Source organism: uncultured Aquimarina sp. (assembly GCF_947495315.1).
Lineage (GTDB): Bacteria > Bacteroidota > Bacteroidia > Flavobacteriales > Flavobacteriaceae > Aquimarina.
Genome location: NZ_CANLYD010000024.1, coordinates 1 through 57671 on the forward strand (window position 1 = coordinate 1; position 57671 = coordinate 57671).

At 34.3% G+C, this 57671-nt stretch carries 35 protein-coding genes (1 of these 35 running past the window's edge); 19 read left to right on the forward strand and 16 right to left on the reverse strand.

The genetic code is table 11. From position 1 onward, the window contains the following. From Q0910_RS27070 to Q0910_RS27085, 4 genes are all read right to left on the reverse strand, one after another. Positions 1-497, reverse strand: a 497-nt coding sequence (locus tag Q0910_RS27070; RefSeq protein ID WP_299223572.1) for a carboxypeptidase-like regulatory domain-containing protein, incomplete at its 3' end; no start/stop codon positions are given. Positions 498-732: 235 nt separating this feature from the next. Beyond that, complete coding sequence (locus tag Q0910_RS27075) at positions 733-4836, reverse strand: two-component regulator propeller domain-containing protein (RefSeq protein ID WP_299223574.1); 4104 nt, start codon at positions 4834-4836, stop codon at positions 733-735. A gap of 104 nt (positions 4837-4940) precedes the next feature. Continuing rightward, complete coding sequence (locus Q0910_RS27080; protein ID WP_299223576.1) at positions 4941-6608, reverse strand: hypothetical protein; 1668 nt, start codon at positions 6606-6608, stop codon at positions 4941-4943. A 6-nt stretch (positions 6609-6614) separates the two neighbouring features. Next, on the reverse strand, positions 6615-6899 hold the full coding sequence (locus tag Q0910_RS27085) for a T9SS type A sorting domain-containing protein (RefSeq protein ID WP_299223578.1): 285 nt from the start codon (positions 6897-6899) through the stop codon (positions 6615-6617). A gap of 320 nt (positions 6900-7219) precedes the next feature. Here Q0910_RS27085 and Q0910_RS27090 point away from each other — a divergent pair, with 320 nt between their 5' ends. From Q0910_RS27090 to Q0910_RS27135, 10 genes are read left to right on the forward strand one after another with little or no spacing between them, the layout of a single operon-like run. After that, positions 7220-8050 (forward strand): SDR family oxidoreductase, encoded by an 831-nt coding sequence (locus Q0910_RS27090; RefSeq protein WP_299223580.1) that lies wholly within the window; start codon positions 7220-7222, stop codon positions 8048-8050. Between the two features lie 11 nt (positions 8051-8061). Then, on the forward strand, positions 8062-9246 hold the full coding sequence (gene uxuA / locus Q0910_RS27095; protein WP_299223582.1) for a mannonate dehydratase: 1185 nt from the start codon (positions 8062-8064) through the stop codon (positions 9244-9246). Positions 9247-9266: 20 nt separating this feature from the next. Continuing rightward, on the forward strand, positions 9267-10106 hold the full coding sequence (gene kduI / locus Q0910_RS27100) for a 5-dehydro-4-deoxy-D-glucuronate isomerase (RefSeq protein WP_299223584.1): 840 nt from the start codon (positions 9267-9269) through the stop codon (positions 10104-10106). An 8-nt stretch (positions 10107-10114) separates the two neighbouring features. After that, a complete protein-coding gene (locus Q0910_RS27105) occupies positions 10115-10909 on the forward strand; it encodes a gluconate 5-dehydrogenase (protein WP_299223586.1) in 795 nt (264 codons plus the stop codon). Beyond that, positions 10909-12153 carry a DUF4861 domain-containing protein gene (locus Q0910_RS27110; protein ID WP_299223588.1) on the forward strand — a complete coding sequence of 415 codons (1245 nt, stop codon included), beginning with the start codon at positions 10909-10911 and terminating at the stop codon, positions 12151-12153. Before Q0910_RS27105 ends, Q0910_RS27110 begins: the two co-directional genes overlap by 1 nt. 1 nt (position 12154) lies before the next feature. Next, complete coding sequence (locus tag Q0910_RS27115) at positions 12155-12277, forward strand: hypothetical protein (protein WP_299223590.1); 123 nt, start codon at positions 12155-12157, stop codon at positions 12275-12277. Positions 12278-12302: 25 nt separating this feature from the next. After that, a complete protein-coding gene (locus Q0910_RS27120; protein WP_299223592.1) occupies positions 12303-12968 on the forward strand; it encodes a bifunctional 4-hydroxy-2-oxoglutarate aldolase/2-dehydro-3-deoxy-phosphogluconate aldolase in 666 nt (221 codons plus the stop codon). A 7-nt stretch (positions 12969-12975) separates the two neighbouring features. After that, on the forward strand, positions 12976-13953 hold the full coding sequence (locus Q0910_RS27125) for a TRAP transporter substrate-binding protein (protein ID WP_299223594.1): 978 nt from the start codon (positions 12976-12978) through the stop codon (positions 13951-13953). Next, positions 13950-14411, forward strand: coding sequence for a TRAP transporter small permease (locus Q0910_RS27130; protein ID WP_299223596.1), 462 nt, complete (start codon positions 13950-13952; stop codon positions 14409-14411). The genes Q0910_RS27125 and Q0910_RS27130 overlap by 4 nt, the downstream gene beginning before the upstream one ends. A 10-nt stretch (positions 14412-14421) precedes the next feature. Next, a complete protein-coding gene (locus Q0910_RS27135) occupies positions 14422-15717 on the forward strand; it encodes a TRAP transporter large permease (protein WP_299223598.1) in 1296 nt (431 codons plus the stop codon). 195 nt (positions 15718-15912) lie between these two features. Here Q0910_RS27135 and Q0910_RS27140 read toward each other — a convergent pair whose 3' ends face one another. From Q0910_RS27140 to Q0910_RS27185, 10 genes are all read right to left on the reverse strand, one after another. Then, on the reverse strand, positions 15913-18609 hold the full coding sequence (locus Q0910_RS27140; RefSeq protein WP_299223600.1) for a T9SS type A sorting domain-containing protein: 2697 nt from the start codon (positions 18607-18609) through the stop codon (positions 15913-15915). A gap of 114 nt (positions 18610-18723) precedes the next feature. Continuing rightward, positions 18724-23601, reverse strand: a complete 4878-nt coding sequence (locus Q0910_RS27145; protein WP_299223602.1) for a carbohydrate-binding protein — start codon at positions 23599-23601, stop codon at positions 18724-18726. Between the two features lie 628 nt (positions 23602-24229). Further along, positions 24230-28303 carry an Ig-like domain-containing protein gene (locus Q0910_RS27150; RefSeq protein WP_299223604.1) on the reverse strand — a complete coding sequence of 1358 codons (4074 nt, stop codon included), beginning with the start codon at positions 28301-28303 and terminating at the stop codon, positions 24230-24232. A gap of 30 nt (positions 28304-28333) precedes the next feature. Continuing rightward, on the reverse strand, positions 28334-30487 hold the full coding sequence (locus Q0910_RS27155; protein ID WP_299223606.1) for an Ig-like domain-containing protein: 2154 nt from the start codon (positions 30485-30487) through the stop codon (positions 28334-28336). 88 nt (positions 30488-30575) lie between these two features. Then, positions 30576-32783 carry a polysaccharide lyase gene (locus Q0910_RS27160; RefSeq protein WP_299223608.1) on the reverse strand — a complete coding sequence of 736 codons (2208 nt, stop codon included), beginning with the start codon at positions 32781-32783 and terminating at the stop codon, positions 30576-30578. 45 nt (positions 32784-32828) lie between these two features. Further along, entirely contained in the window at positions 32829-34655 is a 1827-nt protein-coding gene (locus Q0910_RS27165) for a polysaccharide lyase (protein WP_299223610.1), read from the reverse strand. A gap of 78 nt (positions 34656-34733) precedes the next feature. Beyond that, positions 34734-38033: a cellulase family glycosylhydrolase gene (locus Q0910_RS27170; RefSeq protein WP_299223612.1), complete on the reverse strand. Its 3300-nt coding sequence runs from the start codon at positions 38031-38033 to the stop codon at positions 34734-34736. A 1004-nt stretch (positions 38034-39037) separates the two neighbouring features. Then, positions 39038-39952, reverse strand: coding sequence for a PorP/SprF family type IX secretion system membrane protein (locus Q0910_RS27175; RefSeq protein WP_299223614.1), 915 nt, complete (start codon positions 39950-39952; stop codon positions 39038-39040). Positions 39953-39956: 4 nt separating this feature from the next. Then, positions 39957-46835, reverse strand: coding sequence for a BspA family leucine-rich repeat surface protein (locus Q0910_RS27180; protein ID WP_299223616.1), 6879 nt, complete (start codon positions 46833-46835; stop codon positions 39957-39959). A gap of 214 nt (positions 46836-47049) precedes the next feature. Continuing rightward, the gene (locus Q0910_RS27185; RefSeq protein WP_299223618.1) at positions 47050-48675 is read right to left on the reverse strand and encodes an AraC family transcriptional regulator; all 1626 of its coding nucleotides are present in this window, start codon (positions 48673-48675) and stop codon (positions 47050-47052) included. A 372-nt stretch (positions 48676-49047) separates the two neighbouring features. Here Q0910_RS27185 and Q0910_RS27190 point away from each other — a divergent pair, with 372 nt between their 5' ends. Together Q0910_RS27190 and Q0910_RS27195 are read left to right on the forward strand one after the other, a co-directional pair. Further along, on the forward strand, positions 49048-50562 hold the full coding sequence (locus Q0910_RS27190) for an NADP-dependent isocitrate dehydrogenase (RefSeq protein WP_299223620.1): 1515 nt from the start codon (positions 49048-49050) through the stop codon (positions 50560-50562). 224 nt (positions 50563-50786) lie between these two features. Beyond that, the gene (locus Q0910_RS27195; RefSeq protein WP_299223622.1) at positions 50787-51074 is read left to right on the forward strand and encodes a hypothetical protein; all 288 of its coding nucleotides are present in this window, start codon (positions 50787-50789) and stop codon (positions 51072-51074) included. Between the two features lie 133 nt (positions 51075-51207). On the opposite strand, the gene Q0910_RS27200 is transcribed toward Q0910_RS27195, so the two are convergent. Next, positions 51208-51531: a hypothetical protein gene (locus Q0910_RS27200; RefSeq protein WP_299223624.1), complete on the reverse strand. Its 324-nt coding sequence runs from the start codon at positions 51529-51531 to the stop codon at positions 51208-51210. A gap of 153 nt (positions 51532-51684) precedes the next feature. Beyond that, positions 51685-52521 carry an RsiV family protein gene (locus Q0910_RS27205; protein ID WP_299223626.1) on the reverse strand — a complete coding sequence of 279 codons (837 nt, stop codon included), beginning with the start codon at positions 52519-52521 and terminating at the stop codon, positions 51685-51687. 242 nt (positions 52522-52763) lie between these two features. Between Q0910_RS27205 and Q0910_RS27210 the strand changes: the two genes are divergently transcribed. From Q0910_RS27210 to Q0910_RS27240, 7 genes are all read left to right on the forward strand, one after another. After that, positions 52764-53207, forward strand: a complete 444-nt coding sequence (locus Q0910_RS27210; RefSeq protein WP_299223628.1) for a hypothetical protein — start codon at positions 52764-52766, stop codon at positions 53205-53207. Between the two features lie 38 nt (positions 53208-53245). Beyond that, complete coding sequence (locus tag Q0910_RS27215) at positions 53246-54025, forward strand: prohibitin family protein (RefSeq protein ID WP_299223630.1); 780 nt, start codon at positions 53246-53248, stop codon at positions 54023-54025. A gap of 195 nt (positions 54026-54220) precedes the next feature. After that, positions 54221-54781 carry a TetR/AcrR family transcriptional regulator gene (locus Q0910_RS27220; RefSeq protein WP_299223632.1) on the forward strand — a complete coding sequence of 187 codons (561 nt, stop codon included), beginning with the start codon at positions 54221-54223 and terminating at the stop codon, positions 54779-54781. Positions 54782-54835: 54 nt separating this feature from the next. Beyond that, positions 54836-55246, forward strand: coding sequence for a nuclear transport factor 2 family protein (locus Q0910_RS27225; RefSeq protein WP_299223634.1), 411 nt, complete (start codon positions 54836-54838; stop codon positions 55244-55246). Between the two features lie 18 nt (positions 55247-55264). Next, on the forward strand, positions 55265-56239 hold the full coding sequence (locus Q0910_RS27230; RefSeq protein ID WP_299223636.1) for an alpha/beta hydrolase: 975 nt from the start codon (positions 55265-55267) through the stop codon (positions 56237-56239). Positions 56240-56407: 168 nt separating this feature from the next. After that, positions 56408-56818: an Rrf2 family transcriptional regulator gene (locus Q0910_RS27235; protein WP_299223639.1), complete on the forward strand. Its 411-nt coding sequence runs from the start codon at positions 56408-56410 to the stop codon at positions 56816-56818. A 50-nt stretch (positions 56819-56868) separates the two neighbouring features. After that, positions 56869-57671 carry the 5' portion of an alpha/beta hydrolase gene (locus tag Q0910_RS27240; protein WP_299223641.1) on the forward strand. It continues 43 nt past the right edge of the window, so only the first 803 of its 846 coding nucleotides appear in the window; the start codon lies at positions 56869-56871; its stop codon lies off the right edge, out of view.

Sequence of the window (57671 nt, forward strand, 5' to 3'; positions counted from 1 at the left end):
CCAGGTTCTCCACCATTATTAGATTGAACTACAACACCTGCTGCACGTCCCTGAAGGGCTTGCGCTGCATTTAACACTGGAAAAGCATTTAACTCTTCGGAGTTTACTGAAGAGACCGAACCTGTTACATCACTTTTCCGTCGAGATCCATATCCCACTACAACAATTTGCTCTAAAGATTCTACAGAAGCAGTTAAAGTAACATTAATATTTTTCTCACCTCCTACCTTTATTTCTTGATCAGTAAACCCCACATATGAAAATATCAAAATTGAATTTTCATCAGGCACACTTATCGTATATAGGCCATCAAAATCAGTTGTGGCTCCATTAGTTGTATTTTTCACCATAACATTGGCTCCAGGAATAGGCACTCCATTCTCCGAGGTAACGGTTCCGCTAATATCAATTTGCGCTGATAAACCTGACCCTATCATTATTAATAGAATTGGAATACACTTTCTTAGTAATTTTAAGTACGTATACTTTTCATTCATGAGTATTGATTTATGTTAGTGAGTATTTTCTAATAGAGGTATATAATCAGAAGACAAAAAAACACAATACACAGCGAAAAAAGAAGCTGTAAAAAAATATATCTGTTTTGTTTCCAATTCATACTCAAACCTAGTTAAAACACTATATCTAAAAGTTCAAAAAAGGGTATACTTATGTACTAAAGGTTGATTATTAGCGGATAAAAAGAGATATTCTTATAAAAACCGACTTTTTTTAAGAATAGAACTTTGATGCGTATTCTGAAGGTGTTTGATTAAAATGTTTTTTGAAGCATTTTGTAAAATATTTTGGGTTTCGAAAACCAACTTTGTAGCAAACTTCTGAAATATTTATCTGACCTAATTCTAATAATTGAGATGCTCTTTTCATTCTTATAGAATGAATAAATTCATTAGGTGTTAAATTTGTCCATCCTTTAATCTTCGAAAATAACATTGTCCTACTTACTCCAAGCTCTGAGCTGAAGTATGGAATATCAAAAGATGTGTTGCTTATATTATCTTCCACGATTTTTACTGCTTTTTTTAACAGCTCTTCATCAATAGAAGTTACCGTTATATCTGATAATTTAAAATCATTAGACGAGAACTTTTCCTTTTGTTTTTGAATAGAAGAAAGTAAGTTTTTTATCGTCAATAAAAATTCTTTTACGTTAAATGGTTTATTGATATAGGCATCTGCTCCTGACTCCAAACCATCAAACTTATATATTAATGAAGTTCTAGAAGTCAACAAAATAAAAGGAATATGACTCGTTCTGATATCATTCTTAATTTTAGCACATAATTCGGTACCTTCCATTTTTGGCATAATCACATCACTTATAATTAGATCTGGTATCTTCTGCAATGCTTTTTTGAAAGCAGCTTGCCCATTCTCTGCTTTAATAACCTGATAATAATCCTTAAGCATATCACCTATAAAATTCCTTAACTCATCATTATCTTCAGCAATTAGAATCAATGGCTTTTGATCCTCCTTGTCCACCATTTCTACATCCAGATCTTTACTTCTTCTAACCGAGGAGATTTGATTCTTATACTGACTGATATCATCACTTATTTTAAAATCTTTTATGATATCGGATTCATTAAGATGTTCCTTTCCTGTTTTCAGTTTTACTCTAAAAATAGTTCCTTTATCTACGTTAGTCTCAACAACTTCAATAACACCTTTATGCAGATCGACGGCTTTCTTTGCTATAGACAACCCAATACCACTTGCTTGATTAAATTGTTTCTGATAATCTTTATCTCCGGCTACTTCATAAAAACGATCAAACACTTTATCTACGAACTCTTTGTCGATACCTTTGCCATTATCCTGTATCTCTACTATGGCGTCTTTTCCTTTCTGAAAAATTCTAATATTAATTTCTCCTCCTTCTGATGTATATTTAAATGCATTAGAAATTAGGTTATAGAATACTCTTTCTAATTTATATCTATCAAAATATACTTCAATAATTTCTGAAGATGCTTCGAATGTATACGTGTAAGATCCCGCTTTTGCAAATTCGTTGAACGACAGATAAATCTCCTTTAAATATTTAACCAAGTTACCTTCTGCAACTTCTAGCTTGGAATGCTTATTTTCAAACTTTCTAAAATCCAGTAACTGATTTATCAATTTTAGTAATTGATCGGCATTACGTTCTATAACCAATAAACGTTTATACATTTTATTACTCCCTTGATAATTTTCTATCAGTTGTTGTAAAGGTGCTATGATCAAAGCGAGTGGTGTTCTGAATTCGTGAGAAATATTAGTAAAAAACTCTAGCTTAGAACGGTTCATTTCTTCTTTCCTAATATTTTCTAGATGTTCTAAATCTAATTTATGCTTCAGTTTCGTTTTTGCCTTATTAATTTGGTTTAATCCAAACAACGCTAAAACTATCATTAATACATATCCAGCAAAGGCAATTGGGCTTTTCCAAGGAGCTGGTTTCAATAATATTTTTAATTGCGTTGCTTCGTCATTCCAAATATTATCATTATTAGCTCCTTTTACTTCAAAAGTATAATTCCCTGGCTTTTGTATTGCATAATTTACTTCTGTATTTTTTGTATACTGCCATTGGTCATCCAACCCAACTAATCGATATGCATATTGATTGTTTGATGGATTAATAAAATTAGGCATAGCAAAACTAATCCCAAAAGAAGCCTGATCATGTAACAATGTTAATTTATCCGTATATGAAATACTCTTTTTTAATACTTTCTCATCTCCATATGTATCAATTCTCTTCCCCTGAACATTAAAATCCGTTAAAACTACTCCCGGTACGAAAGTGTTCTTTTTTATCTGATTAGGATTCAAAAAAGAGACGCCGGATGGACCACCAAAATAGAGATCTCCATTCTTCGCTTTTAAGCACGAATTATTATTAAATTCATTACTGATCAGCCCATCTGTTTGATTATAAAGAATTGAAGTTTTTTTATCAGGATTATATGCCACAATACCTTTGTTGGAACTAATCCATATAACATCATCATCATATTCTATAATACTAAAAACTGTACTAATTTTTGTTCCTACTACATTAAGTTTTAATCTATTAAATTTATTACCATCAAACTTATAGATTCCATTTGCTTTGGTTCCAACATAGAGCACTCCTTTTCTATCTTCATATATGCTTAAAATATCATCTCCCGATAATTGTTCTTCATTAAAAAAGAAACGCTTTACTGTAATTATTTGTTCATTATTTAATCTATCTTTTTCTATATAATTAAGGCCATTTTGAGTGCCAATCCATAAATTAGAGCCTTTATCGACATGCAAAACTCTAATTCTATCATTAGAAAGTGATTTTTTATTTATGTCATTATGATCTATAAATCTGAAGTCTTTATTTGTTAAATCATATTGAATAAGACCTTTTCCAAAAGTCCCCAAATACATAAAATGGTCAGATTTTTTAATCGTATATACTCCGATATCTTTAAGAAGTACTCGTAAATCTTTACTTAACAAATTAGTTATAAACTTCTTAGCGTTTATATCGTATAAAGCTACACCAGCATTATACGTTCCAATCCAAAGTTTTTGGTCATCAAGAAATAATGATTTTATACTAAGACTAGGGAGTTTATCAATGGAAACTTTTTGAATATCAACAGATTGATTTTTCTTTAAATCCAATATACTAATACCTTTCCCTTCCGTACCAAAATAGATTTTACCAGAATCATCCTGTAAAATACTACTTACCACACCATATTCGATATCTTCATTATTATTCTTTCTAAGGGATATAAAGTTCGAATTAGATTCATCCCAAATATTAATTCCTCCGTAATACGTTCCAAGCCAAGTTGAACCCTTCTTATCGATAAAAATTGTTTTGATCGAATTCCTACTAAGGCTCTTTAGGTTATTTTGTTGATGTTTAATAGAAATAATAGAATCATCATTGTTTTTTATACAAAGTCCATCATAGGTTGCAATCCATAGGACTCCCCGATTATCTATAGATAAACTTCTAACATCTTTATTGATTATTTGATTTTTACTAGTCCTTTTTACCTGCTTAAAAGAACCAGAGGTTAGGTCGTAATAATTAAGGCCTCCATATTTAGTTCCAATCCATAATCTATTTTTATCATCTTCGACAATGGCCTGAATATAAGAATCACTTAAGTTATTTGATCTTTGGCTACTATAAAATCTTTCAAAACTAAAATTGTTCTCATTCCTTCTTTTTAGCTTATTCAAACCATTTGCAGTACCTATCCAAATATCTTTTTTCTTGTCTTCATATATACTTAAAACATAGTTATTAGATAGACTTGAAGCATTAGTGGGATCATTTTTAATAGTAATGAATGAATCGGATTCTCTATCGTATATCATAAGACCATTAGACGAACCAAACCAAAGTTCTCCATTATCCAACATTTTAATCGACCAGATTGTATTATCCGAAATACTTCCTTTTTTGCTAGAATGAAAATATGATTTAAACACATTTAGCTTTGGATCATACCTGTTTAACCCATTATATGTTCCAATCCAAATAAAACCTTCTTGATCTTCCTGTATGGATAAAATATCATTATTACTGATTGAAGTAGAATCATTAAGTATAGTTCTATATACGGTAAAATTATCTCCATCATATTTATTCAATCCATCTCTGGTTCCAATCCACATACGACCTAACCGATCCTGATGAATAGCAATTACTGAACTTTGGGATAATCCATCGGAGGTAAATAGATGTAAAAATTTATTGTAAAAATTATCTTGAGCGATAGATACGACAGAAATAAAAAATAAAAATAATGCGTATATATATTTCATCTATTCCCTTAAAATTTTCTCTTAATAACGTTAAGCTCTCCAAAATATTAAAAAAATGTTAATAACTTAACATGATCTCAATTCTTTAATCTATCAATTTCTTATTAATCATTCAATCTTTTCGCAAGTTGATAATGATACAATGAAGGTATTAATTCCATCTTTGCGTTAGTAAAATTTATATAAGCATTGGGGTTATAATCTATTTCTATTTTTTTGTTCCCCCAAACTCCAATTACTCTGACATTAGGTCCATCATTCATTCCATCCAATTTTATCGTCCCTTCTGACTCAAGTTTACTTAGAAAATTCACTTTTATGTTCCAAAAAGTACTATATGATCCGTGAGAAGGCTTCCAATACCACGCTCCTCCTCCAGCAAAAAGAGGATATGACTTATTTTCCAGAGGATCCAAATGAGCTGTTATTTTGTCAAAAAGATTTTGATGATTAACTCCTGAATGTTGATCAAGAATGGGGTTTTTAAAAACTTCACAGTTGCTATAAATACTTTTTGTAGAAAATGTATTAAAACTTAAGGGATGCATCGTATCATTATAAACAGATAAGTTTTTTACCAAGACATTATGAACGCCTCCCATTTGCACTGTGTAATGCCCTTTTTTATCACCTTTAGTTAGGATATTCTCAATGGTAACATTTGCGATTGCCTCCGTTAATATTCCGCTATCAGCATTTTCTATAACTATATTTTGAACCCAACTGTTAAAAACTCTGGTAAGATAAATACCATTATATCCTTGTTCTACGTGGTGAGCAATGCGATTAGAAAAAGGAAAGGTTATTTTGAAATTTTGAATTCCTACTTCTTCCAGATGATCCCATTTTATAATTCTAACATTATACTCAGGAATGACATCTAACAATAGAGGAGATTTAATTGTAACTGAATTTTTAGAGACTTTTTCAATTTTGGCCTGCTGACGAACTAAGGGAAGATCGGGGTAATTCCAATGATGAGATCCAATTTTCAGGCCGGTATCTCCATACAATTCATTAAGTATTGTTCCCTCTTTTCCTTTTTCATTAAACCATTGTATCTCTACAACATTACCTGGTTTAAGGCCCGTATTTCTATCAACTTCAAAAGTAAGTGCTCCACGCTTTGTAGTACTAATAGTTGCCAAAATATTTGGTACAACATCGTATTTCTTAAGGTAAGATTTTACTCTAGCATCTGGCACTCTTGTCCATAACATCCCACCAGACCAGGAATATTGAGAAAAAGGAAGAAAAATATTATTTTCTTTCTCTTTTTGAATCTTATTAAGTTTTACTAAATATTCTCTAAGTTCCTTTAAATCTTCAGGATCATTTAAATACATCATAGGTCTAGGGCAAAAGATCTCTGTCCCTTTCTTTCCTACTCCACATCCATTAAGAACTATATTACTACGTTCGAAATACAGTATTTCGCTTAAAATTATTCTTCCGGGAGGTAATTGGATCAGTACTGCCTCCTTTAATTTGTGTGCTTTTTTAAAGACACTTAATAAGGCCTTAGAATCATCTTTACCGTCATTTGCTTCTACTCCAAAATCCGTAGCATATAGCGTCACGATATTTTTAGGGGTTTTGATCTCTTTTTCTCCAAATTCATAACCGGAGTAACTAAAATCAGGAATAAAAGGACCTTTGTTATCTACTAAGTCCAGTAGTTTTTGTTTATCCTGAGCAGAAATTTTAACAAATAACAATAGGGATAGTAACCAAAAAACCAAATTTAGATTATTCGTATCACTTTCCTGCATTATAAATTATTGTTTGATAATCTTATAAATAGATGAGTTAGATGAACTAAAAGTTTTCAGAATATATATACCTGTATTGAGATGGCTAACGTCAATTTCTTTATTATTAGAAGCTAATAATTTATCCTGAACTTCATACGATATATCACTATAGGAATCTTCGATAAGTTGATACGTATTGCCGGAACCATCAGCCTCTAACAATGTAACCACATCCTGTGCACTAACGCTTAACGGTAAAATTAAAAGTAAGCTGGGTAAAAACATTCTTAGGGGTATATTACCAATCATGACTATAAATTTTGAAATAGAATACTTCAAAACTATTAAAACTTATCCTAGCAGTAGTTCAGTTTAAGGGTGTCAATTGTTCAAATAATCAAAAAAACTCTTAAAATTTAGTATTTCTTTTATTATCCGTCACCAATATCAATCATATAATCAAACTTTTGACAAAAACTATTTTCTACTAATAGAATACATAAAAAACTAATAATCAGATTATTGTACTTTTTTATCCTATTTTCTGTATGATCCTTTTCCAAAAATTGATTTGTAATTGTCATAAAAGCTCCAAATTTGAGATAGTTGAATATTTTTCTCTTTTCTATATGGATAATAAAGTAATAGTACTAACAGGTGGCGGTGGTGTTTTAGGTAAAACAATGGCACTGGCCTTAGCTAAAAAAGGCGCTAAACTCGCCATTTTAGATTTGAGAAGAGATGCTGCAGAAGAAGTAGTAAAAGAAATCAAAATACAAGGAGGAGTTGCAATTGGTGTTGCTGCAGATGTGCTTAGTAAGGAATCTTTATTAAAAGCACGAACCGAAATTAACTCCAAACTAGGTAGTTGTGATATTTTAATTAATGGCGCCGGAGGTAATCATCCTAATGGAACTACATCCAATACTCACTTAGTTTTAGAAGATCTTGAAAATAAACAAAATGACTTTAAAACATTCTTTGATTTAGATTCAGAAGGAATTCAATTTGTTTTTAACCTTAATTTCATTGGCACATTATTACCTACCCAGGTTTTTGCTCAGGATATGGTCGGAAAAGAGGGTTGTAGCATTCTTAATATCTCTTCGATGAATGCTTTTACACCCTTAACCAAAATCCCAGCTTATAGTGGTGCAAAAGCAGCTATATCAAACTTTACACAATGGCTTGCCGTACATTTTGCAAAAGTAGGTATTAGAGTAAACGCATTAGCACCTGGTTTTTTTCTAACAGACCAAAACAGATCGCTACTAACAGACTCCGAAGGAAATCCAACACAGAGAGGAAAAACTATTATAGAACAAACGCCAATGGGTAGATATGGCGAACCCGAAGATCTTATTGGAACGACAGAGTGGTTATGCGGAGAGGGTTCCAAATTCGTAACAGGCATTGTGGTGCCGATTGATGGAGGTTTTAGCGCATTTAGTGGTGTTTAAAATACATAAATATGAATTTAGAACAAACATGGCGATGGTATGGACCCAATGATCCGGTCTCATTATCAGATATAAAACAAGCCGGAGCGACTGGTATTGTATCCGCATTACACCATATCGCTAATGGAGAAATCTGGACTATTGAAGAAATATTAAAAAGAAAGAACCTCATAGAAGCATCTGGACTCAATTGGTCTGTTGTAGAAAGTGTACCCATACACGAGAATATCAAAACCAAGTCTGGAAAATATCAAGAGTATATAGAAAACTATAAAACTACTATCAAAAACTTAAGCGCTTGTAAAATCAATATCATCTGCTATAATTTCATGCCCGTTTTAGATTGGACCAGAACCAATTTGGAATACGAAGTATCTGACGGATCTACAGCGTTGCGTTTTGATGCTACAGAATTTGCCGTTTTTGATTTATTACTACTTAAAAGACCAGGTGCAGAAAAAGAATATACAGATACACAAATAAAGGCAGCAAAGACTTTAGAAAAACAAACGTCTGACGCTCAAAAGAAGCTACTGGTTAACAATATCATCGCAGGCTTACCTGGCGCAGAAGAAGGTTATTCTTTAGAAGACTTTAATGCTATTTTGGATACATATAAAAATATTGGAGCTAAAGAACTAAAGGAGAATTTATATTCATTTTTAAAAGAAATCATTCCAATTGCTGAAGAATCAGGAGTACTCATGTGTATCCATCCTGATGATCCACCATATCCAATTCTAGGTTTACCAAGAGTAGTAAGTACCGAACAAGATATTATAGATTTATATAACGCAGTGGATTCTCCTAATAATGGACTTACGTTTTGTACAGGATCTTTTGGATTACGTAAGGACAATAATTTACCTGCAATGATCGAACGCCTGGGAAGTCGAATACATTTCATACATCTAAGAAGTACGAAGAGAGATGACAAAGGTAATTTTTATGAAGCTAATCATCTGGAAGGAGATGTTGATATGTATGAAGTGATGAAAGCTTTAATCAATGAACAAAACAAAAGACATAAAGCGGATAGATCTGACTTAAATATCCCAATGCGACCAGATCATGGTCACAAAATGTTAGACGATCAACATAAGAAAACAAATCCCGGTTATTCTGGCATCGGAAGGCTTCGAGGTTTAGCTGAGCTTAGAGGTCTAGAATTAGGAATTAGAAAATCAATAAGATAAAGAAATTAAAATATAGAATTATGGCTACTGCTTACGAATCCAGATATGCATCCCATCCTAAAGCTGTTAAAGCTATGGACACCACAGAACTTAGAGATGAATTTTTGATAGAGGACCTAATGCAATTAGGACAAATCAATCTAACGTATTCTCATTATGATAGATATATTGCAGGGTCTGCAGTACCGAAAGACACTTTAAAACTAGAGCCGATTGATCCTTTAAAAGCAGAGTATTTTTTGGAACGAAGAGAGCTTGGAATCATTAATGTCGGTGGGAAAGGAGAAGTTATCGTGGACGGAACTTCTTATGAACTAGAATATAAAGAAGCCTTATATGTAGGAAAAGGAAATAAAGATGTATTGTTTAAAAGCCAAAGTGAATCCAACCCTGCTAAATTTTATATCAACTCTGCACCGGCGCACCATAGTTATCCAACGGTAAAAGTGACAAAAGAAAAAGCTAATAAAATAGAGTTAGGGTCCTTAGAAACGTCCAATCATAGAACAGTATTACAATTGATTGTTGGTGGCATTGTAGAAACCTGTCAATTACAAATGGGAATGACTGAATTAAAAAAAGGTAGTGTTTGGAACACCATGCCAGCACATTCTCATGACAGAAGAATGGAAGTGTATTTTTATTTTGAAGTGCCAAAAGACCAATCTGTTTGCCATTTTATGGGTCAAACGGATGAAACCAGACATATCTGGATGCAAAATGAACAAGCTGTAATTTCTCCGCCCTGGTCAATTCATTCCGGCTCAGGAACTTCTAATTACACCTTTATCTGGGGAATGGCAGGAGAGAATTTGGATTATGGCGATATGGACAAATGTGAAATAACAGCTCTTAAATAAATACACCTATGTCATTATCTCTATTTAATATTAAAGGTAAAAATGCATTAATAACAGGTGCAACTCACGGTTTAGGAATGGCCATGGCAAAAGGATTGGGACTTGCCGGAGCTACTATCATTGTAAATGGTAATTCTTCTCAAGAAAAAATCGATCAGGCTGTAGAAACTTATAAGCGTTTAGGGATACATGCTAAAGGTTATAAATTCGACGTGACCAATGAAGAAGAAGTAATACGAGCTATTCAGCAAATTGAAAATGAAATTGGAACCATCGATATATTAATCAATAATGCCGGAATAATAAAACGTGTTCCTCTAGAAGAAATGGAAGTCGCCGATTTCAAACAAGTGATTGATGTCGATCTGGTGAGCCCTTTTATCGTTTCTAAACATGTTGTAAAAGGAATGATTGATCGAAAATCGGGAAAGATTATCAACATTTGTTCGATGATGAGTGAGCTGGGGCGTAACACCGTTGGAGCCTACGCCGCAGCCAAAGGTGGGCTGAAAATGCTTACGCAAAATATGGCAACTGAATGGGCAAAACACAATATACAGGTTAATGGTATTGGACCAGGATACTTTGCAACAGAACAAACAGCTCCAATCCGAGTGGATGGACATCCATTTAATGATTTTATCATCAATCGAACACCCGCAGCAAAGTGGGGAGATCCAAATGACCTAGCAGGTACAGCTATATTTTTAGCCTCTAAGGCAAGTGATTTTGTAAATGGTCATATTCTTTATGTGGATGGTGGTATTCTAGCTACCATCGGTAAACCAGCAAATGAAAAGTAATGAAACATCTATTTATTCTTATCTCCGCATTTCTTTTGATTGCTTCAAGCTGTAAAAAGGCCAAAAAACAAACTATAGAACAAAAGCGCATCAGTTTTAAGAACACTTTAGATATTAATCGAACAGATGAAAGCATTATTCTATCCAGAGATAAAATAATATCCATACTAGATAGTATTCCAAATAATAGAATTCCTATGATGAAAGACTCATCAGGAAAAACAATTCCTTTTCAATTAGATGATATAGAAAAAGATGGTGTTTGGGATGAACTTAGCTTAGCTCTTGACTTTACACCAAATCAAACGCTCAAGTTAGAATTAACTACTATCGCCAAAGAAAGTATTCCTTCCTTCACTCCAAGAACAAATATTCGATTCGGAATCGGAACAAATAAAACCAATGTAAAAGAAGTTATAGAACAAAAACGTATAGGAGATCCCAGAGCTAATGATAGCATTTTTTATCAAATGGAAGGTCCGGCATGGGAGAACGATAAAGTTGGATTTAGATTCTATTTCGATCCACGCAATGGTATAGATGTTTTTGGAAAAACTACTTCAGAACTAGTTCTAGATAGAGTTGGTCTGGGAGACGGAAATTACCACGAATTAGATGATTGGGGAATGGATATTCTAAAAGTTGGGAATTCTTTAGGTGCGGGATCACTAGCCATAAAACATAATGATTCACTCATCAGAATCACCGGAAAAGATCAAGCCGAATTTAAGGTTATTGCTGAAGGAACAATACGCTCCATTTTTGAAATGACTTATAAAAACTCGAAAATTGGAGATCAAAACATTGATCTTATTCATAGAATCACTATTTGGAAAGGTCAATGGGGATACCAAAGTGAAGTCTTTTTTAAAGGCATAACAGATCAAATGAAATTGGTAAGCGGTATTGTCAATTTGAAGCCTAACAAGTTATATTCAAAAAAACTAGAAAACTATAACACTTTGGAAACATACGGTCTTCAATCAGAGAATAATGATTCACTAGGGATGGCAATTGTTGTTCCAACAAAAGAATTTATAACTCAGGATGAAGCTCCAAAGGAAAAAGCAGATATCGTACAAACGTATTACACGGTGATGAATGCTTCAGATAAAAAACCTACGACTTTTTATTTCCTTTCCGGATGGGAACAATCTGATGAGCAGTTTAAAACTTATAACGGATTTGAAAAAATGATTGCCAATATGATCGATAGACTATCAAATCCAATACTGATTCAATAACATGAAGAAAAGAGTTGTCACTTTAGGCGAAGTACTAATGCGTCTCACCACTGCATCTAATGAGCGTTTCGAGCAATCGGATAGCTATGCTGTACATTTTGGTGGAGCAATTATTACAGGGTGATAACATCGGAAGATTATTACGATAAATGAAATACTCAAAAGAACATATAATTGTAGTAATGGAAAATACAGGATTGATTCCTGTTTTTAACCATCAAGATATTAGCATAGCAAAGGAAATATTAGATGCTTCCTATAAGGCAGGTGTTAGAGTATTTGAATTCACCAATAGAGATGAAAAAGCATTAGCTGTATTTACTGAATTATACAAATATGCATCTAAATATGATGATTTGATTCTTGGAATCGGTACAATTTTTACTAAAACACAAGCCAAGCAATTTCTGGATGCCGGTGCGGATTTCATTGTTTCTCCCGCTTTGATTACTGAAATAGCTGATTTCTGCAATGAAAAAAAAATCTTATGGATACCTGGATGTGCTACCATTACAGAAGTATATACAGCTCATCAACTAGGTGCGCAACTTATTAAGGCATTTCCAGGTAATGTTCTTGGACCAGATTTTATAAAAGCAGTTAAAACGGTGTTACCACAAGTAAAAATAATGCCAACAGGAGGTGTGGAACCAACTTTAGAAAATCTGAAACTTTGGTTTAATTCTGGTGTTAGTTGTGTTGGGATGGGATCACAGCTTTTTAATAAAGGTGATATTAAAAGTAAAAACTTTCTAAAACTGACTGAAGACATTAAAGAAGCGCTACAGCATGTTCAAAAAGTCAAAAACATATAAACCCATGATGATCAAGAAACTATTATTACTTTTTATAGGATTATTTGTATTAGGATCTTGTTCTACAGAAAAGGAAACTAAAATACTCAGACTTGCACATACTTTGGACACCAAACATCCTGTGCACAAGGCGATGGTAATTTTAGGAGAAAAACTTGAAAAAAAATCTAATGGTGCCTTGCAAGTTAAATTATATCCAAGTGGTCAATTAGGTGCAGAACGCGAATGCCTGGAATTACTACAAATAGGAAGTCTTGATATCACTAAAGTTTCTGCAGCAGTATTAGAAAATTTTATCACAGAATACAAAGTTTTCAGTATTCCTTATTTATTCAGAGACAGGCAACACGCGTTTCAGGTTTTTGATGGTACTGTCGGAGATGATATGCTCACCAAAGGAGATAAGTATCGATTAAGGGGGTTAACTTTTTATGATGCAGGGAGTCGCAGTTTTTATACCAAAGAAAAACCAATAAATACTCCAGAAGACCTTAAAGGTCTTAAAATTAGAGTCCAAAAAAGTAATATGGCGGTAGCTATGGTAAATGCTTTAGGAGGTTCTCCTACTCCAATTTCCTGGGGAGAATTGTACACAGCTCTGCAACAAGGTGTTGTGGATGGTGCAGAAAACAATCTTCCTAGCTTTTATACTTCCAAGCATTATGAGATTTGTAAATATTTTAGTTTAGACCAGCACACTGCTGTACCAGATGTTTTATTGATAGGGTTAGACACCTGGGAAAGATTATCTAAACAAGAACAGGCCTGGTTAAAAGAAGCCGCAAGAGAATCTACTATTGAGCAACGTAAATTATGGGCAGATTCTGAAAAAGAGTCTTTGGATGCTATAACTGCATCGGGAGTAGAAATTATAACACCAGATAAAGTTTTGTTCGAAAAACAAACAGAAAGTATACAGGCTATGTTTCAGGATCAACCCAAAATGTTATCTCTCATTAAGAATATTAAAAACACGAATCAATGAGAAAAGTAATTGACACGTTTTTGGAAAAAACACTGATCATCATATTCTCAATAATGTTATTTAGTGTTATATGGCAGGTGTTTTCGAGGTTTTTATTAAAATCTCCCAGTACAATTACCGATGAAATTTCGAGCTTTTCTCTAATATGGTTAGGCCTTCTGGGAGCAGCATATGCAACAGGAAAACGCTTACATCTAGCTATAGATTTAATACCCAGTCACATCGTAGCAAAAAAACAACGATTATATGATGGAATCGTTCACGGAGCGGTATTTATTTTTGGACTATTGGTTATGGTCATTGGCGGAGCCAGACTTTGTTGGCTTACGTTTGTGTTTCAACAAAAATCAGCTACGCTGGAAATTCCTTTAGGTTTTATTTATTTGGTAATACCTATCAGTGGGTTATTAGTTTGTTACTATTCTATGGAAATTCTACTTCGAAAAAAAAGATTTTAAAATATGTTTTATGAATTATACTGAAGTTTTAATCCTGACCCTTAGTTTTCTGGTATTACTTTCCATACGTGTCCCTGTAGCTTATGCTATTGGGCTTTCTGGATTGTTTACGCTTATGGTAGCTATGCCATTTATGCCTTCAGTAACGACATTAGCACAACGTATGGCAACATCTTTAGATAGTTTTACGCTTTCGGCTATTCCTTTTTTTATTCTAGCTGGCCAGATTATGAATAAAGGAGGTATCGCTGTAAGGTTAATAAATTTTGCAAAAGCTATCGTAGGACCTCTTCCAGGAGGCTTGGCTTTTGTAAACATATTTGCTTGTATGCTTTTTGGTGCTATATCTGGTTCTGCAGTTGCTGCGGCCTCAGCAATTGGAGGATTTATGAATCCGATGATGGAAAAAGAAGGATATGATAAACCTTTTAGTGCTGCCGTGAATATTACGAGTTCTACAACGGGATTATTAATTCCACCCAGTAATGTATTGATTATATATTCCCTGGCAAGTGGTGGAGTTTCTATTGCTGCTTTATTTGTAGCAGGATATGTACCTGGACTACTTATTGGACTTGCTCTAATGCTGGTAGCTGGTGTTTATTCAGTAATCAAAAAGTATCCTACAGAAAAATTGGTAAGCTTCAAAGTGTTTTTCAAGAGGTTTTTAGATGCATTACCTAGCTTATTGTTATTAGTGGTAGTTATTGGAGGAATCGTTGCCGGAATTTTTACAGCCACAGAAGCTTCTGCTATTGCTGTGATTTACACTTTTGTATTAGCCATGGCGTATAAAGAAATTTCTTTTAAAAGTATTGCATCCATACTTCTGGAAACTATAAAAACCTCATCAATTGTACTATTGTTGATTGCTACTTCTATTGCTATGTCTTGGGTAATGTCTTACGAAAATATCCCTCAGGAAATTAGCAATGCCTTACTTTCTGTAAGTGAAAACCCAATAGTAATCTTGATTCTTATCAATCTCATTTTACTATTTGTTGGTGTTTTTATGGATATGACTCCTGCGATACTAATATTCACACCTATATTTTTACCTATAGTTACGGATTTAGGTATGAATCCTATTCATTTTGGTATCGTGATGATTTTAAATCTTTGTATTGGATTATGCACTCCTCCTGTGGGCTCTGTACTTTTTGTAGGATGTAGTGTTGCCGAATTAAGTATTCAAAAAGTGATTAGACCCTTAATGCCTTTATTTTTAATTATGATTCTGGTACTGGTTTTAATTACCTATATACCACAACTTAGTTTATGGCTACCAAGGGTATTTGACTTGTAAGATTTAATTCAAAAACGGGTTTTCTATTAACAATTATTGCAGCTAAGTTTTAAGATACAATTTAAGTTTAAAAAAAATGATGATACTATTGTCAGTCTGAGCTTGTCGAAGACACTTTGATCATTCGAAAATATAAACTTCGACAGGCTCAATTTGACAACTTATACTACTTTTAGTGAGCTTATTAATATTACATTAATTAGTTTTCACTATTTTATATATCATTGGTTCTGCTCGACGATTATTTATATCAATAATTCGCACCATATAGATTCCATTAGACAATTCGCTAACATTAATTTCATTTTCGGTTTCATCCAATAATTTACTAATTTTTACGGCACCAAGTAGATCATAAATCTTGATGAGTTTATTCGAAGTGTTTCCGGATATAATCAATTTGTTATTGACAGGGTTGGGATACAGCATGATGTTGTTCTCATCTCCTTCAGTATTTACGTTTGTAAGTCGGACACTAGGATTTGCTCTAATCACTTTTTCTTCTGACCATAAAGGAGCTACACTGTTAGAACAGCCTCTAAGAACCTGTAGGATATAGTTTCTGCCTCCATTTGGAACCTTTATAATCACCTGCCTCTGGTTTGTGTCAAATTCTTGAAACGACCAGGTAATATCAAGTCCGGTCTTAAAACGGACAAGGATCTTTTTTTGGTTATTATTGTCCTGATTAAACCCTATTCTAATGTCCTTTTCACCCACCCAAGTTTGGTCTTGTATAAGCAACCTAGAACAAGGAGAAGCATCTTCTTTGGTTGCTCGCTTTCCTAATGCGTTCCTTATAGATTCCGAGTTAGCAAAATCTCCTATTCTCGCTCTTTCAATACCTATATCATATCCATCAACGATCATATTACCTAGATTCCAAGCAGTTACGTTATGCTCTGCTTTAACGCCTAAACGTGTCTCCAAAGACTGTCCGTTGTGAGAGTATCTATGTCTATTGAGGACGGTCACATCATTTAATTGAACGCCGTTGGTGTAGGTTGCTTCTATCCCTTCGAAGTTATTCCATAAACGAACATCCGAGATAGGTTGAGGTTGCCATCTGACCGGACCTATTCTTACATGATGATCATCGTAAGGAAGACCGTGATCTTTGAGAAGTGATCTAGAAATGAAATTGTTAAAACGAAATGTTAGTCCAGCATAAGAGCCATATGCTTCAAAGTCTGAGAATTCCAAAATTGGCATGTCTCTGATAGAAAGTACATCTTCTCCAACATTTTCATACCCCACTCTCAATCTTGCTGGATTAGGATTTCCCGAAGCAATACCCGGATAGATTTGCTCTGCGATACTTCTAGGAAACCCTATCCATCTACCTGGAGTAAAACTAGCACCTATACTTTCAGTGTCCACAGTACCAATACTAAACCACAACATACCTGAGCCATTGCAACTTGCTGCTTTGTTATTTACCACTCTAATCGCTGGGCCTTGAAACCAAAATCCTTCTCCATTGTAGGCCATATCATTAATGCTCAATGGCCTTTTTTTATTATTAAAAGCAATTCTATCTCTTAGAAGTTCACCATGTCCATGTCCTTGTATGGCAAAATTACCAATATAAGAACCAAGTTCATTTCCACTTTCGGTTACAAACCCGGAACCAACAAAATTGAAAACCACGTTGTCAATAAAGTCCACATGACTGGAATGATTAACATAACCCCATCCAGGTGTATCTTCTACAACAGAGTTCTTTACCGTTGCGAGTGCCTGATCAAGATCAGATTCATTATAACCATTAAGATGAAAATGAACCGCATAACGACCTCTTCTATTTTGAATACTAGCATTATTTCTTTTACGTGCTCCTTGAGCCAAGTTAGCTGAAGGTTCCAAGTCGTCAAGTGGGATACGCTTATTGGTCCTACCCATTCTATAAAATTTTGCTCCTTGGATAAAAACGCTACTTCCTTTCATAAACATAGCATGCGCTCGATCCTCAATGTCCTCGTTTGCGGAACTTATGGTGACATTTCGGGTCAAATTGGCCACGTGGAAAGACATGTCAGGATCAATAAAACGATGATAATATTGTAAAGGCTCAGCAAACGAAATAGTATTTCCTGAGATGGAGGTAACTGTTACCTTTTCATCCTGGAAAGTATTCTTAATAGATTCAGCTGAAGCAATAGGTCGCGAGAAGTTTCCCGGACTAGGATTCAAAACCAATTGACCTATTTGAAAATGTGTTCCTGGTATTACAATCTCATCGCCTACCTTCCATAACGGGTCGATAGCGCCCTTAACATTTAAACTTGTTGCTCCTGGTGAAAGTTGACTGCTTACCTCGTGATAAGGTTTTTTAGGCGCACCAACAATGCTTAAATTACCTTGAACAATGAGTCCTCTTGTCACTTCGTTATCGTCGTACACTGGATTATCTCCCGTAAAAACTAATGAAGCGGTGGCATCATCCAGGATTCGAGCGCCTGGTCTTCCTATTTCTAAAGTGCCGTTCGGCCCAACCCAAATGGTTTCAGCAATCAGTCTCGCTGTACCTCCTCTACCAAAATTAATCTTACCTTGAATATCAATAAATCGATGCCTCTGACCGAAATTTGCGCCAACAAATATTGAAATTCCTTCCGGAATAATAACAACCTCATTTGTCAAAGGTCTACGACCCGCATCCCAGGTACTGTTAGAAGCCCAATTACCAGATTTGACGGCCGTTATAATATCACCTGGAGGGTAATTAGGCTGACTCAGTACTGATAGAGATTGAAGTAATATTAAGACAAACAATAACATCCGAATCACTCGTAAATACTTGTTTTTCAGCTGAGAATTGAGCTCTAAATCAATTAGGGGATTACTAATCTCCGATAATAAGTTGACATTTAAATATTTATTAGTTTTCATGATTAATTGGTTAAGGATTAGGAGTATGGATTTCTATCGATTACTCCTCAATCCATTAGGTTTTAAGATAAACAACCTCAAGACAGAGTAACCTTGAGATTGTTTACTATTCTATTAATTAGTTTTCACTATTTTATAGATCATTGGTTCTGCTCGACGATTATTTATATCAATAATTCGAACCATGTAGATTCCATTAGATAATTCACTAAAATCAATTTCATTTTCGTTTTCATCCAAGGATTTACTAATTTTTAATGCACCTAAAAGATCATACACCTTTATAACTTTAGGGAAATTGCCTGATGAAATACGCACTATATCTTTCACCGGGTTAGGGTACAATTCAGGTCTATTCACATCGTTATCTGGTTCCTTGTTTTCAAGATAGTTTATGATCAACTTTGGAGCTCCAGTGGTTTGGTTTTCTTTAGATCCGAAAGCAAAATCATTTCCACCACTCATTTCGAGGATAAGACTTAACCTATTTGTAGAAGCTTTAGAAAGGTCTACAGGAATCTGTATGGTTGAACCTATTGTATATGCCCCTGTCCTAGAACCAATGACTTGTCCTTTTTTACCAGGTCTGTTCTGGGTAGAGAGATTAGTTTCTGTCCAACCGTTATGTGTTGCTTCCTGAACGAGTACTTCTCCATTTCCAGCATCTCCAAACACTTCAAATTCTAAGGTAGCATTGGTGATCTCTCCGTCGATAGCAGAAGTATCAAACATTAAATATGCGGTACGTCTTCCGTTTTCTAAGCGTATCATTGCATTATTAAATCGTGTACTGTTATCGAGATAGGCATCGTGAATGGCAGAAAGGGTTGTGCTTGTTTCAACACGTACAGGTTTTATTATTTGTACTCTATCGAAGTTAAACAGGTAACTGCCACCTCCTGTATATACTAATCGTAATGTCTGATCACCTGCGGCGAGTGTCACCGAAGTTGTATACGATTGATAAGAATGCCAATTTCCATTACCTGGAATCTCTATCGATCCTTTTAACGAATTATTTGCATAAATCTCTATCGCACCTCCATTTGTATTACTTGATGCAAACGCTGTAAAATCATAAGTTCCTGAAGCTGATACATCAATTTGATACTCAGTGTAATTGTTATTAAGTATGAAACCAAGGTTTTGTCCACCACCAGGAGTATTTTCTGTACGTACTGTTCCAGAATTATTGACAAAGGCTTCTGCTTCGAAATTTCCAGGAATCGCAATACTGTTTCCACTGCCTTGAATATTTAGCGTAAAACTTTTGGAAGCGGTACATCCATTAGTGTCTATATTAGTAACTATGTAGGTACCTGCCTGATTTTGTTGTACATCGGATAGCAATAACCCTCTATCGTCATGTGTAAAGTTATTAGGACCTGTCCAGGACCATCCATTTGTAGTAGCTCCGAATTCTTCGGATTGAGGGCCAAACCAAACCGTATCTCCTTCAGTTACATTAGCCGCCTCCGTGGTTTGCCAGCCCGCATCGTTAATATTTATATACGGAACAACATTACACGTTAGATCACGTACTGTAATGGTCATTGTCTCAGTAGTACTTGCACCATTTGGAGAAGTAGCAACTGCCCTTAGTTCATAAGTTCCTGCTGATAGATTTAACAATGCGGCATCTTCTTGTGTTGCATTTTCGGTACCCCACTCATAGGGCGCGGCTCCTTCTTGTCTTACAAAAGTATCGTTTAGATATAATCTGATATTAGCAACACTTCCGCTAGTAACATTTACTTCTACTCCCAGATCATCACTAGCTTCAAGTTGTGCGTTTGTAGGACTGATAAATGCAATTTTTGGTGTGTTATCACAAGGTGCATCTGAAGCATTAGGACCGTGGATATAATCGATAAACGTATGTCTATTTGCGTTAGGATCTGCTGGGAAATCAAGACGAATTTGTGTGATTGTTTTACCCATCCAGGTATTAAGATTGCTCATATCGAATACCATCTCTTCAAAAACATTGGTAGCAGCCGGCGTTACAGTCACTGACCTACTTGCTGAGAAACCAGGTTGATCGGTAGTTGTCCAGAATAACTGAAATGCTCCAGCAGCTTCAGACCTTGCTCTTATTCTTAATTGAGGTACTTGGTTACCTTGAAATTTCAAGCTGTTTCTAACGACATAAGGATCGCTAGAATTATCTGCTCTGATTAACCAATATTCATCACTGCTCGTATTCGCTGCTGCTGTATTAAAACGTTGAAAACTTTCAGAAGTTCTATTAAATCCAAAATTAAGATCAGAAGCGTTATTTGGATTTCCACAGGTATCAGTTTCCACGATATCCGGTCTTCCATCACCATCATTATCTGCAGCGGTTTCCCCTTCGAGATCATTGGTGGTACAAGGGAGTGCCGAAGGCTGAAAGCTTCCATTATTGTCCCAATTAAAAAAAATGTTTACTCGATCATCACCGTTAGCAGCTCTGAATTTTACGTAAACATCTCCATTACCTGCAATATAATATGCATTATTTGTAGCGTTCTCTACTGCTGAAATAGAATTCAAACGAGGAGAACCATTTACCCTAAAATTACCAAGTTTTCCAAGATCTTTAAAACGTGCATATCCCAGATCTCCTGCATCTCCTCTATTCCAAATAAGATGTATACTTCTATTTGACGGAGCTTTATCAAAATAATAGGTATACAAAAAGCCTTCATTCACTATCATTGGGAATTTGTAAGTTCCTGATGAACTGCTTCCTGATTCATAAAAACAAACATCTTCTGTTCCGGGCTTAGAACGTACTATCGACATGCGAACTCCGCTTGCATTAATTCTGGCAAACCACAATCCAGCAAAATAGTAATCGGATCGAGCTGCATTTCTCCAGGAACCATGTCTGTATTCGTGTCCATCGGTTAGAAATGGAATATCTCTTATCAGTGTAGTATGCGCTTTACCGGTTAATCCTCCGTCATAATCTTTAAAAAACTGACCAACTTTCCTTGCACGTGTATTATCGGTGTTTGGTAAAGGAAAAAATCTAAATGGGAAAGGCTCTGAAAACCCTTTTGTAGTGCCGCGAAAAGTAGGATTAAAATTCTCCGTAGCTCCTCCTCCTGTAATCTGCTTGATCATTTCTGAATTTGATTGATCCCATCCTTCAAAATGACAATCGATGTGTCTGCCCGGTCCATCGTAAAATCTGAAGAATTCGCGTACTCCATTGAAAACCCCTAAATCAGAATCCGAATTAAAAAGACTATTCTCTATTGTTAGGTCACCAGCCAGCATAGAACCTGTTTTGTTATCACTGAAAACGCAATTGTAAAAAACAGTATTCTTGTTAGTACCACCAACACCTAATCCGCAATACAACGCCTGGTCATTTCCATAAAATAAGCCATCTTGGATTAATTGTCTGCTATCTACATCCCAGCCAAAGTTCTTTTTTATGGAATGATCAGGGTTTAACCTGTCAAAAACATCCCAACCTGTCATACACGTATGTGCTACAAAACCTTCAAAACTCCCTAAGGGTTCCTTAGATGGGTTTAGTCCCTGATAATAAGGCAAATCTCCCGATGCAAACATTGGTTTTTCAGGAAAAGCAAACCAGAACCCCGTTCCTTCTGTTCCAGCGGCTACGTTATTCTCAAAATAATTATTAGGGTTCGTGATCCAATAAGAAGCTGGGGTTCTGTTTTGAGGTTCATTAGCCTCATTATCGGATGGTGTTAACTCTTCTCCAGCTCTAGGTCTTCTTGTTACAAACACTACATTATTTTTGACGGTATTAAAGCGCTCACCTCCATCTTCAAAAAAGATACCGTGACCAATATGATCATAAGCAAATACTCCATCTACCGTAACATAATCCGTACCGTGAATTGTAACAGCTCTATTGAAAGATTTATGTACACTACTGTTTCTTAAATAACTGCCTTGTGCTTTATCTTCATTTAAATGCCAATGGAATGGATATCTCCCTAAAACCCCTTTCTGACCCATTTTATATAATTCTATATGTTCTGCATGAGCGGTAGAATTTTTCATCAACATAATATGGCCTCCAAATCCATCAGCATTACTTGCATCATCACCCTGAATTTTGATATAATGTGATAATAAACCTACTTCACCTTGAATATTGACATCCCATGTTTTTCCATCTTGGGTTCTTGTGTATGATTTAGATCCTCCTATGTGCTTATATTTAAGTGGATCTTTTAATGTAAGAGTTCTACCATTACCGCTAATAGCAGTAATCTCAGATTCGTCTACATATTCCCAAGTACCTTTACCATTTATTTTTCTTGCTAATTCTGTAGCGGTCAATGCAATTTTATCACCTATCTCCCAATCTACAGTTTTTTTTAGGGTGATCTGACGTTCTCCTATATTAGCAGTAGCCGAAAGGTTGGTCCAACTCATTTTTCGTTTTCCGTGTAACTCTAGACGCCCTCCTCCCATAACCATTATGGCTTTATAGGATGCAGGTGCATTGTTTATTTTAGTACCGGTAAGTGTGATTTGACATCTAACACCACCAGGACCTTTATCCGCGTAATACGGTTGGTTTTCGGTCCCGATTTCCATATAACCGCCGTTGGCTACCATAATACTTCGAGCCTCTAAGTCGACCCACGCGCCTGCAGATTGCCAATTTACAGCGCTTAGCTTTCCTTGTACGGTAATATTATTTGCCCTACAAGTACCTACCATAATCAAATCAATTCCTTGTGGGACTATGACATCATCGTTTGCTGTTGGTTGAATACCATTAGGCCAGGTAGACGCATCATTCCATAAACCAGAATTAATAGGTCTTATCGTAGCTAAACTAGCAGGAGGAGGTGCGCAATCATATGAGGAAGTGACTTTGATAGGTGGAACTTTATTATTTGCAAAAAGACTACTAATAAAAAAAGTGAAAAATATAAGTACTACCATCGTTGCAAAAGTGTTTCGTTTTGCTATGCGCTTCATTAAGAATATTGGAATTGTTAGTTTTTTCATGATTTGTTGAGTTTACGTTGGTTTGATTTTAAGGTTTATAGTAACAATATTTTCTTTTGACTATGCTGTTTATTAATCTTTAAATTACACAACATCATTAATCCGCTTCATGAAAAATTCATAAGAGGATTCTTGTATGCGCTAGCGCATATTAAATATTAAAGATCTAAGGGAAGAAATATTTTTCTGGTATTAAACGAATACTATCGCTTAACTTTTTAAAACAACATTTTAAAAACAAATACTATCATATGTTATATCTTTAAGTTATACATATTATCCCAATAATATTGTTTAGTACATTGTAAAAATCGTAAAAAGAAGTGTCTGGATTTTCTTATTTATTACGACTTAGCAATATTAACGAAATTATTAATTCAGTTTATATTAAACCAATCTATAAAAAACACAAAACACTCATTATCAAGTATTTAAATTTATTTTTTCAATATTTTTTATAGATTTTACAAAGAACGCTCTTGTGATATTACGACTAGAAAGTGATATCGTTTTTATCAAAATTGAGTAAAACCTTATACTATCTTTACAATGGTATATTCTTTCTTTGAAAATTTAAAAACCAGGATACTTAATCCATTGAAATATCCTGGTAATCATTAAGTCAATTCTATTTTTTTACAAACAATAATGACTCTTCGAACCTCACTGATTTTACTAATAAAAAATAAGAACCTGAAGGTAGTTCTGAAACCTCTAAAACTTCGGTTTCATTTTTAGTACTTATCTCTTTTATTAGACGTCCATCGAGACTTACTATTTGGAGCGTCTTTAATTCTGAAGACATTCTTGAAACCGTAAACGAAGATGCTACCACCGGATTCGGAAATACTTTGATCTGTACCAAATCATTTTCGGGTTTTGCACGATTGCAAGTAGGTGCTGTCGCAGAATTACTGAAGTAAATAGTGAAATCTTTTGTCTTAGAAACCAACACAAAATTATCACCATCTCTTGCTACCCAGTACGATCCATCCAATCCTTCAAATCCTGTATTATTTAACGTAACTTCTGGTTGTGCATTCTGTAACTGGAACGTCATTGCATCGCTAAAATCTACATACCAGTCAGGTGATCCATTATTGGTATTGATAGCAAACTGATACAATCCATTATTTTGAGGCACCCAATTAACTGTAAACTTTCGGAAGTTACCTAATTTAGGTCCATCAGTTCCCAACACATGCACGTTGCTAAAAGTGACTTTATCCAGAGCGCTTATGCCGTTATTAATTGGAGTTCCGAAAGAACAGTTAGATCCGCCACCAGTATCTTGACTTTTAACGGTTAAAGTAAAAGTTGTCTGTCTAGTAGCACCATCATTATCAGTTGCAACCGCTTTAAATGTATGCACTCCGACTGCTAATCCATTAACTTCTTGTGGATTAGGCGAGGTATCATGACCCCATTCGTATGGCGCAAAATTTTCCTGACGCACTAAAACATTATCGATATACAGTTTTACGTTTGCTATAGTTCCATCTACATCACTGGCATTTATGAGCACTGTTAAATCATAACCTTCATCCACGGTAAGATTACCAGAAGGATTGGTGAATGAGACTTGTGGTGCTTGATTGCCAGTTTCTTCCTTAATGATTACTGTTCTGGATACTTCTGTAGAAAGCCCTTCCTGTCCACCTTCAAAAGCTCTAGCTCCAACCGTATACGTTCCTGCAACTGTTGGTGTCCAAGATGCTCCATAAGGCGCAGTTTGATCCTGTTTGAAAAATGACCCATTAATTTTAAAGTTCACTTTTTCAATACCTCCCTCAGCATCTGATGCATTGGCACTTAAGGAAATGGTTTCTCCTAGCATGTATACCTGATTGTTTTGAGAAGGGTTCGTCAACGATACTGTTGGAGGTGTATTTTCTGTTGGATCTGTACCATTTTTAGTAATTAGGATTACCCAATCCTGACTTCCATTACTAGGAGCGTTTCCTAGAGATCTATTTCCTCCACCATTTACACTGGTTACGGATCCATTTCTTAAGTTACCTCCATTACGGGGATCATACCACTTTACTGTAAATTGTCCGCTTTGTCCGTTTAAATTAAGACTTGTTGATCCTCCATTTTTTAAGTATACAACATAGGCTTCTCCTTGTTTTGCATAGCAATAATCGTTGTTATTAGAAGATAATGAGTTGTTATTTCGCATTTGTGTTAATGGAAGATCTGCTATATCAAAAAATCGGATTGCATGACGACCATAGTCCCACCATTTATCGCGACTTCTAAAATTCTGCAAAGAAAGATCAGAATCAGTATGCCCATATCCAAAATACCATTCATTACCCCATCCACCGGCAAGTAGTGTACCCCACATGGCATTCTTTCTACCATCGGTATGAGAATTTCCAGCGTCATTATCCGGGCGAATTGCATGCTGAGCATCACCTGGTTCGTCACAGGCTACAGCCCATTTTTTTCCGGCATTTCTAGAATTATCCACCCATTCTTTTACCCAACCAAAAACATTACTAAAATTGGCCTTATTGGTTTGTAAAGAAAGCCCAGTAAGGTTCGAAGTATTTCCTAGCAAATCATCCGGAAGAAAAGAAGGTGCATTATGAATAACTATATGATGACGATATGGATCATTGTTCCAGAAATAACGGGTCATAGCTCTTCTCTGCGCAGTACTTTGATTGGTACTGCCAAAAGTTCCATTTTCTTCACCCAGGTTCCAATTTAATGCCAAATTATGTCCAAATCTGGCGATTAATTCACGATAGTATAATTTACGTTGTGTTCCTACATTACCATTATCTAGTAACATTTCGTTTTCTGTTTCTTGCGTTTTAAAATGTGCAAAAATTCCGTTATGCTGCATATGCTCTATAACAATAGCCCACTGCGCTAACTTAGAAACATCCATTCGAGTGCGTTGATTGCTTCCTACATATGGATATACATTTTCGTCATCTCCGTTTATATTCATAGTAAGGAATGACATGGCATTTAGCCCTTCACTAGCAATATAATTTACTGCTCCAATCAATCCTTTTCCTTTACCACTCTTCCAGGTAGGGTCACCAGAATCCCAATCTCCTATATGAGGTGCATAATTCTTTCTTCTATTACCTGCATTAGGTGTATTATCAAAATCGCTATATGCTAATAAGTTTTCTGGAGAATCAGATCCTTGTTTGATCATATACTTACCAGTCTCTGCAAAGCGCAGGTAATGTTCTCCTACATATTGCAGGCGACCTTTTGATCTAAAATCTCTACCTGATTTGTCCGATGCATTAATATTGAATGATCCTGTTTCTCCATTCATAAATCCAGCTGCAGTACCTGCATTCGTACCATCATTTACAGCTACATTACTTCCTTTTCTAAAGGAAACCGAATAGTTCCAAGTTCCTGTTTTATCTGGTGCAAAATGGGTTCTCCATTTGTTACCGCTTGATGCAGATGTCTGTCCTGCATTTCCATCCGCAGCATAATAACCAGGAACCACATACGATGGGGAACCACTTTGGTGTGTAAACGTTACATTTAACCTATAATTTAAAAATGGATTATCACCAGCGGTTTCTGAAGTATTAGGTCCATTAAAAGTTAGTGTTACTTTATGCCATTTTTTTCGCTCGCCGGTAATCGATGCACTACCATTATTGCCTCCACCACCATTATCATCACAAGTAGTTTCTTGTAGAGACAAGTTTGTAGCATTTACACTTGTACGATTTAATGTAACTCTATCTACAATATGATGTTTGGAACGACCTGATATTAGCATTGTATATACCCCAGGTGAATCAAACTCCACGAAGATATCGTGAGGATCATTATCACTTGTTTTTGTGGTCCAGGTCCAGTTTGTAGTTCCTGTAGAATATACTTTGAGATATCCTTCTCCACTTGCTCCTTCCGGATTAGGTGTTTGACCAGATCCTTTAGGATATACCCTTTCACTACCTTTTTGTCCATAAAATTCACTGGCATCCGGAAATTTTAACCAAGTGTCATTTGCTTCTGTAGCGCTATCTCCTTCCCCTACTTTAGATCTCCAAAGGAACTTATACCGCCCAGCAGTATTGATCTTAATCTTTGTATTGATCACTCCATTACCAGGGTCATTAAAATGATCAGGACCTGTCCATTCTATATAACCTCCTCCTGTAAATCCTGATATTGCACTCTTTTTTTGCCAATTTCCTGAAGCAGATAGGTTTTCTGCTTCAATAACAACAAGTCCATTTTTCTCTTCGTATGCAGCATCACAATTATCTCCGCCACCACCAGAACCCGTTACTGTAAAACTTTTGGTGTCTTCATCAGTAGCACCATCATTGTCAGTCACTACTACTTTAACCGTATAGCTTCCTGCTTGGACATTCGATATTTGATGAGGCGTATAATTTGTTCCATCGGTATCTACCAAATTTCCATTTACGAAAACCTCATGTTTTGTGATGGTTCCGTCAGAATCATTCGCATTAATGTTTACGCTTATGTTAGCTCCTGTGGAATATGAGTTATTAATTCCCGTAATAGATACTGAAGGACGATTGTTAAAGAAGTTATTAAAATATAATTCCTTTTTAACAATATTGGTTTCTTCATTTACTTTTTCTCCTGCAATACCAGAAAAACTGATACCTAAGAGCAATAGATTAAACACAAGGAATGCTTTCATTCCATTTGTGTATTTAAAGTGATTTTTCATGTTTGTGTGAGTTATATAAATGGTTAATAATTATTGTTTTGTAAAAAGTATAGCCTTCCTTGATTTTAAACTCTTGACCATAAGGATATACGATCCTGAAGGTAAATTAGACACATTTACCTGTGCGTTATTTGATTTTTCAGTTTGGTGATGGATTACTTTTCCATAAAAATCTGCGATCTCAATTGTCGAAAGCCCGTCCTTCATACCTGAAATATTCAGGATTTCATTATCTACCGGATTTGGGAATGCCACTATTGCAGCTTCTTTTGATACCTCAACACCGTTGCTTCTATCACTACAAGATGCTTGTTGCGATGAGTTACTGAAATACAATGCAAAATCTTTGGTTTTTGAAACCATGACAAAATCATCTCCATTTCTGGTAACCCAATATGATCCATCCAATCCAGCAAAACCAGTATTATTAAGCGTTACTTCTGGGTTTGCGTTTTTAAGCTGATATGTCATGGTATTTTTAAAATCAACATACCAATCTGGTGATCCATCTGTAGTATTAATCGCTAATTGATACAACCCATTATTAGCAGGCACCCAATTAATAGTAAACTTTCGGAAGTTATCTAATTTAGGGCCATTAGTTCCTAAGACATAAACATTAGAATAAGATGTTTTGTCCATAGCGCTTAAACCACTATTTACCGGAGTTCCAAATGAGCAATTGTCACCTCCTCCAGTGTCAGCGCTTTGTACAGTTAAGACAAATGTCGCTTCACTTTGTTGTCCTTGATTATCTGTTGCTACCGCTTTAAACGTATATACTCCGGCAGAACGTCCGTTCACCTCTTGTGGATTAGGAGAACCATCATGTCCCCATTCATAAGGAGCATAACTTTCCTGACGTATTAAACTATTATTGACATACAGTTTTACATTAGAGACACTACCATCAGCATCTGAAGCATTGGCTCTCACTGTAAGGTCATATCCTTCTTGTACTGTAATATTACCAGATGGTGAAGCAAAAGAAACATTTGGAGCTTGATTACCCGGATTATTCTCTCTAACTGTTAATGTGAATGATTTTTCTGCTGTTTTACCTTTGTTATCCGTAGCAACAGCCTTTATTGTGTAAGTTCCTGGCGTTCTTCCATTAAGTTCATTAGGATTGGGTGAACTATCGTGACCCCATTCATAGGGAGCTCTATTCTCTTGTCTTACTAATGCATTGTTTACATATAATTTCACATTAGAAATACTACCATCCGGATCACTTGCATTTACTTCTACATTTAAATCATATCCTTCATCTACCATTAGATTACTAGTAGGAGTTTTAAACGAAACTACCGGAGGCTTATTAGAACCGGAAGAAGTACCAGAAGGAGTTGCCTCTGCCAGCGTTTTAGCAACTCTCATTTCATCATAATATGTGCTAACATCAAAGTTACATGCATTAGAATTATATGCACCCCATTTTGCATATACCACACTTCCATCAAACGTCTTGTGATATGCTCTCTTTTTATCTGAAGATAGTGTTACCTGATAATCCTGGAATCCAGAATTTGATAAAGTTTGTTTCTCTCCATTATACCAGAATTCTACATATCCTACATTTTTATTTCTGGATAATTTCATTTTTATGACAAAACTCACCCAAGTATTTTCTGGAATAGATTTATTCCATAAGGTAGTTTTGCGCTTGCTAATAGATCCGCTACAAGAATTCCAAGATGGATAGCAAGGTCCCCAAGCACTTAGACTCAGGTTTCCATTTCCATATCCCATATTAAGAGGATAGTTTTGGGTATTATTTTGATTACCGGCATCGGTTTTCCATTGCCAAACAGCAATACCATTGTTAATGTTAGGCGTTGACTCTATTTTCCATCGCCATCCGAAATATACTACATCGCCATCCTTGGGCGTATAATTATTAACTGTGCCTGTAGTTCTGGCAAATTCTCCTCTCTTTTGTCCTTTGGGTTTACGAATTCTCCACACTTTTCCGTATTTCGAATCGGTTGTGGTTGTAGCTGTAGATGTGTTATTTGATTGATTACTGCAATTATCACCAGCATTACCAGAATCAAATCTTCTGAAGCTGCTTTTAACACTTTTATTAGGGTCCCCGTACCAAAGTACTTGGCTATGTGCATAAAACCCCGCTAATAGAAACATTACCAGAAAAGCAATATTTCTAATTTCATAGTTTTTCATAATTCATGGTGTTATTATTATACATAGGTTGATCGATGAAAAGATCAACCTATGTATAACAGGTTAGATTATGGGCATTTACAAATCCTTATTTCACAAACAATAAGGATTGTTTAGAGTTCTTACTTCTGTTAATCAGTAAATATGGACCTGAGGGAAGTTCGGAGATGTCCATAGTTTCTGTCGTATTTTTAGAATTAAACTCTTTGATAATTCGTCCTTGAAGATCTACCACTTGTAGCACTTTGTACTTTGTAGACAACCCTCTAATATTAAGGATATTTCCTTTTACCGGATTAGGATATACTAACATTTTATCTTCAATTTCTTCAAGACCTGATGATCGGTTACAACCAGGAGGAGATGATGAATTACTAAAGTATAAAGTGAAATCCTTGGTTTTAGAAACCAGCACAAAATTAGCTCCATCCCTAGCAACCCAATAGGATCCATCGAGACCTTCAAAACCAGTATTATTAAGCGTTACTTCTGGATTTGCGTTTTTAAGCTGATATGTCATGGTATTTTTAAAGTCTACATACCAATCTGGAGATCCATTATTCGTATTAATAGCGAATTGATATAACCCATTATTAGCAGGTACCCAATTAATAGTAAACTTTCGGAAGTTACCTAATTTAGGCCCATCAGTTCCTAAAACATGAACATTAGAATAAGATATTTTGTCCATAGCGCTTAAACCACTATTCACCGGAGTTCCAAATGAATAATTGTCACCTCCACCACCAGTGTCGGTACCTTGAACTGTTAAAGTAAAAGTTGCTTCAGCTGTTTTGCCTTCATTATCTGTAGCAACTGCTTTTACCGTATACACTCCCGCAGAGCGTCCGTTCACCTCTTGTGGATTCGGAGAACCATCGTGACCCCATTCATAAGGAGCATAACTTTCCTGGCGTACTAAACTATTATTGATATACAGTTTTACGTTAGAAATACTACCATCAGAATCCGAAGCATTAGCAACAATAGTAAGGTCGTATCCTTCTTGTACTGTTATATTCCCTGATGGAGAAGCAAAAGAAATATTTGGAGCCTGGTTACTAGTTGCTGCTTTAATAATTACTGTTCTTGATACTTCTGTAGAAAGACCTTCTTGTCCTGCTTCAAAAGCTCTAGCGCCTATTGTATAGGTCCCAGCCGAAGTTGGTGTCCAAGAATTCGTATATGGGGCAGTATAATCTTGACCATAATATCCGCCGTTTACTTTGAAATTAACCCTATCTACATTACCATCAGGATCCGAAGCAGTTGCTCTTAATGTAATTGTTTCACCTAATGTGAATTCCTGATTATTTGATGATGGATTTGTCAATGCGACTTGGGGTGGTTTGTTCTCTCCTCCTCCCGGTGGATTACCACATCCTGTCCAAACTTTAAAATCATCGAAAAAAGTATATTCTGTTCTTGGAGAATGCCAAACGGGATCTGTTCTCTTCCCTCCACGATACGTATTCATAATAAGGGCATTTATTTTTAAGTTATTTTTACCCGAGTTACGAATTTTGGCATTATTATCACGATACGTTTCTACTCCATCGATCCACATGATCACAGTACCGTTTCTTTGTCCGGGTGTATTCATTTTGATATATTGACGGATAGTATACCACTTGTCATCCTTCAGATTAGAAAAAATTCTTTTTCCATCTCCACAATCTCCATCCTTTCTTGGTTGTCCATTTGTCTTATCGGCAAAGTAGCTATATAAAATAAGGTAAGGTGCATTAGTTTGCGCTCTATTTCTTCTCCACATCAACCGTGCGGACCATCCATCTGAATTATATTTACACCCGGACGGAATAGCGCCTCTACCTGTGGTTTCACTATTTACTCCTCTAGTAGATCCTCCTAACCCAGGTAATTTCCCACCTGTAGCCCAGAAGAAATTATCATCGAATTTTACTTTGTACTCTAAATAGGCTTCATCTACAGCATCAAAATAAGGATCGAAGAGAAAACCACCGGATCTACCTGAGGCATCATTCTTTAAATACTGTGCTCGTAAAGTTCCATTGACAATTCTAGTCTCCTGTGGAGTGTTTTCTATCAAATTACCCGCAGCACCAGGGCCTTCTACCCCTCTATAGGTAGATGCAGTCCAAGGTTTTACTTTGTTATTAAAGTCACTTTTAATATCAGCAATAGAGTATCGTCTGTTATTCCAATTATTAAAATCGACATCGATTATAGTATTGCAGTTTTGTGCATTTGTATTTCCAAGTACGAATAAAACGCATAGTAGGAAAAATCCGTTAGTAGTTTTAAGTATTCTCATTGTGTGTGTGAGTTTTGTTAGTTAATTCTTTGTAATAGTCTTTTTTTAGTTTTTAATCATTTTATATCTCCTTGTTTCTTTATTTGATGACCTTAACTCAATAAAATAAAGGCCTTTGCTTAATAATTCTACATCAATAGAAATTGACTCTTCCTTACCTGATTTTACAGACTTAACTACCTGACTGTTTATACTATAAATCACTATTTCATGAACAGATGCGTCCACACCATTCATAAAAATGGAATTATTAACAGGGTTTGGATAGTAAGAAAATGAATCTTTATTTACGGTATTCGGTCTAGCTCTGCCGGTACAAGAAGGTGCTTGATCATCATTACTGAAGTATAAAGTGAATCCTTCTGTTTTTGATACCATTACAAAACTATCTCCATCTCTGGTGACCCAATAGGAACCATCTAACCCTGATATCCCAGAATTATTAATTGTTATAGAAGGATTTGATTGTCCAAGTGTATGAGTTAGTTTGTTTTTTAGATCTACATAATAAGAAGGAACCCCATTATTAGTATTTATTGCAAATTGATACAATCCATTGTTCCCAGCGTTCCAGTTAATTGTAAATTTTCTAAAATTACTGAACGAAGGACCATTATTTCCCAACACATGAACTTCTGTAAAAGAGGTTTTAGGAATATTCGATATACTATTAGAAACCGGTGTATTAAAAGAACAACTACCTCCTCCGGTATCTCCTCCGTCATCATCTAATACAATCACTGTTCTTGAAGTTTCGCTCGATAGACCTTCCTGATCTTCTTCAAAAGCTCTCGCAGCAATTACATACGTTCCTGCTTCGGAAGGAGTCCAGATAACGCTGTATGGACTTGAAGAATCTGATCCATAATAGGCCCCATTAATTTTAAAATTTACTTTATCAATACTACCATCAGGATCCGACGCATTCGCTCTTAGTGTAATTGTTTCACCGAGGGTGTAGCTTTCATTATTTGTTGCTGGCGATGTCAATTGGACTATTGGAGCTTCGTTTTCGTCTCCTCCATCTCCACCATTTCCTCCTGAATTACCAATTCTACTAGTAGATACAATGAAATCATCAAACAGTGCTAATTCATCATCATTAGCCCACCAGGAACTATTACTACTTCCTCCAAAAAAGGTTGAGAAATAAAAATGATTCATTAATAAGCCTACATCATCACTATCCACAATAAAATCATCAACATTATAAAAACCAGCAGCTTTAACACCATCAATCCAGCCTTCCATGATTCCATCATCATTCCCTAGTGTATTCAGTTTATAATGCATCTCTATATGATGCCATTTATTTGTCTCAAATTTAACTTGCCCTACTGATTGATTATTCCACCAAATCCTCGTTTGTTGATCGATCTGAGTATTGTAATGTGGGTAAAATTCTATTTTACCTTCCTCTCGCCACATTAATCGTAAGGACATATCCTGACCGTTCATTCTACCACCAGGACCTGGAATTTTGCCTCCTTTAACAAAATCAAAATCTCCTAGAAATTTCACCCAAAAACTTACATATAATTCTCTATATCCTTCACCAGTAGGTGAATCAGACACATCAAAAAATATTTTTCCATTTATACCACTATCAGATGGTGTCGATTTATCTTTTGGAAACTTAACCTCTAAACAATTTCCAGAACCTCTATCGCTGGGAATGCTTCTCAGGAAGCCCTCATCACATCCGTTACAAGAATTAAACTTTAAAAGGGTTTTTGATTCCTCTTTGTTTATAGGGCCCAATCTTATATCATCAAAATCATTTTGATATACATAATTCTCCTGAGCAAGTAACATAGAAGTATAGCCCATCAAAACTAGTATAATACTTTTTTTTATGTATTTGTAATTCATTGTGTGTGTATTTGAATTATTAGAATAATCATCAAGTAGTTTCTATAACTACTTGATGATTATATTGGCTAAGACAAATTATTGCTTAGTAAACAGCATAGATTTTCTGAATTTTAATCCTTTTATGATTAGGACATACACGCCAGATTTAAGATTAGAAACATCCAAACCTGCTTCAGTATTTTCGATAAATTTTTGAATCACAACCTTTCCTTGCATATCTGCAACCTCTAATGTTGATTTTTCCTGAGCAATACCTGTTACATTTAGGATATTATCACTTACCGGATTTGGGAATAGCTTAATGTTTGATAATTTATCCTGATCTACAGGTTCTTTATTATCATTACAATTAGGAGGAGTAGCAGAATTACTGAAATATATCGTAAAGCCTCCATTCTTAGAAACCATAACGAAATTAGCTCCATCCTTTGCTACCCAATAAGAACCGTCTAAACCACTAAATCCAGAATTGTTTATGGTTACTTCAGGATTACTCGTATTAAATTCAGTAGTACTAAAAGGTCTTAGGTCTACATAATAATTTGGCACACCGTTATTGGTATTCATTGCAAATTGATATAATCCATTGTATTGTGGATTCCAATTAATACTGAATTTTCTAAAATTGTTTAAAGCTGGACCTCCACTTCCTAGAACATGTACTTCGGAAAAAGATACTCCATCAAATGCCGGTAATGCACTATTAAGTGGCGCACCAAAAGAACAGTCATTACCACCACCTGTATTTTCACTTTTCACTGTTAACGTAAAAGTAGTTTCAGCCGTAGTTCCTTCATTATCTGTAGCTACTGCTCTAAACACATGATTACCCACTGCTAAACCAGTTGTCTCTCCTGGGTTAGGTGATGTATTGTGTCCCCATTCATAAGGATCGAAATTTTCTTGTCTTACAAAACTTCCATCGATATATAGTTTTACATTATCTATAGTTCCATCACTATCTGAGGCATTTACTTTGATATAAAGACTAGTATACCCTTCATCTACTGTTAGGTTACCGGAAGGTGTTTGAAAAGATATTGCTGGTGTTTGATTACCTCCTGTATCAGTAGATACAGAAATATTTACATTACTGGAAGTTTTAGTCGCTCCATCATTATCTGTTGCTCTAGCAGTTAAGTTGTAATTCCCAGCTTGGGCATTATTAATTGTGTAAGAATAAGGAGCGCTGGTGTCTTCACCTAATTTCGAGCTTCCTCTAAAAAATTCTACTTTGGTTACCGATCCGTCAGGATCACTCGCATTAGCGTTGATCTGAATATTTGCTCCTGTATCAAAATTAGCACCATTAGAAGGAGAAGTAATACTTACCGAAGGGTCTTGGTTACCTCCTCCAGAACAAGGAACAATATTCCAGCTTGGGCAAGATTCTGTTACAAAATTTGTTGTCCCATCACTGATTGGAAAATCTGGTGAATTCGGATTACGTGTATTATCCCATACGTGAATTTCTGAAGGATCTCCTTGTTTTTTTCGAGCAGTTGGGATTTCATTTGCTCTACTACCTAAATTGAAAGTATTATCAAAAATAGCATTTCTAAAACCGGTATTAAATCCTGTTCCTCGATCTAAGAAGTCAACTCCGGCGTTAAGAATGTTAGATCCATCTCGATTAAAAGTATTGTTATACACAAAACCATACGCTCCTTTTAGGTCAATAAACGCGTCAGCACTATTTTCTCCAGAAATACCATCTGCAGAGAACGTACAATTACGAATAATTGTATTCTTCGTACCTTCTTTTACATCTACTCCTTCAGCGGTAACATTAGGACCAACAATACAACCATCAATCGTATTATTATTACATTCTCTTTCATATTGATCGTGTTGACCCTTATCTGATCCTACGTATAGACCTTCACCAATTCCTGGTTTTTTAATACCAACATTATATACCCTACTATCTTTAATCAAATTAAAACTAGATCCATCTCTTAAGTGAATCCCTTCTTCTCCTAATTCTCGTACAGTTACATTTTCCAAGAGCCCACGATTGGCATTATCAAAGACAATTCCTTTAGAACCTTCTTCGAAAATGATATCTTTTATTTGCCAATAATCACCTAACATATGCAATACATAGCCATCATACTTTCCATCTTCACCTTTTAATATTGGAGGATTTGACGGATTTTGTGCTCTCATAATAATAGGGTTTGAAGCTGTACCATTCTTGTTTGATGCATATCTGGCAGCTCTTCCTCCTATATTTATTTTGTCTGGAGCTTCGTAGGTTCCAGGAGCAATTATGATCTCATCTCCTGGTTGAGCATTTTGCATTGCATTTCTGATACAAGCTACCGTATTACAATTGATCGTTCCGCTTGGATCAGGATCTACAACATCTCCTGACCAGTTCTTGATAATATCTTTGATAAAAACCCCGGTTGACGTCAATTGATTATTCTTCAATCCGTTGATTCCTTGACCTGGCTGTACAATGGATGATCCTTCTGATTTATCGCTTACTGCCCAATTCACGTGACTTATGCCATTGTCTTTAAAAAACTGCATCCATCTTTCTGTTTCAGCAACATCTGCGTTACCGTCTCCATTAGCATTAACTGCTCCCCATTCGGTTGCAAAGAGAGCTACTCCATTATTAAGTGCAGTTTGTGCTTTATTTCTTAAAAACTGCGTATGTGTACCAGAATAAAAATGCAGTGTATAAGCAGTATTAGGGTCATTTATAGGGTTATTCGAAGCAATATCAACATCCTGAGACCAGGTTGGTGACCCCACTATGATTAAATTATCAGGATCCTCTGATCTAATCGCTGCAATTACGGTTTCAGCATAACTTTTTACTGTAGACCATGATTGATTTATAGGTTCATTATAGATCTCGTAGATCACATTTGGTCGATTGCCATAGATAGAAGCCATCTCTTTAAAGAAATCTGCAGCTTCAGAAGTATAATCTTCCGCTTCGTGGGTATGCCAATCAATAATTACATATATCCCACTTGTAATAGCCTGATCAATTACTTTGCGAATTTTATTTTTTTGAAAATTAGGACTATCTATATAACCAGTTCCTCCATCCCAGCTTTCTTTTACACCCATAGCAACACGAATGATCGAGCTGTTCCAATCACTTGCTAGATGTGATACAGTCTCGGCATCATAGAAATCAGAGGTGTCTCCTGCATTACTCCAAAAGAGACTGTTACCCGCGAGGCTGACTTCTTGATTATTCTTGTCGACAATCCTATTGCCTTGAACTTTTAATCTTCCGTGGTTTTGGACGACCGTTTGAGCGGTTCCGCCCACCCAAATAAATAATAGCATAGCTAACCAGAATAATTGATTAGCAGAAAAATGTTTTTTGTGTGTGTAGTACATTTTCATAATTAAGTTTAATTGTGTGTTATTTTATTATTTTCAAATCAAATGATGTACGCAACCCAAATAGTAATAACTATAATAGGTTTCTATACATACTATTTACCCAAAGAAGATATAGGCCAAACTGTTAGCAATAGATAGTTGACAAGCCATATTGTGATTAACTCACTGAAGTTTTATGCTATGCTAAAACCCATTAAGTTAGACTAATACATCTAAGCTGGTCTATAACCATTACTAACGAGCCAGAAATTCTTCTGGTACGATCCAACATTTAAAAATGATATATCCAAATTCCGGAAGGGTGGGAGATAGAATTTAGAAATCGATATTTACTACTTGCTTTTTTTAATACAGATTATTGGTTTCTGAAGCTATTAAAATTCATAGATTTGTTTTAATTTTTACTTAATAATTTAATTCCCAATTTCTGATTAAAGCCTTTATTTTATTCTCCTTTTTTAATGGAGAAATCTGCAAATCTTATTATTTTACGTCCAAAAAGGGTAGTCATTTAGACGATGTTTTATTAACTAGTATTATTCGTTTTTAGTATATCATTCATTTATAATATTTTATTTACACGATATACTAAAATATTTACTTATTCCTCAACATCCAAGGGGGCCTCCCTTGGTAATGTAAACATTATCTATACTTAATAAATTCACTGTATCAAGATGTGTGCGAGTCATCGTAAAAGTATTATAATTTAATCAATGTAATATTATGACTAAATAAGATTTCTATAATACACTTTTAGGGGTAAATAAATACAAAAACCTGTTTTTCAGTTAGTTAAAATATTAACAAAGAGTTAAAAAAAAGGTATTGACACACAAGCTTTACACAGATAACACATCAGTTCATCAAAATATCTTAAAACCATTAATCCTTAAATTGAGTAAAATTAAAATCTCCGTATCTATATCCATGCTTTAGATTAGTATGCTAATCTTTAAATTTTAAACTCATAAAACACACCAAGGAATCTAACTATCTAATCATTAAAATCCTTCACCTCCTCTATAGGTAAGAATAAAACCATTGGTATTATTAAAAGGAGTATCGTTGCCAAAAGCAGTGTAATTATATGCAAAACGCCAATTTTTTAAAAAATAGAGTCCTACTAGTCCATTAAATGATGAACTACTGCGATAACCAGCTCCAATCTCTATTCTATTTTTATAATTTGCAGATACATTAAAATCAAACTGAGCAGGTGCATCTGCTTCAAACTTAACCAGCATACTTGGTTGTATTCGTATTTCTTCAAATCTATTGAGGTATAATCTATAACCTCCGTATACATAATAAGGCGTTTGAATGTTTACATTCTGATCAGACGCGATACTATCAGAAAATAAATTTTGAACCGAAAATCCAATATAGAGTTTATTATGGTTATACAAAACTCCAAAACCAAAAGTTGGAACAGTTACATTCACATCATTTTCAAAATTTGGGTCCCCTTGTATATTTAATCTTGTTAGATCTTCATTAAAAAACAGTACTCCTGTAGTAAGACCAAACGATAACACATTTGGATTATAATTCCACCATCTCGCTCGATTGTAATTCTCATCCAATAATATTTTATACGCATACGATGCAAAAATTGTTGTTGCCGATGTCACTCCAATTTGATCGCTTATAAAACCTCCACTAATTCCAACATTATCATCAAATACACTTGTATTAAGAATTCCTGAGAACGTTCTCGGGCTTCCTTCGAATTCATTTAGATAACCAAAATTACTGATACTTATTTCTGTTTCTGGATTGTATCCTGAATGAGCAGGATTAATTAACACTGGATTATAATAATAATCAGCAAAAACTGGTGTTTGCTGAGCTTGTATAGAACTATTAGTTAGTGACAAAATTAGTATTGTCAATATCAGATATATATATTTAGTCATAAGATTATCGTTTTAAAACTAAAAAGCCTTTTAGTTTCTTTAGGGAATTACTTTCGGAGATGTTAATAGCAAAGAAATAGGTGCCTTCTGGTAATTCACCGCCTCCCAGATTGGTCAAACGATTAGCATCTCCTCTGAAAACTCTTGATGTATTATTATATCCAGAAATTTCGAATACCATATCTCCCCAACGATTGTAAATTGAAACGGTATTTTCAGGATGGTTTTCTATACCATCGATTTCCCAGAACTCATTTATTCCATCTCCATCAGGAGAAAATCCGTATTTAGTATCATCCTCTATCACAATTATTGGATCTTCTGTAGTGAAACTTTCTTCAGGACATCCAGTTGCATCTCCAACAGTATTATATGGAATAATAGTTACAAAAATTGTGGTGTTCTCTGGTAAATCACCTGATAAATCAAAAGTCGTCACATTGCCAACATCTTGGTTGTTTATAATATCTGTACCTCCAGAACTTGTACCAACCGATAATCTATATCCTGTAGCATCAGAAATGCTATTCCAACTTATATCTGTACCTACAGAAATATTGGTAGCTCCATTTGAAGGAATCGATAACATAGCACAACTAGGAATAGTGGCTAGCGCTTCTGTAGTAAAACTTTCTTCTAAACATCCTATCGCATCACCAACAACATTATATGGAACAATAGTTACAAAAATTACAGTATTCTCTGGCAGATCACTTGGTAAATCAAAAGTGGTAACATTTCCAACATCTTGATTATTGATAATATCTGTAGCTCCAGAACTCGTCCCTACCGTTAATCTATATCCTATAGCATCAGAAATAGAATTCCAAATTAAATCTGTATCTACTACAATATCCGTCGTACCATTTAATGGAATCGATAACGTAGTACAACTAGGAATAGTGGCTAACGTTTCGGTAGTAAAACTTTCTTCTAAACATCCTGTAGCATTTCCAACAGCATTGTATGGAATAATAGTTACAAAAACTGTGGTGTTCTCTGGCAAATCATCTAATAGATCAAAAGTGGTAATATTTCCAACATCTTGGTTGTTTATAATATCTGTACCTCCAGAACTTGTACCAACCGATAATCTATATCCTGTAGCATCAGAAATAGAATTCCAGGTTAAATCTGTATCTACTGCAATATCCGTCGTTGCATTTAATGGAATCGATAACGTAGTACAATTAGGAATAGTGGCTAATATTTCCGTAGCAAAACTTTCTTCTAAACATCCTGTCGCATCACCAACAGCATTGTATGGAATAATAGTTACAAAAATTACAGTATTCTCTGGCAGATCACTCGGTAAATCAAAAGTGGTCACATTGCCAACATCTTGATCATTAATAATATCAGTTGCTCCGGAACTTGTACCCACTGTTAATCTGTATCCTGTAGCATCAGAAATAGAATTCCAGGTTAAGTCTGTATCTACTGCGATATCAGTCGTACCATTTAATGGAATCGATAGCGCAGTACAACTAGGAATGGTGGCTAAGGTTTCGGTAGTAAAACTTTCTTCTGTACATCCTGCACCATCTCCAAAACTGTTATAGGGAATAATCGTAACAAATATTTCTGTCCCCTCTGGTAAATCTGTAGGTATATCAAAAGTTGTTACATTTCCAACATCTTGATCATTGATAATATCAGTTGCTCCGAAACTTGTACCCACTGTTAATCTGTATCCATCAGAATTAAAACTATCATTCCAAATTATATCTGTATTTATAGCTACATCCATAGCACCGTTTAATGGAATAGAAAGAGTTGTACATGGAGGAGGGTCATTTAAAGTAGACTCTCCAGTCCTAAAACTTTCTTCTCCGCAACTAATAGCATCTCCAACATCATTGTAAGGAATAATCGTTACGTAAAAAGTTCTATTTTCACTAAGATCTATAGGAAAATCATATATCGTTACATTTCCTACATCAATATTGTTAGCTATTTCAATACCACCTTGGGTAGTTCCAACAGAAACTAAATAACCAGTTGCACTATCTACACTATTCCAGCTTAAATTTGTATCTATTGCCACATTAGTTGCTCCATTCAAAGGACCAGAAATAGTAGTACAAGAAGGAACAACAGGAATTAACTCAGTAGTAAAACTTTCTTCTGTACATCCACTAGCATTTCCTTCTTCATTGTAAGGGATTAATGTTACAAAGATTTCAGTATCTTCTGGTAAATCATTTGTCAAATCATATGAAGTGACATTACCAACATCTTCATTATTTAGAATATCGTTTCCACCAGTAGAACTACTAATAGTCAGGAAATAACCATCTGCATCTGCAATTGCATCCCAAGAAATATCAGTACTTATCACAACATCAATAGCACCAATTATAGGGTCTGTTAAACTTGTGCAATCTGGTACTGTAGCTGGATTTGTTGATAGAGAAAATGCTTCTGCAACACAACCCGTTGCAATGCCTTCGTCATTTCTGGGCTCAATAAGAACGGTTACGCTAGTAGAACCAACAAGTACGTTGGTAACAAATTCGTACGATTCAGTAGTAACAGTTTCATTAATTATGGTTCCACTTGGTTGAAGTGTTATGGTAAGCACGTACTCAGTAGCATACAGAACAGGATCCCAAACAAGATTTGTATTTATGGGTACATCAATATCACCGTCTTCAGGAGATGTTAGCTGTGTACATACGGGTATAGGACAATCGCGAATATCTCCTGTGAATGTCCATCCATAGGTATCAATCATAGATTGTCTTTCATCAATACTTTCGCAGTAAAGAAGTGTTTCTGCACCCAGATTAATACCTGTGGTTAATGCCTGTTCTGACCACGCAATTAATGTACTATCATAATTTTCACGAGTTAACGCAGTATTATCCAACATATCTAGCATATTGTTAACACTACTTACATTCCAATCACCTAAAAACTGATCAAATACCGTTGCTCCTTGAAACATAGATTGCATACTCACGTTTCCAATATTCCACATATTCAAAGTCTGGTTAAAACTTGTAGCGCCTCTGAACATATAATTCATATTTTCAACACCACTAACCCTCCAATTATTTAGTGTTTGATTAAATGAAGTAGCACCATCAAACATATACTCCATTGTTGTTACTCCTCTTACGTTCCAACTATTTATGGTTTCATTAAAAGCGGTAGCATCTCGAAACATTCCTTCCATGGTTGTTACCGAGGCCACATTCCACGAATTCATGGTTTGATTATACGAGATAGCATTTCTAAACATTTCTTCCATAGTAGTTACAAAAGAAACATTCCATGTATCAATATTTTGATTAAATGAAGTGGCTCCGCTGAACATCTCTTGCGTATTCTGCAATTCTAGAGTATTCCAGGAATTTAATGGTTCGTCAAAAGCAATAGCTTCTTTAAACATAGCCTGCATATTCGTTACTACTCCAACGTCCCAAGGATTCAAATTCTGATTAAATGCTGAAGCCGTTTCAAACATGGACGTCATAAGTGTAACAGAACTTACATCCCAATTATCCAGTGGTTGATTAAATACAATTGCATCATTAAACATAAATGTCATATTAGCCACTGCGCTTACATTCCAATTATTTAAGGGTTGATCGAAACTTGAAGCATTGCTAAACATTTCCGACATATTTACCACCGAATTTACATTCCAACTGTTCAACGGTTGATTGTATGAGCTTGCAGAACGAAACGTGCGTTGCATAGAAACGACATTGGTTACATTCCAACTATCGATATTTTGATTGAAGTCTGTCGCTCTATTAAACATAGAAGCCATTGTGGTAACATTAGAAACATTCCATTGGTCTAGAGGTTGATCAAATTGAGATGCACTAGAAAACATGCTTTGCATAGTTGTCACGTTAGAAACGTTCCAAGAATTCATTGGCTGATTATAGGTTACAGCTCTATCAAACATACTGGTCATATTCGTTACATTACCTATATTCCAACTATCTATATCTTGATTAAAAGCTTCCGCACTTTCAAACATGCTTTCCATATTAGTAACATTAACTACATCCCAATTATCCAGAGGTTGATTAAATAACTCGGCTCTGTTAAACATTCTACCCATATCTGTAACATTGACAACATTCCAGGAATTTAATGGAGAATTAAAAACATCCGTACCACTAAACATATAAGACATACTAGTCACATTACTTACATCCCAACCATCCAAAGACTGATCGAAACTATTCGCAGTATTAAACATGTTACTCATATTAGTAACGTTGCTTACATCCCAATTATCTAGAGGTTGATTAAAAGCATATGCTTGATAAAACATATCACTCATATTGGTAACATTACTTACATCCCAATCGTTAATATTAGAATTCATCAACACTACTCTTCTAAACATACGTGATACATCAGTAACCTGAGTGAGATTAGGAATCTCTGTAGTGAGATATTCCATATTTTCACAGAAATAGAATGCTTGTTGCATACTTCGCCATACTTGTGTTCCCCATTGATCAAGAGAAATCAATTTAAGGTTGTCCCTATTCGAAGAACCGTGAAATGGTGCAGCATAATCACCTATAATTGATAGTGTATAAATACCTGGAGTCAAATATGTATGAATAATGTCACTAGATACATTATTATTATATTGACCATCACCCCAGTCAACTGAAAAGTCATAGGTCAAATAACCCGGATATCCAGTATTAAGTTCTAATCTGTACTGATTAGCAGCTGTAGAATTATTATCTAAGTTTCTAGTATCTATTGTAATTTTATAAGCCTCCGGACTATTCACCCAACTTTCAACTACTGTAAAACTGATTTCAGGGCAATCAGTAGCTGGTCCTTCATCGTTATATGGAACCACTGTAACATATACTGTATCTCCTGGTGTAAATTCGTTGGTAAAATCCAACCCTACGACATTGCCAAAATCTTGATTATCATATATTATTTGAGTAGTAGCCCCATTTTCTCTTCGGATACTTACTCTGTAACCGGTAGCGTTTGGTGCTGGAGCCCATCGTATGTCAGAATTTGCAGGCACATTAGTATCCCCATCTACTGGAGAAGTTATTTGAGTACAAAATACAAATGAACAGTTGACTATATCACCGGTGATATTCCAGTTATGATTATCAATCAAATCCTGCCTGGCATTCCTTCCATCGCAATAATTTAGATTTGTTGCTCCAAGATTTACATTATCTAAAACATCTTGTCCTGCCCAACCAATCAATATGTTATCATAATTTTCTTGAGAGATCCCACTATTAGATAACATGTTACTCATGTTAGTAACACCGATAATATTCCAAGTAGCTAAATTCTGATCAAAGGCTGAAGCACCGGAAAACATAGTACTCATATTAGTTGCTGAAGCTGTATTCCATCCACTGATATCTTGATTAAAAACCGAACTCGAAAACATATCTTGAAAATTCTCAACGTTACTCACATCCCAATTATCAAGTGGTAAATTAAACTGTGAAGCCCTAAAAAACATTGCAGACATATTGGTTACGTCGCTAACATTCCAAGTATCCAAAGGCTGATTAAAAACAGGAGTTTCTTGAAACATGCTCTGCATATTAGTTACGCTGCTTACGTTCCAACTGCTTATATCTTGATTAAAAACCAATGCCTCAAGAAACATACCTCTCATATTAATGACATTAGTTACATCCCAGCCACTAATGTCTTGATTAAACTGTGAGTTTTCTCTAAACATATAGTTCATATCGGTAACGTTGCTTACATCCCATCGGTCTAAAGGTTGATTATAAATTGCTCCCCAAATCCAACCATCAAACATGCTTGCCATATTAGTTACATTACTTACGTTCCACTCATTTAAAGGATGATCGAAAGTTCTATGTCTGTGAAACATAAATGACATATCAGTAACTTGGGATACATCCCAAGATTCTATGGGTTGATTAAATTGGGATTCTCTAAACATGGCAGCCATAGTTGTCACATTACTTACATCCCAATTAGCAATAGGAAAATTGAATGCAGAACCTTGAAACATTCCAGACATATCCGTCGCATTACTAACATTCCAATTATTTAATGGCCTATCGTAACTCCCGGTATATCTAAATGTTCCAGACATATTGGTAACTTGACTTACGTCCCAATTATTGATATTTTGATTGAATCTGCTCGTTTCAGAAAAAGTGTATTCCAAATTTAGTACTGAGGCTGTATTCCAATTGTCAAGAGGTTCGTTAAACTGCCTTGCTCTGTGAAAAGTATATGACATATCCGTAACTGCGATAGTATTCCAGTTATCTAATGGCCGATTAAATATTACAGCTTCGGCAAATATCCCCGAAATATCTGTTATAGTGCTTATATCCCAATTATTTACAATACCATTAAAAACGCTACATTCTCGAAACATATTTTTAAGACTAGTTACTCTAGATAAATCAGGAGCATCAATTGCATCAAAATTCAAGTTTTCACACCCGAAAAATGCATTTTCCATTGTTTGCCATTCGATAATTCCCCATTCCAGAATCTCTATAATCTTTTGTCTATCTCCAGAATCATTAAAATATATAGCCGGAAAATCACCGCTTATCATGACTGTATATGTCCCTGAAGTGGTATAGGTATGTGTTATACCTGCTGTTACACCGGTATCTATGGAGCCATCTCCCCAATCAACCGTATAATTATAGGTATATGCCGGGTTTATAGGAATTGTGATTTCATTATCTGCAGAAGTACCTGGCCTCGTTGTATCCCATATGGTAGTAAATTCTCCAACAAAACTGGTAAACTCAGATTCTTCAATAGTATAATTTAAGGAAAACCCATAAGATACTGGGCTTATTAATAAACCAAAAATTAACAAATACAGTATAGTACTCAGGTGTATTTTTTTTATCATATGAAATATTTAAAAATCAATTTTCTCCCTGTAAACTGAACTAAAATCAACATTCACTTTAGATTCATCTTGTATTTACATAGGCAAAACTAGGATTACCGAATATATAGGTCAACCCTGAAAACCGTTGTTTTTCATTCTGCTTTTTTCAAAACTATGTATAAATGTTAGTGAAGACGTTTCAAATTATAATTTGAAACCTATAAATTGTATTTTAAGCACTCTTTTTTCTATACTCAGAAGGAGTAAGACCTACTAAATTTTTGAATGCTCTATTAAAAGAAGTTTTGCTTTTAAAACCGGCTTCGTAACCAATAGCTACGATTTTATACTCTTCGTAATTTGGGTTTTTCATTAATTTTTTAACTTCATTTATTCTATATAAATTTAAAAAATTGTTGAAATTCTTTTGAAAACATACGTTCAGTACTTCAGAAATTTGAGGTATGTTCATATTTAATGCTTCGGCTAAATCAGATTGCTTCAAATCTTCATTTAAATATGGTTTTTGTTCTTCCATATATTGTAATATTCTTTCAGCATATGCATCTCGATCTTCTGGGCTTAACGAAGAATTTTGATATTTTGAAGAATTATCCAATACCGGTGTTACTACAAGGCTTTCATTATTTCTTTTCATTACAGCATTCAGCTTAGTTCTAAGGCTCTGGTTTTCATTTTCCAAAAGCTGTTTGTATTGCACTAAATCAGTAGACTGCTTTTTTAATGAAATTCTTCTATTAAAAAAATATCCCCATATTCCCAAAATAAGAATAATACAAATTATAGAACCGTAAATAATGATTTCTTTATTTTGTCTGGATAGTGATTTCTTCTGTTCTTTTAAAAGAGTTGTCTGTTCTTCGAGCTCTCTTTCTGCAATAATGCGTTTACCCTCAGAAAGGGTATTTAAATAAGAATCTCTTAGTCCTTTGTATTTTTTATGTTCCTCTACACTCTTTTTTAAATCACCTTTTAATTCATAAGCTTTTGCAAGATATTCATGAACGTGCATTTCTAATTCTAGAAATTGATTGTTCTTCGCAATTTCTTGGGCAATTGTAAGCATATGAATTCCCTCCGGAAGTTTATTAAGGCCTATAAATGACACTCCAATATGCAAATGCGATTCAGCCTTACTTTCTATCGATTCTTCTGCCGTTATTAATTTTAGAGCTTGTTCTGCAGTACTGATAGCTTCTTCGTACTTATCTAATTTCACATACGAATCTGCCATGTTATTTAGAGCTGTTATTTTTAGATCATTTCTAGAAAGCTCTGTAGCAAAACTATCTACTTTCTGACTATACACTAAAGATTCTTCATATTTCTTTTGATGCATTGCCGTAATACCCAAAGCATTATATGAAGCAATCAATACGCGCTCTGGATTTTCATGGGTTTTGGCAAGTCTAATAACCTTCTTGAAAGTATGTGAAGCCTTATCATATTGTCCGAGATTATTATACATATTACCCAAATTAACCAAAATAATAATCCTTATTTTAGAACCCTCAGGTAGTTCTTTTGCTATATCTAACGCGTTAAGATATTTTTTAAGAGACTCATCATACACATCTATATTACTATAATAAATACCTTGTCCTACAACGGCTAAAATTTCTTCTTCCAATAGGTTGTATTCTTTCGCTAGCAGCTGCAAAGAATCTACATATTTCTTATACAACTCAAAATCTCCTTTTCGATATGTAGTTTCTGACACTTTTTGTAACTCCTTTACTTTTTTGATTCCAATAGAATCACTATAAGAAGTCTGTGATTGTATTGTATTATGAAAAAACATAATAGATATCAAAAAAAGTATTGAACGCTTAAACATTGGAGCTATTTAGAATATAAATGAAGTGTAATATAAATAAAACTTATCTAAAATAGTAAACCTAACATATTAGATCTTATTTCAATTTATTCAAATCCTACTATAAATAATGATATAGCCATAAGTAAAAAATAGATTTGAGAACTACATATTCCAGCTCCTAACTTTCATCAGTAAATATTTAGAATAAATTCATTGTTACCTTTGCTTAACAAATAGATTTTTTAGCATAAAAACAAAAAATCGATATATCTTCCATATACATATCTTTTTAATAATTCATAAAATATATTTATTTAATTCATAATTTATATAAATAAAAATTTATGATTAAAAAATTAGATATTTGTCTTATTCATAAAATAAGACAAGATGGAAAATAACACATTAGTTCAAGAATCAAACAAAAAAAAGTCGCAGAAAGCTGTAAAAATTGCTATTGCAAAAGGTGATGGTATTGGTCCAGAAATTATGGCCGCTACGCTAGATATTCTTAAAGCAGCTGGAGCCAAAATTGAACCTGAATTTATTGATCTAGGTGAGCAAGTCTATTTATCTGGAAATACTGCAGGGATTAATAAAGAATCTTGGGAAATTATTAATCGTAATAAATTAATACTCAAAGCACCAATAACTACTCCTCAAGGAAAGGGCTATAAAAGTTTAAATGTGACTCTTAGAAAATCCTTAGGACTATATGCAAATGTGCGACCTGTTAGTTCTTTGCACCCCTTTGTCAAAACTCATTTTCCTAATATGGATGTGGTCATCATACGTGAGAATGAAGAAGATTTGTATGCAGGAATTGAACACCAGCAGACAGAAGATGTAGTGCAATGTCTTAAACTAATAACAAGACCAGGTTGTGAACGAATAATTCGTTATGCCTTTGAATATGCAAAGGCATATGGAAGAAAAAAAGTGACCTGTATGGTGAAAGATAATATTATGAAATTGACAGATGGATTATTTCATCAAGTTTTTAAAGAAATATCATTAGAATATCCTTGGATAAAAAGTGAATCTCAGATTATTGATATAGGCTCTGCAAAACTAGCTGCAAATCCAGAAAACTACGATGTTATTGTGACTTCTAATCTATATGGAGACATTATTTCTGATATAGCAGCAGAAATTGCTGGATCAGTTGGATTAGCAGGTTCAGCAAATATTGGAACTAATGTGGCTATGTTCGAGGCAATCCACGGTTCTGCACCAGATATTGCTGGACAACAAATAGCTAATCCTTCAGGACTAATTAATGCGGCGGTTTTAATGTTAGCTCACATAGGTCAATTAGAGATTGCAGATAAAGTTAGAAATGCTTTATTAACAACAATCGAAGATGGATACCATACTTCGGATATTTATCAACTAAAAATAAGTAAGAAAAAGGTATCAACACGAGAATTCGCCAATGAAGTAATATCCAGATTAGGAAAAACCCCTCAAAACTTAACTAAAAGTAAGTTTATTGAAGGTTCTGGTAGCATGAAAACAGTTGAATACAAGCGAAAAAAATCGAAAAAAGAGCTAGTAGGAGTAGATGCATTTATTGACTGGACAGGTACTGATCCTAATGTAATAGGAGATGCTTTATCTAAGATCAATTCATACAATCTGAAACTAAAAATGATCACGAATCGAGGAGTTAAAGTATATCCAAATGGTTTAGAAGAAACATACTGTACAGATCATTGGAGATGTAGATTCGTAGCCTCGAATTCGGATATACAAAAAACAATTCCAAGTTATAACCCCATTGATCACGAACAGATAATAGCTCTTTTATCTAAACTAAACGGTAAAGGATTTGATGTAATCAAAACTGAAAATTTATATGAATTTGATGGTAAAAGAGGATTCTCACTAGGGCAAGGAGAATAAATATAGTGTAAACATTGAATTTGCTAATCCGAAGGTACTTTATTATTCTACAAACTCAACTAATTTTTACAAGCGGAATAATTTAGTACCTTTTTTTGACTTTTCTTCTTTAAATCATCAACTCTTACTCTACAGGAATCAAGGTCATTTTGTAAACGCCTTAGTTATCAAATCATTTCCATAAGCGAACTAGAATATCTAACGACTAAAAACACACATAAAAAATGGATCCTATCAATAACAGTATTAAATTAGTAGAAGGAACATATTCTCCAATAAACTCTGCTGATGTACTATTATCTTTAATTGCTGATAAAATTAAGTTTCATAACCTACAAATCTTAAGCTCAAAGGATAAAAATCATCCTCAGGTAATGCATGCAGAAATGAGAATCGCAGAACTGAAAGCTTCACGAGATTTTGTTACAAAATTGATCCTACAAGCTAGAGATCAAGGTCTGCATATGAAAATAGATGGAATTATAAATATAGAGATGTTTAAACAAAATTAATAGTATACCATTTACACTTTCTTTGGAAACATTCATAAAACACCTCAACTACCTAAAATTAGATAGTTGAGGTGTTTTTCTGTACTTAAACCAAAGTATATTATTTTAAAAACGCTACTTCTCTTGCTTTAATTTACTGAGAATTTTGTTGATCTCGAGTTCTAAGTGATAATGCAAATTGCATTAAATCCAGGTCCGCATGTATTCCATAATTGCTGCTTAAACACCCTTTAGTTCCATCGGCACACTCTATTAGAAATAATATAGAAGCGTCACTAGGGTCATTTAATCCCTCATGTCTACAATATTCTATCAAAATACAATCATCTTTTCCGTATCCTTTGTTTGTTTTTCGATCGTAAATTATATCGTCTCTGAACAAAAAATCGGTTGTAAATCCATTTTCTTTAGCTATGCAGATATCCTCCAAAAGCGTTTTATGTGATGATAGTATCATAATATATGTGTTTAATAGTCAAATAAATTTCAAAACCTTGTGTCTAATGCCCATTTCGTTTATGAATTAAATAAAAACTTTCATAAGATAAAACGGGCATGCAGGATTGAGGTAACAGTACTTATCTAAAAATATAATTGCAATTTTTTAATTTTAAAATCTGAAATATGACATCTCAGAATCTTCTGTTTTCAGAACCAGAGATAATTCTTCTAATGGTATTTCTAGAAAATAATTTCCAGAATAGGTTGGACACACAGTACAATCATCAAAATAAAACTTTATAGATTCTGAGTTCATAACAAAGTTATTTCTAAACAACTCAAATTTATCATGAGTCAATTTCCAACAATCATTAAAAGAGTCTTGACCTTCAATACGTGCCTCTAACTCCTGATTTAGTTTAAACAATAAAACTTTTTCACTAGTACTTGTAAATAAGTCTTCGTATGTAATAAATCTACCTTTCTTTATATCATAATTAAGACCTTTAAACATAAATGAGTTATGATGCTCTGAATCATAATAATTGGTTTTGTATAAGAGAATACTTAAAAACTGGTCGTTTTTAGCATATAACTTATAATCAATATTTCTTCTGCTTCTTTTTACATTTTCATATAAAGAATCACAGGATAAATCATTATTTTGAAGTATTTCACTTACGGACTGTTCACTTAGTAGATAGTTTTCCTCTATAAAAGAATTAAAACTACCAAATAAAGGATTGTATTCTTCGCTAAGAAAAGGATATTTATAATCAAGAATTAATGAATTTTCTTCTCTATAGAAGCTTTTAGTACTGATAAAATTATCGAGGTAAGAATTGCCTTTAACATCTGACTGAGAGCTTGAATTACTTAAAGCAAAATTGCTCGATGAATGTTGCTTTTGTATACTCTGATCGATTGCTCCATGGCGATTGTGATCATTTACAATATTACAAGACATAAAACTAATGGCCAAAAAGGTGTAAATTATTTTTTTCATCTTTTTAATATTAATGTTCTTATTAATTCACACAAATTTCTATATTCTATACCATATATTTTTATTTATATTTATAATACTTTACATAAATATTATTTATAATAAACGTTATAATTTCAACGCACAAATCATTAACTATTTTAATAATTTACATAAAAAACATAAATAAAAATATATGCGAAAAGTTCACTAAATTAGTTTAGATGGAAAAATAATTTTAAGTCAATTAAAAGAGATAGAAGATGAGGAAATCAAGAAGTTTACCTATTTTTTTTATAGTCATATCCATGATTGCACATGCTAATATCTCTAATAGCCATTTTAACATTACTTCTATCAAATGTTCGAATAACATAAAACAATTCTGTTTTCATGAACATACAATTTACAGCAGTTTATTAAAAAAGGAGTTTACAGATAATTCTAAAAACTATCTCTACTTAGATACTACGAATATGGACTATATAAGTCCAATTCTTTTGACGTTTCTAAAAAATAAAGAAATGCTAAAAATAAATTCACAGGTAGTTCATATGAATCACTTATTAGAAAGAAAACGTTCGCTATATCAATTATATAAAGTAAATATCTTCGGACAATTAACAAGTCCGGTAAATAATGAAATAAACTATTATAAATCCCAACCACCAAGAATGGAAGGCCTTGGAATACGGTTACGGTTTTAAAAAAATGAATTCCTTTTTAATTATTAAAAGTTAAACCTATGAAAACTAATTTTTTTCTTTTGATTGGAGTCTTAATAATATGCTCTAATTGTGCAGTCATAAGACCTGGTGAAGCTGGAGTAAAGCAAACATTAGGCGAATTTTCGGATAAAGTATCAACACAAGGTACAGTGTTTTATAATCCTCTTGTTAGTAAAGTGATAAGAGAATCAACCCAAACTAACAATATAAAATTGATTCTTAGCTTACCAAGTAAAGAAGGGCTTAGCGTTAATTCTGAAATTTCCATTTTATACCGTTTAGAACAAAACAAGATCCCATCAGTACTAGAAAATTTAGGTCAAGGATATGAATCAATAATTACCAGTGTATTTAGATCCGCTTCTTCTGACGTTTGTGCTCAATTTTTTGCGAAAGATATGCACTCCGGAATGCGTGCGAAAATAGAAGAGGAAATCAAGGCTAAAATGGAAGTAAATCTCAAAAAGCAAGCTGATGGAATTGAACTTATAGCCGTTTTGATGAAAAGTATACAATTACCCAGAGGTTTAGCTAATTCTATTGAACGAAAATTACAAGCTGAGCAGGACGCAATGCGAATGGAATTTGTACTTCAACAAGCAAAATTGGAGGCAGACAGAAAAGTAATAAATGCAGAAGGTGAAAGAGATGCTCAAAAAATTCTTTCTGAAGGATTGACAAAAGAAATTATTAAAATTAGAAGTATTGAAGCTTTTAACAAATTGTCTGATTCACCTAATAGTAAAATAATTATTACGGACGGAAAAACACCTTTATTGATTGATTCTGATAATTGAATTTAAAAAAACACCTACTAAAACTGTCATAGATTAATTAATTTTTATCAATCACAACAAAACCCTGATAAACATTTGTTTATGAGGGTTTTGTTGTGATCAAGTTAGGAGATATAACCTGCACATTTTGCGAAATTGGATATAAATTTATTACCGAACGTTTGGTAAATAACATTTTTTGTTTATCTTTGCCTTATGAGACCACAAAAAGTTTTAGATACAGATTTGATAATTGGCTTAACCAAAGTCTTTCGCGCTAAAGGCTATGAAGGAACCAGTTTAAATGAAATATCAGAGGTAATAGGTTTAAAAAAAGCGAGCTTATACCATAGATTTCCTAAAGGAAAAAAAGAGATGGCAGAACGTGTTTTTGATCATATAGACAACTGGGTAGAAGGTCATATCTTTTTTGCATTGACCGATGAAAACACTAGACCAAGACAACGGTTAGCAAATGGCTTAGCTCATATCAGAACACTATATAATGAAGGAACTGAGACTTGTGTTTTTCGCGCGTTTTCAATGCAAACAGGATTAGAACTATTTGAAAAACAAGTTAATAATGGGATGATATCGTGGATTAACGCATTTACACAAATAGGACTAGCTCTGAATTTACCTTCTCTTAAAGCAAAAGAAAAAGCAGTTCAAACATTAATCGAGATTCAAGGTAGTCTTATCGTAACTAAAGGTTTAAATGATACTACTATTTTTGATAATACCATAAAAGCTATCGAAAAGAGATATCTGGAATAAAAAAAATTTAATTTAATTTTTTACCGAATGTTCGGTAATTTAATACAAAATGATATGAATAAAAAACATCCGTTACCTCCGTTTAACCAAGAAACGGCAGAACAAAAGGTTCAAATGGCAGAAGACGCTTGGAACAGCAAAGACCCTATTGTCATATCAAATGCCTATAGCTTGGACACAGAATGGCGCAATCGAAATCAATTCATTAATGGACGAGCAGAAGTACAAGCTTTTCTTTCTGACAAATGGAAAAAAGAACTCGATTATAAGCTTAAAAAAGAATTATGGGCATATCAAGATAATAGAATCGCAGTACGATTTGAATATGAGTATCGAGACAAAAACGACCAATGGTTCAGAGCATACGGCAATGAAAATTGGGAATTTGATGAAAATGGCCTGATGAAAAAACGGTATGCAAGTATCAATGATTTAAAAATAAAAGAATCCGAAAGAAAATTATAAACTCTAAAACAAAACAAAATGAAAAAATTAATCTCACTACACCTTATAATACTAATGATAGTATTCGGATGTCAAGAAACAAAAAACGAAAAAGCAACAAATAATTTAATTATGAAAACCAAAAATCTCTCAGAAATGACAAGTACAAAATTTAGAAACACTAAAATTAATGGTATCAATATAGCATATCGAGAAGCCGGAAACCCAGAAAACCCAACAATTGTGTTATTACACGGTTTCCCATCTTCATCTCACCAATATAGAAAAGTCTTGAACGCATTATCCAATGATTATCATTTGATTGCACCTGATTACCCTGGATTTGGAAATAGTGATTTTCCTTCACCTGATGAATATGAGTATACATTTGATAACATTGCCAAAACAATAGATGCTTTTTTAGAGAAAAAGAATCTAAGCTCATATACTTTGTTTATACAAGATTACGGTGCTCCGGTTGGTTTTAGAATTGCTACTACACACCCAGAAAGAGTTACTGCTATTATCAATCAGAACGGAAATGCTTATGTAGAAGGATTAGGACCAGCTTGGGCCGGTATTCAAGCCCTTTGGAAAGATAGAAACGAGAATACCGAAAAAGCACTATTACCAGCCTTTTCTTTAAAAGGATTAAAGTGGCAGTACACTCATGGCACGAGAAATGAAGAAAATATCAATCCTGACACTTGGCATTTAGACTACTTAAGACTTTCTAGACCAAATGCTCACGATGTAAACGTTGATTTATTTGATGATTATCAAAATAATCTGAAATTATATCCTGAATGGCAACAATACTTAAGAGATAATCAGCCACCTATGTTAATTGTATGGGGTAAGAATGATGAATTTTTCCCAGAAATCGGAGCCGAAAGCTTTAAAAAAGATGTCAAAAACATTGATTATAATATATATGATACTGCTCACTTCGCATTAGAAGAAGATGGCGATAAAATCATTGCAAAAATTAGAACATTCCTGAAAAACATCTAAAGATAAACCCAGGTGAAAAATGTTAATTAAATATAAATAGAAGACCGAGTAAGCACTTCTTTTCTAATACTAGATCACTGTGAACCAGAAAAAAACAATGAAATTTTATCAGATACAAATTTAATTATATATATTTGTACTGTAATAATTTTAATTACAGTAATTAAAATGGTAAAAAGTAAATTTTCTATATCGCTTCATATAATGACTCTGCTAGCGTACTATCCAGGAGAATGGCATTCATCTGCTAAAATAGCAGAGAGTCTCAAAATAAATCCAGTTTTAGTACGAAAAGAGTTAATAGCGCTTAAAAGTAGTGGTTTAGTAGATAGTAAAGAAGGAAAAAATGGTGGCGTGAAATTAGGAAAATCCGCTAAAAACATTTCATTAGCAGATATTTTTGAAGCCGTAAAAGGAAGTAGTCACGTGCTTAATCTTTCTAGCAATATTCCAGATGTGAGTTGTAAAATAGGAGGGCAAATTAATGAAAAGTTACTATCAATGTTTGGTGAAATAGACAATGCCATCATAGATATTTTAGAACCTCAAACTTTGGAAGCATTTAAAAATCAGTTTTGATTTTTTTTAATCAAAACTGTAATAAAAAAAATAACAGTTAAGAATGTATTATGAATAGAACAATCAAAATAGACGACCTATCCATTTTTTATAGAGAAGAAGGTCAGCAAAACAAAGAAACCATTTTGTTTCTGCACGGAAACCCTACATCATCACATATGTATAAAGAACTGATGAATCTGCTAAAAGATAAATATCACGTTATTGCACCAGATTATCCAGGGTTCGGATTCAGTTCTAGGCCAATCACAAGGCAGTATGAGTATTCTTTCGATAACATTAGTCATACAATAAATCAGTTCATAGATAAACTTGAGCTAAAGAAGTTTTATTTATTCTTACAAGATTATGGTGGTCCAATAGGGTTTCGTATCGCCACACAACGACCAGAATTGATCAAAGGATTGATTATCCAAAACGCGAACGTTTACCTAGAAGGTCTAGGAGAATGGGCTTTGGAGATTGGAGAATACATGCAGAATAACGATCAAGAAAAACTGAATGAATACAAAAAACACTTGGTAAGTTTAGAAGGTATTAAAGAACAATATATAACAGGTACTAAGAACGCTAGCCTAATTGACCCATCTTCTTATTATCTTGATTACGCTTTTCTACAAAGACCGGGTGCCCAAGAACCATTTTTAACACTCTTTGATAATTATGGAACAAACTTCGAAAAATACCCAGCCTGGCAAAATTACCTGAAAAAGCACCAACCTCCTACCCTGTTAGTTTGGGGAACTAATGATAAGTTTTTTAGTAAACCTGGAGGAGAAGCCTATACTAAAGATTTAAAGGATGTAGAACTCCATTTTTTTGATGGAGGCCATTTTATGCTCGAAGAATATAG

Coding starts and splice junctions, on each gene's coding strand:
- Q0910_RS27225 (WP_299223634.1), top strand. CDS start 54,836: ATGAATAAAAAACATCCGTTACCTCCGTTTAACCAAGAAACGGCAGAA.
- Q0910_RS27125 (WP_299223594.1), top strand. CDS start 12,976: ATGATCAAGAAACTATTATTACTTTTTATAGGATTATTTGTATTAGGA.
- Q0910_RS27180 (WP_299223616.1), bottom strand. CDS start 46,835: ATGATAAAAAAAATACACCTGAGTACTATACTGTATTTGTTAATTTTT.
- Q0910_RS27140 (WP_299223600.1), bottom strand. CDS start 18,609: ATGAAAACTAATAAATATTTAAATGTCAACTTATTATCGGAGATTAGT.
- kduI (WP_299223584.1), top strand. CDS start 9,267: ATGGCTACTGCTTACGAATCCAGATATGCATCCCATCCTAAAGCTGTT.
- Q0910_RS27155 (WP_299223606.1), bottom strand. CDS start 30,487: ATGAAAAACTATGAAATTAGAAATATTGCTTTTCTGGTAATGTTTCTA.
- Q0910_RS27210 (WP_299223628.1), top strand. CDS start 52,764: ATGAGGAAATCAAGAAGTTTACCTATTTTTTTTATAGTCATATCCATG.
- Q0910_RS27105 (WP_299223586.1), top strand. CDS start 10,115: ATGTCATTATCTCTATTTAATATTAAAGGTAAAAATGCATTAATAACA.
- Q0910_RS27115 (WP_299223590.1), top strand. CDS start 12,155: ATGAAGAAAAGAGTTGTCACTTTAGGCGAAGTACTAATGCGTCTCACC.
- Q0910_RS27220 (WP_299223632.1), top strand. CDS start 54,221: ATGAGACCACAAAAAGTTTTAGATACAGATTTGATAATTGGCTTAACC.
- Q0910_RS27080 (WP_299223576.1), bottom strand. CDS start 6,608: ATGCAGGAAAGTGATACGAATAATCTAAATTTGGTTTTTTGGTTACTA.
- Q0910_RS27145 (WP_299223602.1), bottom strand. CDS start 23,601: ATGAAAAAACTAACAATTCCAATATTCTTAATGAAGCGCATAGCAAAA.
- Q0910_RS27135 (WP_299223598.1), top strand. CDS start 14,422: ATGAATTATACTGAAGTTTTAATCCTGACCCTTAGTTTTCTGGTATTA.
- Q0910_RS27170 (WP_299223612.1), bottom strand. CDS start 38,033: ATGAAAATGTACTACACACACAAAAAACATTTTTCTGCTAATCAATTA.
- Q0910_RS27195 (WP_299223622.1), top strand. CDS start 50,787: ATGGATCCTATCAATAACAGTATTAAATTAGTAGAAGGAACATATTCT.
- Q0910_RS27190 (WP_299223620.1), top strand. CDS start 49,048: ATGGAAAATAACACATTAGTTCAAGAATCAAACAAAAAAAAGTCGCAG.
- Q0910_RS27205 (WP_299223626.1), bottom strand. CDS start 52,521: ATGAAAAAAATAATTTACACCTTTTTGGCCATTAGTTTTATGTCTTGT.
- Q0910_RS27110 (WP_299223588.1), top strand. CDS start 10,909: ATGAAACATCTATTTATTCTTATCTCCGCATTTCTTTTGATTGCTTCA.
- Q0910_RS27090 (WP_299223580.1), top strand. CDS start 7,220: ATGGATAATAAAGTAATAGTACTAACAGGTGGCGGTGGTGTTTTAGGT.
- Q0910_RS27215 (WP_299223630.1), top strand. CDS start 53,246: ATGAAAACTAATTTTTTTCTTTTGATTGGAGTCTTAATAATATGCTCT.
- Q0910_RS27160 (WP_299223608.1), bottom strand. CDS start 32,783: ATGAGAATACTTAAAACTACTAACGGATTTTTCCTACTATGCGTTTTA.
- Q0910_RS27150 (WP_299223604.1), bottom strand. CDS start 28,303: ATGAAAAATCACTTTAAATACACAAATGGAATGAAAGCATTCCTTGTG.
- Q0910_RS27075 (WP_299223574.1), bottom strand. CDS start 4,836: ATGAAATATATATACGCATTATTTTTATTTTTTATTTCTGTCGTATCT.
- Q0910_RS27235 (WP_299223639.1), top strand. CDS start 56,408: ATGGTAAAAAGTAAATTTTCTATATCGCTTCATATAATGACTCTGCTA.
- Q0910_RS27230 (WP_299223636.1), top strand. CDS start 55,265: ATGAAAAAATTAATCTCACTACACCTTATAATACTAATGATAGTATTC.
- Q0910_RS27130 (WP_299223596.1), top strand. CDS start 13,950: ATGAGAAAAGTAATTGACACGTTTTTGGAAAAAACACTGATCATCATA.
- Q0910_RS27185 (WP_299223618.1), bottom strand. CDS start 48,675: ATGTTTAAGCGTTCAATACTTTTTTTGATATCTATTATGTTTTTTCAT.
- Q0910_RS27120 (WP_299223592.1), top strand. CDS start 12,303: ATGAAATACTCAAAAGAACATATAATTGTAGTAATGGAAAATACAGGA.
- Q0910_RS27200 (WP_299223624.1), bottom strand. CDS start 51,531: ATGATACTATCATCACATAAAACGCTTTTGGAGGATATCTGCATAGCT.
- uxuA (WP_299223582.1), top strand. CDS start 8,062: ATGAATTTAGAACAAACATGGCGATGGTATGGACCCAATGATCCGGTC.
- Q0910_RS27165 (WP_299223610.1), bottom strand. CDS start 34,655: ATGAATTACAAATACATAAAAAAAAGTATTATACTAGTTTTGATGGGC.
- Q0910_RS27175 (WP_299223614.1), bottom strand. CDS start 39,952: ATGACTAAATATATATATCTGATATTGACAATACTAATTTTGTCACTA.
- Q0910_RS27085 (WP_299223578.1), bottom strand. CDS start 6,899: ATGATTGGTAATATACCCCTAAGAATGTTTTTACCCAGCTTACTTTTA.